Source organism: Enterobacter cloacae complex sp. 302F9 (assembly GCF_050030335.1).
Classification (GTDB): domain Bacteria; phylum Pseudomonadota; class Gammaproteobacteria; order Enterobacterales; family Enterobacteriaceae; genus Enterobacter; species Enterobacter hormaechei_C.
On sequence record NZ_JBLGUC010000001.1, the window covers coordinates 399,302 to 456,612 of the forward strand.

Sequence of the window (57,311 nt, forward strand, 5' to 3'; positions counted from 1 at the left end):
CCACGCCGTTCACCCGGCGCAACGTGCGCAGGTGAACGACGTTGTCGCCCTCCTGAATCCCCAGCGCGTCCGCCACGTGGCGGGAGGCGGGGCGCAGGACTGACAGCAGCTTTTCGCTGGTGGGGTGGCTGCCCTGATCGAGCAGGTTCTGGCTAAAACGCGCCTGGGCATTGAGCGGGTAGTCGAACGGACGCATCAGCACCAGCACGCCGACGCCCTGACGGCGCTGGACCCAGCCGCGCTCCACCAGTTGATCGATGGCGCGACGCAGGGTGTGGCGATTCACTTCGTAGCGGTCGGCAAGCTGCTGCTCGGCGGGCAGGTAGTCTCCGCAGCGGTAGTGCGTGCGCAGCTCCACTTCGAGCTTTGCCGCAATCTCTTGCCAGCGGGTGGGGTAACTGGTCGGATGTCTGGATAAGTGCATACAAATCAAAGCCTCGCTTCTCAGATGAAGTGCTTACGCAAACGTTGAGAGAGGAAATCCAGCAGGCTGACGGTGACGATGATGAGCACCATCAGGGCGCAGGTTTGCTGGAACTGGAAACCACGAATGGCTTCCCACAGGGTGACGCCAATGCCGCCTGCGCCCACCATGCCGACCACGGTGGCGGAGCGAACGTTGGACTCGAAGCGGTACAGGGAGTAGGAGATGAGCAACGGCATCACCTGCGGCAGGACGCCGTACAGGATCTCTTCGATTTTGTTCGCTCCGGTTGCGCGGATGCCTTCCACCGGGCCGGGCTCGATGGCTTCAACCGCTTCGGAGAGCAGCTTGGAGAGCACGCCGGTGGTGTGGATGAACAGCGCCATCACGCCCGCGAACGGACCCAGGCCGACGGCGACCACGAACAGCATCGCAAAGACCATTTCGTTGATGGCGCGACAGGCGTCCATCAGGCGACGCATCGGCTGGTAGATCCACCACGGCACGATGTTTTCGGCGCTCATCAGGCCAAACGGAATGGAGAGGATCACGGCGAGGGCGGTGCCCCAGACGGCAATTTGCAGGGTGATCGCCATTTCACCGAGGTAGTCCTGCCACTGGCTGAAGTCCGGCGGGAAGAAGTCGGCGGCGAAGGTCGCCATGTTGCCGGAATCTTTGAAGAGCAGCAGCGGATCCATCTCCGCGCCCTTCCAGGAGATAACGAGCACCGCCAGCAGAACGGCCCAGCTTATGAGCGAGAACCAGCTGCGCTTTGGCGGCGGGAGGGTGATGGTTTGCATGTTTTACTCCGTGGCTCTTTGTGTGCCGGATGGCGCTACGCTTATCCGGCCTACGATCTGTTCTCCCTCTCCCTGTGGGAGAGGGCCGGGGTGAGGGCATCAGCGTGCGTATTTCCCCCTCACCCTCAAGGGAGAGGGAGAAAAGCGTTACTGCACCGCTTTATTCACGCTGGTCATGGCACCGAGCGCGGCGGTCAGGCGGTCGAGATCGTCCAGCTGCGCCTGAATTTCCGACACTTTGCTGGTCTTCTCTTCTTCCTTCAGACCCTTGTTATCCTTCACGCCCTGCATCTGCTTGAACAGCGCCAGCTGGCGAATCGGCACCAGCTGCAAATCGCTGGACGCGCGGAACGGCGCCCAGCCCAGACGCGCCAGAACCGCTTTCTCTTCCGGCGTTTTGCCGTAGTTCATAAAGAAGTCGTAGACCTTGTCCTTGGTATTCTCAGAGAGGTTTTTGCGCCACACGATCGGGTCGCCCGGGATCAGCGGCGATTTCCAGATAACCTTGATTTCCTTCAGCTTGTCCGGCGCGGAGGTCTTCAGCTTGTCGAGGTTTTCAGTGTTGTTGGTGGCGACGTCAACCTGCTTATTCGCCACGGCCAGGGCGTTGGTTTCGTGGCTGGCGTTGACCGTGCGCTTAAAGTCGCTGGCGGAGACGTTGTTTTTCGCGAAGACGTAATAGCCAGGGACGAGGAAGCCGGAAGTGGAGTTCGGGTCGCCGTTACCAAAGGTCAGCTCTTTGCGTTTGGCGAGCATGTCGTTGAGGTTGTTGATCGGGCTGTCTTTGTTAACGATGAGCACGCTCCAGTAGCCCGGGGAGCCGTCTGCCGCAACGGTCTGGGCGAAGACCTGGCCGTTCGCGCGATCTACCGCTTCCATAGCAGAGAGGTTGCCATACCAGGCGATGTCGACTTTGTTGAAGCGCATTCCCTGAATGATGCCCGCGTAGTCCGGGGCGAAGAAGGCGTTTACTTTGATCCCCAGTTTGGTTTCCATATCTTTCAGGAACGGTTCCCACTGCGGCTTCAGGTTTTGCTGTGATTCCGTTGAAATGATGCCAAAGTTCAGCGCTTTTTCCTGTTCCTCAGCGTAAGCAGGGCTTAGCAGGGTGCTGATGCTGAACATGCTGGTGAAGGCCAGCGCGGCAACGGCTTTGTAGTTCATGTCCATTCCTCGTTATGGGGACGTTAAGCAGCCTGCGCGCGCTCTTCGACGCGGTTTACGCTGCGGTAGAGATGATCGAAACGTTCGTTATCAAACTGGTGGCTTGCGCCATCGAAGAACACATGGCCCTGACGCAGGGCGACGATGCGCTCGCAGTAGCGCAGGGCGTAATCCACCTGATGCAGCGTCACCACCACGGTGATGCCGTCGTTCTGGTTGATGTCGCGCAGGGTTTCCATCACGATGCGGGCCGATTCCGGATCCAGCGAGGCGATAGGTTCATCGGCCAGAATGATTTTGGCTTTCTGCATCAGGGCGCGGGCGATGGCGACGCGCTGCTGCTGTCCGCCGGAGAGCGTGGAGACGCGCTGGTGGGCGAAATGCGCCATGCCGACGCGGGTCAGCGCCTGTAAGGCTTCTTGCTTCTGGGATGGGGAGAACCAGCGCAGGCAGGTGCGCCAGAACGGGGTGCTGCCGAGCGCGCCTATCAGCACGTTCTCGAGCACGGTCAGGCGGTTCACCAGGTTGAACTGCTGAAAGATATAGCCCGTCTGAGCGCGGCTTTTGCGAATATCGCTCGCCAGACGCCCCGCATGTTGCACGGTGTTCCCCAACAGTTCGACGCGGCTTTCCGGCGTTTTGTCACAGGTAATCAGGCCGCTCAAGTGACGAAGAAGGGTGGATTTACCTGAACCAGACGGCCCCAACAGCGCCACCATTTCGCCCTGCTGGACGGTCAGATCAACGGCATGCAGCGCCTTGTTGTGATGGAAGGTTTTGCTCAGTTTCTCGACGCGAATGACAGTTTGCATGTGCCGGGCCTCACGATAAATGTGGCCTCATGCTGGCGCATCAATATGACATTTGGGTTAAGTCTCGGTTGCGGGAATTTGAAGAGTTGAGGGGAGTTTGATGACAGGCGGAGGCAGACTGCCCACCGCCCGAAAATTAGTGCTGCTGCTTAACGACGTTAATCATCCACGGCACGCCGTATTTATCGGTGACTTTCCCGAATCCGTGCGCCCAGAAAGTCTCCTGCCAGGCCATTTCGACATTGCCACCATCAGAGAGGTTGTCGAACCAGCGTTTGCCTTCATCCACGTCCTGCGTGTCGAGCACCAGCGTAAATCCGGCGTACTGCGTGCTGCTACCGGGTGGCAGACCATCGCTCATCATGATATCGCTGCCGGCAATGCGGACATTAGAGTGGGCGATGGCGGTATCCGGGAAGTTCATGCCTGACGGACAGCCTTCTTCGCTGTTTTCGTCTTTGGGCATTTCGCCGAAGGTGATTTTGTAGAGGAGTTCTGCGCCGATGGCCTGCTGATAGAAGGCGGTCGCCTCCGCACAGTTGCCGGCGAAAGAGATGTAGGGACTTAACGGCATAATCTTTACCTCACGTAAGAAAAGCCCGTTAAGTGTAGTTCCCGAACGCCCGGTAAGCGAAGCGTCACCGGGCGGGACAATCAGTTCTTTTTCACGAACTCAGATTTCAGTTTCATCGGACCGAAGCCGTCAATTTTGCAGTCGATATTATGATCGCCTTCAACCAGACGGATATTTTTGACTTTAGTGCCGATCTTCAGCATGGAGGAACTGCCTTTTACCTTCAGATCTTTCACAACGGTAACGCTGTCGCCGTCTGCCAGCAGGTTGCCGTTCGCGTCTTTCACGATCAGCGCATCGCTGTCCTGTGCAGGCTCCGCATCGTTCCATTCATGGGCGCATTCCGGGCAAACGAACATGCCATTGTCTTCATAGGTGTATTCAGAATTGCATTTCGGGCAGTGTGGAAGTTGCATGTTGGTATCCTCAAAAGTGTTAACACGCTGGAAAACGCCAGCTAAATGACGGCAGTGTGCCGAAAAAGGCAGCGAGTATAACGCAAATCCCCACTTTTGTCGGTGATATTGTTTTATAAAAATAGCGCATAAATGCGCAAGCGATGACACGAACTGTCAGTGAATTAAGGGAATCTTAAGCCCTGAACGGCAGAGATCGTAATCATGCTAAATGTATCGAATATTTTATTACAGCAAATTGCTACGCTGTGCCATTTCGGATAAGGTGAAGGAACAAGCCGTTATTTATCTATCCTCTTCTGACGCCATACATCTTTTGGCGCCAGGGAATACCTCTCTTTTTTGGTGGGTAAATAACGATGATATATCCTGATGTTTCCTGAAAATGCGTTTTGTCTATTCACTTTTGGCTTTCTGGCCAGGGGATGTTTTACACGTATTACGAGGGTGGTTTTTAAATTCTCATTATCTTCAGTTAGTTGTATTAAATGAACATGTTTTCCATACGTGATCATATAAGCCTGAAAAGTATAATTAAAACATCGTGGCTTAATAAAAGTAATAAATTTGCGTTAAGGGAAGGCTTTTATCATGCACACACAGACCATATTTGAATTAAGCCAGGAAGCTGAACGATTGTTACAGCTCGCTCTGAACAATCTTGATTCATTAAAATCTATGCCGATTGCAAAGCTGGATAGCACAGCCGCTGCGATGAGCGGCGTTAATAACAACGTTTTGCCGTTACATTTTAGCGCACGGGGTGTCGACGCTCAGCAGGCGATGCTGAATAACGAATTACGCAAAATAACCCGCCTCGAAATGGTGCTGGCGATTGTGGGTACCATGAAAGCGGGAAAATCGACCACCATTAATGCGATTGTGGGCACGGAAGTGCTGCCGAACCGCAATCGTCCGATGACGGCACTTCCCACGCTGATCCGCCATACGCCGGGCCAGAAGGAGCCGGTGCTGCATTTTTTGCACGTTTCGCCCATCGATACCCTGATTACCCAGTTGCAGAAAAAACTGTGCGATAAAGATCGCGGTAAGCTGGCGCGGCGTGTGGAAATCGACAAGGACATGAATACGCTGCTGGAGCGCATAGAAAGAGGTGAGGCGTTTGAAAAACATCACCTGGGCGCGGAGCCCATCTTTCATTGTCTGAAAAGCCTGAACGATCTGGTGCGGCTGTCTCAGGCGCTGGGCGTGGAGTTTCCGTTCTCTGAGTATGCCGCGATAGAACATATTCCGGTGATTGAGGTGGAGTTTGTGCATCTCGCCGGTCTGGATGCGCACCTGGGGCAACTGACGCTGCTCGACACGCCGGGGCCGAACGAGGCCGGTCAGCCGCACCTGCAAAAAATGCTCAGCGAGCAGCTGGCGCGCGCCTCCGCCGTGCTGGCGGTGATGGACTATACACAGCTTAAATCTATTTCTGATGCGGAGGTTCGTCAGGCAATTTCGGCTGCCGGGAAATCCGTGCCGCTTTACGCCCTGGTCAACAAATTCGATCAGAAAGATCGTAACAGCGACGATGAAGAGCAGGTGCGGGCGATGATTTCCGGCACGCTGATGAAAGGAAATATTTCTCCGGGGCAAATTTATCCGGTCTCTTCCATGTGGGCCTATCTGGCAAACCGCGCCCGCTATGAGATGAACGTTCATGGGCGCCTTCCCGATCATCAGGATCAGCGTTGGGTACAGGATTTTGCCGAGGCCGCGCTGGGCCGCCGCTGGCGAACGGCCGACCTGGACGATATTGACCATATTCGCCATGCGGCGGATCTGCTGTGGGAGGATTCGCTGTTCGAACAGCCCATACGCAAACTGATTTACGCGGCTTACGCCAACGCCTCGCTGTTCGCTTTGCGGTCGGCATCGCATAAGCTGCTGAACTATGCGCAAAATGCCAGAGAATACCTGGATTTTCGCCATCAGGGACTGACGGTCGCTTTTGATGAGCTGGAGCTGAATATTGCGCGTCTGGAAGAGGATATGACGTTGCTGCGTCAGCGGCAGAGCGTGGTGAGCGATGAGGTCCAGCATGAAGTTGAAGAGGCGCTCAACACAACGGATGCATTCCTGCTTCGCCAGAAAGGTGAACTTCACCAGGCGCTGGGCGACATTTTTAGCCGCCCGTCTATTCTTGATTTAGCAGGGCGCGAGCCATCCAGTTTGCGTGCAGACGACGCGGATGCGATCCAGCAGCTGGTGCTTGACGATGAAGGGCAGGCGCAGATTGTCCTGAGCAAGATCCGATCGTCATGCGAGCAGATTTTGCTGAATGCGCAGAGCAGAATTGGCCGGGAGCTGGCGTTACGCTTCGATCAGCTGGAGTCTACGCTTGCCCGATCGTTGAATGAGGCGATGCGCCCTATCGAGACGCGAATCAAGGAACAGCTCAGTCATGCCGGATTTCGGGCGCGGATTAGCTTCCCGGCGTTTCAGGCAAACCAGCTTAATTTCAATACGCGCGGCTTATTTAATGATGCCATTGTGCAGGACACCCCTCCCGCCAGTCAGCCAGCCGGGGCAGGCAGCGTACGTAATACCGTCTCGCGCTGGCTCAATAATCCCGGCTGGGGCTGGGAAGAGTATGTCGTGACGCGCACACGCTATGTCATCGACATCGTTCAGCTTCATGGCAAATTTACGCAACATATCGATCAGTTTTGCGATCAAATACGTAAAGCTTTGGCCGCGCAGGTCGATGTCTCTGTTACGGCAGGTATGGCAACGTTCTTTGCAGAGTTTTCGTTGTGCCTGACCGGGTTACAGGAAAGCTTGCGTGATAGCCTTGCCGTGCGGCAGCAGAATGAACATTCAACCCGGGCGCTTAGCCAGTTGTTGAAGCAAAGTATGACTACTGCGGCGTGGATTCAGGAAGATACCCGACTGTTACGCGATGATATTCAAACCTTATTCGCGGCAGAGCAACCATGACAACACAGCTACTGGACGGTCCCGGGCGGACGCTGGAGTGTATTCATCCAAAATTTATGGTCGATTTGGTCCAGGGGGCGGACGCTGCACGTCACTCCCTCCTGGGGCCACAGCAACTGCAATTTCGTGAGCGTTTGACGCAGGAGATCATTACGCAGACCCGGCTGCGGCCGTGGGCAATGGCGGGAATGCTCAACGAAAATGCAGCGCTGCGGCTGGGTCTGGCGGAGAAACTGGCCGGTATGCTCGACCCCGGACACCTTGCGCTGACCCGTATGTCCGACAGGCTGGTAGCCCTGCGCCAGCAGGTGAATCCACGCCTCCCTCAACCGCCCGGATTGTTGCAACAGTACGAAGAGCTCTCCGCACATTTCAACCAGCGTGCCGCCTATAAAGAGAAAGCGCTCGCGCAGCGCGGCCTGACGGTTCAGGCGGGTGAGCACAGCGAGCAAATTTTTACCCGCTGGCGAGCCGGGCAGTATGACGGCTGGTCGCTGGCTGGCCGCTGCTTTATCGTGCTGGAAGAGTTGCGCTGGGGGGCGTTTGGCGATGCCTGTCGTCTGGCGAATAGCGATGTGGCGGCCATGCTGAAAGATAATCTGCGCAGCATGGCCGCAAACTATCTGGCACAGGGAATTAATGCTTCTCCCACCACCCGGCATTTTTACCATCAGTGGCTGACGACGCCCGCTTCTCCCGGTCTGATTGATTATAAAGATATGCTGGGCTGGCTGGGGGACTGGTGTCAGGCGGATAAACATCCGGTGAGCTGGTCAGTGACGCAGAGCTGGCAAACGGTCGCGCTGGGAATGCCGAGACTCTGTTCGGCAAAACGGCTGGTGGATGGCATGGTGGAAGAGATATTTGGTACGTGATTGCCCCCTTTTTTTAAGGAGGGGGCGAAAGGGTTAGTGGTGCATTTCTACCGCTTCAGGTTCTGTCCGGGACTCAGGCACATGCCCAAAGCGTCTGGCATACAGTGCCGTGATGACAGGGACCAGAATTGCCGTCACAATCACGCTGGCGGCAACCAGAGCCGTGGCGGAAGCGGCCACGGGTTCAAAGGCCGGATTAATCTGGGCGATAATCACCGGGTTGGCTACCGCAGCGCCTGCGGCCGAAGAGGCGGCCACGCCCGCGGTTCCGTTGCCGCCCCCGATGACGCGGTCTGCAATAATCAGTGGAATACCCGTGATGACGATGACGGCAACACCCAGCACAATGCCCAGCAGGCCGGTTTCCAGAATCACGTTCAGGTTGATGGTATTGCCCAACGCGAAGCCGAAGAACGGGATCAGTACCGGGGTGGCTTTGCTGAAGAAATCACGCAGATCGTGATCGAGGTTGCCCAGCGCAAAACCAATCAGGAACGGCAGGATCGCCCCGACAAAATGGTGTGGTTCAAAAGAGGCAAGGCCGGCAGAACCCAGAATCAACATCGTCATCAGCGGACCCGACTCCAGGGACATCAGCACGAACGCGCCCGATTCTTCTTTGGTGCCATATTGATTCATCAGGCTGGCATAGAGACCGCCGTTGGTCATATCCATTGCTGAGACTATGGCCAGAACGGATAATCCGGCGAAGAAGCCGGTCTGAATTCCATTCTCCGGAATGAACATTGCACAGATCATGGCAACAACCCAGGCGACCGCAATTTTAGTAATGACCAGCGTCCCTGATTTACGTAATACCGTACCTGTTGCACGCAAGTTAATAGATGCGCCGATGCAAAAGAACCAGACTGCCAGAATCGGTACCGTTCCGGTAATCATACCTTTTGTAAAACCGCCAAAATAAGCACCGGTATTCGGGGCCAGCGTATTTAATATCGCGCCAAGTACCAGCGGGACCAGCATCATCCCGCCCGGGATGCGTTCTATTGTTGCTTTAATCTTCATCATTAACCCTCACATCTCGTCCGCATGGCTGGCGGAAAGCTCAAAAAATAGATCAACAAATTCAAAAGATTGCCTTTTTTAGGGCCAATCGATTCGTTATTTATGCTGTAGAGCGAAATTCAGGTGTTCAGCATTCCTTCATTTGAAAGCCGCTGGGATATCGTGTTCGGATTTATCATGCGATCTTTGGAATTGTGATTCAACGAAAATAAAACGCTGTTTTAGTTATCTTCGTCACATATTGAATGTAAACAGGATTGCCCACTGTTAATAATTGAATTTTGTGTAAATTCGCTGTGAAAAAATGTGCTTGCATTTTGTTTGGGGAGGAATAATAACGGGCGTTAAGATCTGTTTGATAAGGGGGTTTAGAATGACCTTATTTATCGTGAATTGACAAAAGCTGAAGGCAACTTACGAACAGGAAAAATAAGTGTGAAGTTGATCACATATATAAACGCTGGTAGGGTAAAAAGGTCTTTAACTGCCCAGACAGGCGTCAACAGGTTCGGTTGTATTGAGGTAAAACGTCAATGTAAGTAAACCTGCTACGCTTGAATAAGGAGATTCGCATGGAGCGGATCTCTGGTTCACAGCTTGCAAAATGCGCTGTGAAACGGACGGGGCTGAGTCTACGAGGAAAGCTATGCTTAGAAGGAAAAAAGTAAAACCCATCACGCTGCGCGATGTCACCATTATTGATGACGCGAAACTGCGCAAAGCGATTACAGCGGCCTCGCTCGGTAATGCGATGGAGTGGTTCGATTTTGGTGTTTACGGCTTTGTGGCCTATGCACTTGGTAAAGTGTTCTTCCCTGGTGCCGATCCCAGCTTGCAGATGATTGCTGCGCTGGGTACGTTCTCCGTTCCCTTCCTGATTCGTCCTCTCGGTGGCCTTTTCTTCGGCATGCTGGGTGATAAATATGGTCGCCAGAAGATCCTGGCTATTACCATTGTCATCATGTCGATAAGTACATTCTGTATCGGCCTTATTCCGTCGTATGCAACTATTGGTATATGGGCGCCGATTCTGCTGTTGATCTGTAAGATGGCGCAGGGCTTCTCCGTTGGTGGCGAATATACCGGCGCATCGATTTTTGTCGCTGAATATTCTCCGGACCGTAAACGTGGCTTTATGGGCAGCTGGCTGGACTTTGGTTCGATTGCCGGTTTTGTCATGGGCGCGGGGGTTGTGGTTCTGATCTCAACCGTAGTGGGTGAAGAGAACTTCCTTGACTGGGGCTGGCGTATTCCGTTCTTCCTGGCGCTGCCGCTGGGCATCATTGGGCTTTATCTGCGTCACGCCCTGGAAGAGACGCCTGCGTTCCAGCAGCACGTTGAAAAGCTGGAGCAGGGTGACCGTGAAGGGTTACAGGATGGCCCGAAAGTGTCGTTCAAGGAGATTGCGACCAAACACTGGCGCAGCCTGCTGACCTGTATTGGTCTGGTGATTTCCACCAACGTCACCTATTACATGCTGTTGACCTACATGCCGAGCTACCTGTCGCATAACCTGCACTACTCGGAAGACCACGGTGTGCTGATTATTATCGCCATCATGGTGGGTATGCTGTTTGTGCAGCCGATTATGGGTCTGCTGAGCGACCGCTTTGGCCGTAAGCCATTCATTATTCTCGGCAGCGTAGCCCTGTTCGCACTGGCAATCCCGGCCTTTATTCTGATTAACAGCAATGTGCTGGGGCTGATTTTCGCCGGTCTGCTGATGCTGGCGGTGATCCTCAACTGCTTCATCGGGGTGATGGCTTCTACGCTGCCGGCAATGTTCCCGACGCATATTCGCTACAGTGCGCTGGCGGCAGCCTTTAATATCTCCGTTCTGATTGCGGGCCTGACGCCGACGCTTGCTGCTTCACTGGTGGAGAGCACGCAGAACCTGATGATGCCTGCTTACTATCTGATGGTCATTGCGGTGATCGGCCTGATTACCGGTATTACCATGAAGGAGACGGCGAATCGTCCGTTGAAAGGGGCAACGCCTGCGGCGTCTGATATTCAGGAAGCGAAAGAGATCCTGCGTGAGCACTACGATAATGTAGAGCAGAAGATTGAAGATATTGACGCAGAGATTGAGGCGCTCCAGACAAAACGCTCTCGCCTTGTCGATCAGCATCCTCGAATTAACGAGTGATAAAAAAACCCGCCGCTGGCGGGTTTTCTTTTATTAGCATCCTGCGGCAATATAGTCGCCGCCGGCGCTGACGGGGATCACCGTCAGGAACAGGATCGTCGCGAACAGTATCAGAACAATCCCTCCGGCAATTTTGACCATCGGCATTACCCAGTTCAGGGACGTGCCGCCGCCAAACCAGGTTACTGTGCGTTCACGCGCGTAACGTACTGCCAGCGACAGCCCCATAATCGACAGCGCCGTGCCCAGCGACATTGTCATCACAGCAGCAATCCCCCAGCTAATAATACCGAGCGCATTCGAGAACATCAGGATCATAATTGCCCCGCTGCACGGGCGTGCGCCAATGGCCAGCACCACGCCCAGACGGGTTTTCCAGTCGCTTTTAGTCAGATCCACCCCTACGCCGTGATGGCCGCAGCCACAGCGTTCATTATGCTGGTGAAGCGGCTTGATGGCGCTAATCGCCATTTTGCGCGGACGCAGGCTGCTGAGCGCCTGATAAATGATAAACGCACCGAAGACGGCAATCAGCACGGCGCTGATTTTCTCGACGTACCAACGGCTGGTGCTGATATCTCCTGACGCGAGGTTCAATCCAACCGCCAGGATAAAGACAAAGACGATCGCGATGACGCCCTGCATCATGCTACCGATAAACGGTACGACGCGCGCCGCGAGCTGGCTCTCTTTATTGGTGGTGAGATACGTGGTAACGATAAATTTGCCGTGCCCAGGTCCAACGGCATGGAGTACACCATAAAGAAACGCACCGGTTAACAACCATAGCCCACCGCTGTACTGATGATTATTAAGTTGCAGCAGATACATCACCAGATATCGGTGCAGGGTGATTTGGGTGGCGAGGCACCACTGAATAAAAGCATTCCAGTGCGTATGCAGTGCAAAACCTGCCATAAGTAACACCAGCACGGCGAGCCCGGCGGTTGGGGTACGCCAGTCACGTTGAAGTCGTTGTGTCGTCATGAGGTTGGCCCGCGAGAGAAATATTTGCCGCTAGTATAGTGTTCAAATCGCTGGATCACACCGGGATCGTCAATGGATTGTGGATAAGTCTGTGTGTAAAAAGGTATAAGGCGGGGTTTTGCTGGGGAATACAGCAGTCAGTCATTTTTTTGCAACTTTTCTGTTGCGGTCGCTCGGGAACTCCCTATAATGCGCCTCCATCGACACGGCGGATGTGAATCACTTCACAGATAACCCGGTCGGCTGAAGAGAAAAAATCCTGAAATAACGGGTTGACTCTGAAAGAGGAAAGCGTAATATACGCCACCTCGCGACAGCGCGCTGAAGCGCGTCGCAACTGCTCTTTAACAATTTATCAGACAATCTGTGTGGGCACTCAAAGTGACATGGATTCTTAATGTCTTCGGACACTAAATGAATACCAAGTCTCAACGAGTGAACACGTAATTCATTACGAAGTTTAATTCATTGAGCATCAAACTTTTAAATTGAAGAGTTTGATCATGGCTCAGATTGAACGCTGGCGGCAGGCCTAACACATGCAAGTCGAACGGTAACAGGAAGCAGCTTGCTGCTTTGCTGACGAGTGGCGGACGGGTGAGTAATGTCTGGGAAACTGCCTGATGGAGGGGGATAACTACTGGAAACGGTAGCTAATACCGCATAACGTCGCAAGACCAAAGAGGGGGACCTTCGGGCCTCTTGCCATCGGATGTGCCCAGATGGGATTAGCTAGTAGGTGGGGTAACGGCTCACCTAGGCGACGATCCCTAGCTGGTCTGAGAGGATGACCAGCCACACTGGAACTGAGACACGGTCCAGACTCCTACGGGAGGCAGCAGTGGGGAATATTGCACAATGGGCGCAAGCCTGATGCAGCCATGCCGCGTGTATGAAGAAGGCCTTCGGGTTGTAAAGTACTTTCAGCGGGGAGGAAGGTGTTGAGGTTAATAACCTCAGCAATTGACGTTACCCGCAGAAGAAGCACCGGCTAACTCCGTGCCAGCAGCCGCGGTAATACGGAGGGTGCAAGCGTTAATCGGAATTACTGGGCGTAAAGCGCACGCAGGCGGTCTGTCAAGTCGGATGTGAAATCCCCGGGCTCAACCTGGGAACTGCATTCGAAACTGGCAGGCTAGAGTCTTGTAGAGGGGGGTAGAATTCCAGGTGTAGCGGTGAAATGCGTAGAGATCTGGAGGAATACCGGTGGCGAAGGCGGCCCCCTGGACAAAGACTGACGCTCAGGTGCGAAAGCGTGGGGAGCAAACAGGATTAGATACCCTGGTAGTCCACGCCGTAAACGATGTCGACTTGGAGGTTGTGCCCTTGAGGCGTGGCTTCCGGAGCTAACGCGTTAAGTCGACCGCCTGGGGAGTACGGCCGCAAGGTTAAAACTCAAATGAATTGACGGGGGCCCGCACAAGCGGTGGAGCATGTGGTTTAATTCGATGCAACGCGAAGAACCTTACCTACTCTTGACATCCAGAGAACTTAGCAGAGATGCTTTGGTGCCTTCGGGAACTCTGAGACAGGTGCTGCATGGCTGTCGTCAGCTCGTGTTGTGAAATGTTGGGTTAAGTCCCGCAACGAGCGCAACCCTTATCCTTTGTTGCCAGCGGTTAGGCCGGGAACTCAAAGGAGACTGCCAGTGATAAACTGGAGGAAGGTGGGGATGACGTCAAGTCATCATGGCCCTTACGAGTAGGGCTACACACGTGCTACAATGGCGCATACAAAGAGAAGCGACCTCGCGAGAGCAAGCGGACCTCATAAAGTGCGTCGTAGTCCGGATTGGAGTCTGCAACTCGACTCCATGAAGTCGGAATCGCTAGTAATCGTGGATCAGAATGCCACGGTGAATACGTTCCCGGGCCTTGTACACACCGCCCGTCACACCATGGGAGTGGGTTGCAAAAGAAGTAGGTAGCTTAACCTTCGGGAGGGCGCTTACCACTTTGTGATTCATGACTGGGGTGAAGTCGTAACAAGGTAACCGTAGGGGAACCTGCGGTTGGATCACCTCCTTACCTTAAAGAACCTGCCTTTGCAGTGCTCACACAGATTGTCTGATGAAAAGTAAATAGCAAGGCGTCTTGCGATTGAGACTGTACGTCCCCTTCGTCTAGAGGCCCAGGACACCGCCCTTTCACGGCGGTAACAGGGGTTCGAATCCCCTAGGGGACGCCACTTGCTGGTTCGTGAGTGAAAGTCACCTGCCTTAATATCTCAAAACTGACTTGCGAGTCATGTTTGAGATATTTGCTCTTTAAAAATCTGGATCAAGCTGAAAATTGAAACGACACACAGCTCATGTGTGTTCGAGTCTCTCAAATTTTCGCAAGTCGATGGTGAATCGAAAGAAACATCTTCGGGTTGTGAGGTTAAGCGACTAAGCGTACACGGTGGATGCCCTGGCAGTCAGAGGCGATGAAGGACGTGCTAATCTGCGAAAAGCGCCGGCGAGGTGATATGAACCCTTGACCCGGCGATGTCCGAATGGGGAAACCCAGTGCAATCCGTTGCACTATCGTTAACTGAATACATAGGTTAACGAGGCGAACCGGGGGAACTGAAACATCTAAGTACCCCGAGGAAAAGAAATCAACCGAGATTCCCCCAGTAGCGGCGAGCGAACGGGGAGCAGCCCGGAGTCTGAATCAGCTTGTGTGTTAGTGGAACGGTCTGGAAAGTCCGACGGTACAGGGTGATAGTCCCGTACACGAAAGCACACATGCTGTGAACTCGAAGAGTAGGGCGGGACACGTGGTATCCTGTCTGAATATGGGGGGACCATCCTCCAAGGCTAAATACTCCTGACTGACCGATAGTGAACCAGTACCGTGAGGGAAAGGCGAAAAGAACCCCGGCGAGGGGAGTGAAAAAGAACCTGAAACCGTGTACGTACAAGCAGTGGGAGCCTCTTTATGGGGTGACTGCGTACCTTTTGTATAATGGGTCAGCGACTTATATTCTGTAGCAAGGTTAACCGTATAGGGGAGCCGAAGGGAAACCGAGTCTTAACTGGGCGTTAAGTTGCAGGGTATAGACCCGAAACCCGGTGATCTAGCCATGGGCAGGTTGAAGGTTGGGTAACACTAACTGGAGGACCGAACCGACTAATGTTGAAAAATTAGCGGATGACCTGTGGCTGGGGGTGAAAGGCCAATCAAACCGGGAGATAGCTGGTTCTCCCCGAAAGCTATTTAGGTAGCGCCTCGTGAACTCATCTTCGGGGGTAGAGCACTGTTTCGGCTAGGGGGCCATCCCGGCTTACCAACCCGATGCAAACTACGAATACCGAAGAATGTTATCACGGGAGACACACGGCGGGTGCTAACGTCCGTCGTGAAGAGGGAAACAACCCAGACCGCCAGCTAAGGTCCCAAAGTCATGGTTAAGTGGGAAACGATGTGGGAAGGCACAGACAGCCAGGATGTTGGCTTAGAAGCAGCCATCATTTAAAGAAAGCGTAATAGCTCACTGGTCGAGTCGGCCTGCGCGGAAGATGTAACGGGGCTAAACCATGCACCGAAGCTGCGGCAGCGACGCTTATGCGTTGTTGGGTAGGGGAGCGTTCTGTAAGCCGTTGAAGGTGTGCTGTGAGGCATGCTGGAGGTATCAGAAGTGCGAATGCTGACATAAGTAACGATAAAGCGGGTGAAAAGCCCGCTCGCCGGAAGACCAAGGGTTCCTGTCCAACGTTAATCGGGGCAGGGTGAGTCGACCCCTAAGGCGAGGCCGAAAGGCGTAGTCGATGGGAAACAGGTTAATATTCCTGTACTTGGTGTTACTGCGAAGGGGGGACGGAGAAGGCTATGTCAGCCGGGCGACGGTTGTCCCGGTTTAAACATGTAGGCGGAGGTTCCAGGTAAATCCGGTACCTTGTTAACGCTGAGGTGTGATGACGAGGCACTACGGTGCTGAAGTGATAAATGCCCTGCTTCCAGGAAAAGCCTCTAAGCATCAGGTAACACGAAATCGTACCCCAAACCGACACAGGTGGTCAGGTAGAGAATACCAAGGCGCTTGAGAGAACTCGGGTGAAGGAACTAGGCAAAATGGTGCCGTAACTTCGGGAGAAGGCACGCTGATGTGTAGGTGAAGCCCCTGCGGGCGGAGCTGAAATCAGTCGAAGATACCAGCTGGCTGCAACTGTTTATTAAAAACACAGCACTGTGCAAACACGAAAGTGGACGTATACGGTGTGACGCCTGCCCGGTGCCGGAAGGTTAATTGATGGGGTTAGCGGCAACGCGAAGCTCTTGATCGAAGCCCCGGTAAACGGCGGCCGTAACTATAACGGTCCTAAGGTAGCGAAATTCCTTGTCGGGTAAGTTCCGACCTGCACGAATGGCGTAATGATGGCCAGGCTGTCTCCACCCGAGACTCAGTGAAATTGAACTCGCTGTGAAGATGCAGTGTACCCGCGGCAAGACGGAAAGACCCCGTGAACCTTTACTATAGCTTGACACTGAACACTGGTCCTTGATGTGTAGGATAGGTGGGAGGCTTTGAAGCGTGGACGCCAGTCTGCGTGGAGCCAACCTTGAAATACCACCCTTTAATGGCTGGTGTTCTAACGTAGACCCGTAATCCGGGTTGCGGACAGTGTCTGGTGGGTAGTTTGACTGGGGCGGTCTCCTCCCAAAGAGTAACGGAGGAGCACGAAGGTTGGCTAATCCTGGTCGGACATCAGGAGGTTAGTGCAATGGCATAAGCCAGCTTGACTGCGAGCGTGACGGCGCGAGCAGGTGCGAAAGCAGGTCATAGTGATCCGGTGGTTCTGAATGGAAGGGCCATCGCTCAACGGATAAAAGGTACTCCGGGGATAACAGGCTGATACCGCCCAAGAGTTCATATCGACGGCGGTGTTTGGCACCTCGATGTCGGCTCATCACATCCTGGGGCTGAAGTAGGTCCCAAGGGTATGGCTGTTCGCCATTTAAAGTGGTACGCGAGCTGGGTTTAGAACGTCGTGAGACAGTTCGGTCCCTATCTGCCGTGGGCGCTGGAGAATTGAGGGGGGCTGCTCCTAGTACGAGAGGACCGGAGTGGACGCATCACTGGTGTTCGGGTTGTCATGCCAATGGCACTGCCCGGTAGCTAAATGCGGAAGAGATAAGTGCTGAAAGCATCTAAGCACGAAACTTGCCCCGAGATGAGTTCTCCCTGAGACTTTAAGTCTCCTGAAGGAACGTTGAAGACGACGACGTTGATAGGTCGGGTGTGTAAGCGCAGCGATGCGTTGAGCTAACCGATACTAATGAACCGTGAGGCTTAACCTTACAACGCCGAAGGTGTTTTGGCGAAGAGACAGACACGATTTTCAGCTTAGATTCAGAGTCCGAAGGATTTTGCGCTGAGACAAGGCGGCAAACGAAGGAAAGGAAGGAGCATACTGAGGTATGTGACTGACTTTACGAGAGCAGCCAACGCAGTATCAGTGCGAAAGACACAGGACAGAGCACAAGAATTTGCCTGGCGGCTGTAGCGCGGTGGTCCCACCTGACCCCATGCCGAACTCAGAAGTGAAACGCCGTAGCGCCGATGGTAGTGTGGGGTCTCCCCATGTGAGAGTAGGGAACTGCCAGGCATCAAACAAGTGAAGAGGCCATCCGGAAGGATGGCCTTTTTGCGTTTGTTTGTTGAAAAACGGCAGGCCGAGCAAGGCGAAGCCGCCACCCGGCAACTCAGAGCGTACTATCCCTGACAAACATTCAAACGAAGCAATTGCCGCTGATGGAAACGCCCAAGGATCAGCACCGTCGTTAACGCACCAAGCAGCGCGCAAAACATATCAGACTGGGTATCCCATGGATCGCCCTGCGTCCCCAGAAAATCATCCGCACCCTGTCCCATTGCCAAAGCTGCCCACCACTCAATGAGTTCATAGGTGGCGCTAATGGCCAGAGCAACACAGCACACCAGAAATCCCGTCATCTTATGTCCACGAACATACCCACCGCGCAGCAGAATTTCTCGCGCTGCCAGTGCGGGAACCAGCCCCTGGAAGAAGTGACCGAGCTTGTCATACGGATTTCGGCTAAGCCCGAGCATCTCCTGAACCTCAAAACCAACCGGAACCTTTGCATAAGTGTACATACCACCAACCATCAGAATGATGGCGTGGAAGAAAACCAGGGTATAGAGAAGGGGAGTCAGGGGGTATCGCCGGTGCGTGGCAAGCAGAAGTGGGATGATGATAATGACGGGCGTCACCTCCATCAGCCAGGTGATGCGATCGCTCGTGAACAGGCCGGTATAAAACAGGATCAACAGCAGGAGCAGTGACCCGACTTTTAAAGCAGATAAGGTCATATCATTTTCATTGTCAGGGAAAAAAATCACTATTACCTGACAGAAGGGAAAATTCAATGCGTAGCAGATACAGAAAAGCAAAAACCCAGCCATAGGCTGGGTTCTTTAAATAGTGGTGCCCGGACTCGGAATCGAACCAAGGACACGGGGATTTTCAATCCCCTGCTCTACCGACTGAGCTATCCGGGCAACGGAGCGCATTAAACCGCAATCGCGCGCGATCGTCAACATTATTTCGGGAAAAGCTGTTCAACTGCTTAAGTTTGCGGCAATCTGTCCGTTTGTGCCCTGGAATTGCACAAATCTTCCAGACAGTTCAGGCAAGATGTGACAATGCTGACGGTAAGAGGAGGGCAGTATGGCAAACGACTGGCTTGAGCTGCGTCAGCATGCAGAAACAGGTATTGAGACAATTAAGGCGCATTTCGAAGGACATGCCTTTGATCCCCACTGGCATGATAGCTATCTGGTCGGAATAACCCTTTCCGGCACCCAGCAGTTCCACTGTCGCCGTGAACGCCACCGTAGCCAGCCGGGCGATGCTTTTTTACTTGAGCCCGGGGAGATCCATGACGGTGATGCACCGGTAGAGGGGGGCTTTACTTATCTGACCTTTTATCTGGATGAACACTGGCTCACCCGTACGCTTCAAGGGCTGTACGACTCTACTCCCGGGAGCTACACCCTCCACTTTGCCCAAACGCTGACGCGAGAGCCACAGTTGGTGCGCGCTATCGGTGATACATTTGCCTCGTTGCATAACGATGAGATGAAGATCGTCCAACAGAGCACAATGGATAACCTGCTCTCTCAGATCACTGCCCACTGCCACTGGCGTAAGAAACTCCCGTCTCAGCTACAAAGCTCCGCCGTGGCGCATCGTGCCCGCGACTATCTTTATGCGCATATCGGCGAGAACGTGGGGCTGTCAGACCTTGCCCGTGAGACGGGTACGGATCGCTTTACGCTCACCCGCTGTTTTAAGCGCGAATTTCATCTGGCACCGCACGCCTGGCTTATCCAGCTGCGCCTGGCAAAGGCCCGACAGATGCTGGCGTGTGGGGAACTGCCTGTTGATGTTGCGGCGGTAGTGGGTTTTGCCGATCAAAGCCATCTTGGTCGCTGGTTCCAGCGGGCATACCGTATTTCTCCGGCACACTACCGTCGGTTGTGCACAAACCTTCCAGACGTTTCCAGAAAATAACGGCACATTCGTGGCTCTAATAAAAAAGGAGTCACCTGTGAATTTATTACCCTTCCTGCTGTTTGCATTTGTCGCCTCGATTACACCGGGGCCAACCAATATTCTGGTACTGGCTAACAGTCAGCACTTTGGCGTAAAAAATACGGTTCCTGCGATCCTGGGCGGGTGTATTGCCGCCAGCGCTATTGTTCTGGTTTCAGGCGCAGGGGCAGGAGAAGTGTTACGTCAATATCCGCTGATACGTCAGTTAATGAGCTGGGCGGGCGTGCTGTGGCTTTCCTGGATGAGCTGGCAGCTGTTTAGCGCCCCGGCCGCGACTCCATGTCCGCTTTACCGCGCGGGCGGCGGCGTTATTACAGGTTGTAAACCCAAAAACGTGGATGATGGCGCTGGCAGTTGTCAGCCTGTTTGCTCCGGCAAGCGACCATGCATTTCGGGATATTGCGCTGATGGCGCTATGGTTTCTGGCGATCTCCGTGGTCTGTTTGTTGTGCTGGGCGTGGCTGGGGAAGGCGGTGAACCGGATTTTCCGCACCACCGTGGCGATGGTGCGATTTCAGCGCGCGATGGCGCTGTGTTTGTTTATTTCCGCCTGGACGGGAATGCTGGCTTAGGTCAGAGCACCACCCATACGACACTGCGCGAACCGCAAAATATCTTCCGCCAGACGGTGCGCCGTATCCACATCCGCCTGGCTACGGTTCACCAACATGCGGCTCAGGCAACCTTCCAGCACCAGCTCCATCTGCTTCGCGACCATTGCCGGATCATCCACTTCAAGTGTGGTCAGCAGCTCGTGTGTGAACTCGTGCGCGGCACGTTTTTGCTGATCTGCCAGTTGATGGATGGGGTGTCCGGGATCCGGATAGTAGGTGCAGGCGGCGATAAACAGACAGCCTGGGTAACGGTTGTTGGTTACACACTCCGTCAGTGCGGTATAGCGCGCCAGCAGCTTTTGCTCGGTGGTCAGCTCTTCATTCAGCATCAGCTGCCTGCGCCAGATATCCACCTGCTGGCTGAGATAGCGCAGGGCATCGTACAGCAGCGCCTCTTTATCCGGCCAGAAGCGCTTAAGTTCATCCAGAGGGTAATCGATACGGTCGGCGACCATCTCAAGCGTGGTGCTGGCGATCCCTTGAATCTCAAGCAATTGCAGGGCTTGTCCCAGTACGTCTTCGCGTTGCACGGTTATCTCCTCCGCTATTCCCAACGGTTTGTCCCGTCTAAAGTGTTGTTTACGGTTGGCGATTGCGCAAATGCGCGTTGAATGTCGTCGCGTCCATAAACCCGGTTACACGCTGCGTCGGCTGTTCTTCCCCCTGTTCATTGAAGAACAGGATGGTAGGCAGCCCGAGCACATTAAGTTGCTTCAGTAGAGCCTTATCCTGCGCGCTGTTGGCGGTAACGTTCGCCTGGAGCAGAACGGTATCGCTCAGCGCATGTTGTACCAGCGGATCGCTGAAGGTGTATTTTTCAAACTCTTTGCAGGCCACGCACCAGTCGGCGTAGAGATCGAGCATGACCGGTTTGCCTTTCGCCTGCGCCAGGGCGCGGTTAAGGTCATCCACGTTCTTAATCTGTATAAAATTCAGATGAGCCTGCGTTTGACCTGCCGGGGTGCCAAACGCCCAGTCCTGTAGTGGACGGACGCTCACCAGCGCGGCCGCCAGCAGAAGGATCTGTAGCAGGCGCATCCACGGTTTCTTCGCCCCCAGACTCACGATAAACGCCCAACTGAAGAAGGCCACGCCGAGCATCGCCCACAGACGTGTACCCCACACATCACCAATGATGCGCTCCAGCAGGAATACCGGTAGCGCCAGAATGACAAAACCAAACGCGGTTTTCACCGTCTCCATCCACGGTCCGCTCTTCGGCAGCAGACGATTGCCAAACACCGTCACCAGGATCAGCGGCAGGCCCATGCCGAGCGCGTAGAGGTACAGCGTGCCGCCGCCGAGCCACAGGTTGCCGCTCTGAGCAATGTATAACAGGATGGCGCTCAACGGCGCGGTGGTGCAGGGGGAGCAAATCAGCCCGGCGATGGCACCCATGGCGAACACGCCGCCCGCAGAGCCACCCTGCTGACGGTTGCTCATTAGCGTCAGACGGGTTTGCAGGGAAGAGGGCAGTTGCAGGGTGAACAGGCCAAACATCGACAGCGCCAGCAGAATAAACACCGCTGACAGACCGATAAGCACATAAGGGTGCTGAAGGGCGGCCTGGAACTGCAATCCGGCAGCAGCGACCACGAGGCCGAGCGCCGTATAGGTTAACGCCATGCCCTGCACATAGATAAAGGCCAGCAACAGCGCGCGGGTAGTGGAAAGGCGTTGTTTACCGCCCAGCACGATGCCAGAGATAAGCGGGTACATGGGCAGTACGCAGGGCGTAAAGGCGATGCCGATACCAATCAATAACGCCCAAAGCGCTGAGAACGGAAGGTCTGAAGCGGCTTTGCCTTCACCCCTCTCCCCTGAGGGGAGAGGGGAGGCCGCCGCTTTCACTTCGCTAAGCGGAACGACCTTTGTTTCAGGGGGATAGCAGAAGCCCGCATCGGCGCAGCCCTGATACGTCACCGTCAGGGTAGCGCCTTTATCCGCCTGATTCACCGTGACGGGCACGCTTAAGCGCTGACGATAAATTTCACTCTTACCGTAGAACTCGTCCTCGTGCCACTCGCCAGCGGGCATCTGCAATGCGCCGACGTTCGCCTTTGCCGGCGTGATGCTGACCTGCTTGCGATAGAGGTAGTAACCCTCTTTCACCTGCCAGGTGAGACTGAGATCGTGCTGGTTTTGCTGAAAGTCGAAAACGAACGCCTGGTCGGCAGGAATAAAGTTCGAACGGCCGGGTGCGTCAAACAATCCGGCAAAAGCTGACGTGCTGCACAGCAGCAGGATCAGCGTAATGAAGCGTTGAGCCATGAGAGATAATCGTTATCGCCGTGGACCACTGGCAGAACCAGCAGCTCCGGGGTTTGGTATGGATGATGAGACTTGAGGCAGTCGAGGAGCGCCTGCTGGTTTGTCAGGTTGGTTTTGAGCAACATCTGGACTTCGTACTCTTGCTCCAGCTTACCTTCCCAGTAATAAAGGGAGGTGGCGCCGGGAAGAAGTGTGACACAGGCAGCCAGTTTTTCGGCCAACACTTTGGCGGCCAGATCCTGGGCAGAAGCTTCATCAGGGGCGGTGCACAGTACAACAACAGCATCAGGCGTGTTCACAAGTCGACCTCCTCATCACGAAAGTCTTCACTATATCACGCAAGGCGGTTGGTCATTAATGAAACGGGCCGCAGAGCGGCCCGATTTTAACTATTTTTACAACGGCTAATCGTTTACAGCACAATGCCGCCGATGATAAAGCCGAGGATCACGCAGAGCGTAATCGCCACCACGCCCGGGATCAGGAACGCGTGGTTAAACACGTATTTACCAATACGGGTTGAGCCGGTGTCATCCATCTCAACCGCGGCCAGCAGGGTTGGGTAGGTGGGCAGAACGAACAGGGCGGAAACCGCTGCAAAAGAGGCAATCGCCGTCAGCGGCGTCACGCCCAGCATTAGTGCCGCAGGCATCAGCGCTTTGGTGGTCGCAGCCTGGGAGTACAGCAACGTCGCGGCAAAGAACAGCACTACCGCCAGCAGCCACGGATAGTTGTGCAGCAGGTCGCCTGCAACGGTCTGGATATCGCTGATGTGCGCTTTCACAAAGGTATCACCGAGCCACGCCACGCCCAGCACGCACACGCAGGCGCTCATGCCGGATTTGAAGGTGCTGGCGTTCAGCACTTCGCTGGTGTCGATTTTACAGGTGATGCTGATCAGCGTCGCGATGGTCAGCATAAATACCACAATGGCTTCGTTACGCGGCAGAACCGGGTTCTGGATCAGACCTACCGTATCGCTGATGGCGGTCGCGTAGAACATCACGGCGACGATACCAATCAGGAACAGCAGCACGGAGCGTTTTGCATGCGGCTTCAGCTCGAAGACCTGGCTACCGCGCAGGCTCACTTCACCTTTTGCCAGACGCTCCTGGTAAACCGGATCGTCTTTCAGCTCGGCACCGAGGAAGTTACACAGTACGGCAGTGATCATTACCGCGATCAGCGTGACCGGAATACAGATTGCCAGCAGCGTCAGGTAACTTACGCCCATCGGCTCAAGGATACCCGCGAAGAAGACCACCGCCGCGGAAATAGGCGAGGCGGTAATCGCAATCTGGGAGGCGACCACGGCAATAGAAAGAGGGCGAGACGGGCGAATACCCTGCTCTTTCGCCACTTCGGTGATTACCGGCAGCGTGGAGAAAGCGGTATGGCCGGTACCGGCGAGAATGGTCATAAACCAGGTCACCAGTGGGGCAAGGAAGGTGATGTATTTCGGATGGCGACGCAGCATTCGCTCCGCCAGGCTCACCAGGTAGTCCATACCGCCTGCGACCTGCATAGCCGCGATAGCAGCAATAACCGCCATGATGATTTCGATAACGTCAAAAGGGATTGCGCCGGGTTTAATCTGAAAGATCAGGGTAAGTACAAGCACCCCGAGACCGCCGGCAAAACCGATGCCGATACCCCCGAGTCGTGCGCCCAAATAAATCGCCAACAGGACGATGACGAGTTCTGCTCCAAACATAAAGACCTGCCTTGCTCATTAACAAGTTGATATTGAATTGTTGTGTTTTGGTAACGCCCATAAAGAAAAAAGGCACGTCACAAGTGACGTGCCTTTCGGAAGCTTAGCCTGAACGGTTACTGTTCGCTTTCATCGGTATATCGTTTCGCTTTATATGCCGGGTGCATCAGGTTCTGGGCGGAGAAGATATCGTCCAGTTCGGCTTCGGTCAACAATCCTCGCTCGAGAACCACCTCACGCACGCTCTTACCGGTTTCGGCACAAATCTTCCCGACGATATCGCCGTTGTGGTGGCCGATGAACGGGTTGAGGTAGGTGACGATGCCGATGGAGTTATAGACGTAGCCTTCACACACTTCTTTATTCGCGGTGATGCCGTTGATGCATTTTTCCAGCAGGTTGTAGCAGGCGTTGGTCAGAATATGGATAGATTCAAACATCGCCTGGCCAATCACCGGCTCCATCACGTTCAACTGGAGCTGACCGGCTTCGGATGCCATGGTGACGGTCGTATCGTTACCAATAACCTTGAAGCAAACCTGGTTCACCACCTCTGGCACCACCGGGTTCACTTTAGCTGGCATGATGGATGAACCCGCCTGCAACTCTGGCAGGTTGATTTCATTCAGGCCAGCGCGCGGACCGGAGGAGAGCAGGCGCAGGTCGTTACAGATTTTGGACAGTTTCACCGCCAGACGTTTCAGTGCGCTGTGCACCATCACGTAGGCGCCGCAGTCTGAGGTAGCTTCAATCAGGTCTTCCGCAGGCACAACCGGCAAGTTGGACACTTCAGCCAGCTTCTGTACCGCCAGCTGCTGATAGCCATCTGGCGTGTTCAGGCGTGTACCGATGGCGGTTGCGCCCAGGTTCACTTCCAGCAGCAGTTCGGACGTGCGCAGCAGGTTTTTGGTCTCTTCATTCAGCAGCACGTTAAACGCGTGGAATTCCTGTCCGAGGGTCATTGGCACCGCGTCCTGCAACTGGGTACGGCCCATTTTCAGGATGTCCTGGAACTCAACGGCTTTACGCTGGAAGCCATCGCCCAGCTGATTAATCGCGTCGACCAGTTTGACGATAGAGGCATACACCGCGATGCGGAAGCCGGTTGGGTAGGCGTCGTTGGTGGACTGACATTTGTTAACGTGGTCGTTCGGGTTCAGGTACTGGTATTCACCTTTCTGATGACCCATCAGCTCCAGGCCGATGTTTGCCAGCACTTCGTTGGTGTTCATGTTGACGGAGGTGCCCGCGCCGCCCTGATAGACGTCGACCGGGAACTGATCCATGCATTTGCCGTTGTTCAGCACCTCATCGCACGCGGCGATAATCGCATTTGCAGCGCTTTTAGGAATGGTTTGCAGCTCTTTGTTCGCCAGAGCCGCGGCTTTTTTTACCATCACCATGCCACGCACAAATTCAGGGATGTCGCTGATTTTGCTGTTGCTGATGTAGAAGTTTTCAATCGCTCTCAGAGTGTGAACACCATAGTAGGCATCCGCTGGAACTTCCCTGGTACCCAACAAATCTTCTTCGATACGAATGTTGTTTAACATGTGAACCTTCTTTTCAAGCTGCCGATGGATTGTACTAAACACACAGTATATATGTGGTTTTGAATATTTTATGACCGACGATTATTCCCTCAATCGGCCAGATGTTCGAGATCATATGCTGATGATAGCGAATTGCCGTAAGCTGGATCACTTATTATCGACCCGATTTCATGATAATTATTAATCTGTGAAATATGTCACCGCTTTAATATTTCCAGAAAAAATATCCGTGCAAACCGATTGAATTTTGGCTAACCGTCACCATTTCTTATCTACGCGCTTCGCGAACACATTCAGTCAGGGGCCTGAAGGCACCTGCCACACAGGAGATGCCAGTGCGCTGGATACCATTTATTGCTTTCTTTCTTTATGTTTACATTGAGATTTCGATTTTCATCCAGGTTGCCCATGTGCTGGGCGTCCTGCTGACGCTGATTCTGGTGATCTTCACCTCCGTCATCGGCATGTCGCTGGTGCGCAATCAGGGTTTCAAAAATTTCCTGTTAATGCAGCAGAAGATGGCCGCAGGCGAAAGCCCGGCCGCCGAGATGATCAAAAGCGTGTCGCTGATTATTGCTGGTTTGCTGCTGATCCTGCCTGGTTTCTTCACCGACTTCCTCGGCCTGCTGTTGCTGTTGCCGCCGGTGCAGAAGCATCTGACCATGAAGCTGCTGCCGCACCTGCGTTTCAGCCGTATGCCAGGCGGTGGTTTCAGCACCGGCCCGGGGGATACCTTTGAAGGGGAATATCAGCGTAAGGATGAGCAGCGCGACCGGTTAGATCATAAAGACGATCGGTGAGTTTGTGGCCCGGTGGCGCTCGCTCACCGGGCCTGCGGCTTTTGCCGCTTCGGTAAAAACACCCACAGCCCCGCCAGCATGACGATGGCGTACACACTCTTCCATCCCACCATCGCCAGCAGCATCAGGCACAGGACACACCCGACAGCCGCCAGCGCCTTAAAGCGTCCTTTCAGTAGCCGACAGCCCGCCAGCATGCACAGCAGGTAGATCATGATGAAAATACCGTTGGCGTAGACAATCAGCGCGTCAAGGTTGATGTCGAGGAGATAAATGGCCAGGGAACTCACCACGCAGCAGCCCAGTACGCTATTCAGCGCATTCACCGGAAGCTGACGCTTTGACAGGCGTGAGAGGGGGCTATCCGGTTTATAAAGTGCCTGAGACCACACCAGCCGGGCGAAGCTCTGAATATAGATGTTGAGGCTGGCAAAGCAGGCGAGATAGCCAATCACGCAGGCTACCCACAGGGCCTTAACGCCAAACAGCTGCACCACGATGCCCGGCAGCGACGCGGCGGCGGCTTTCTCTTCACCGAACGCATTGAAGTGCAGCACCAGTACGGTACAGGCCCAGTACACGGTACCCGCCAGCAGCAGGCCAATCATCAGGGCGCGGGGGAAATCACGCTCGGGCTGTTTAAACTCGGATGCCAGATGAGCGAACGCCTCCAGACCGACGAAACACCAGAACATAACGGATAGTGCAGCGAAAAGCTGTGCGTGGTCGATGTCGTTAATCGCGGGGAAAGGAATATCCGCCACGGTAATGTCACCCGCAAACCAGATGGCGACGATCAGCGCGACAATTAACACGGCGACCAGCGTTTGCAGATTGGCGCTGGAACTGGCCCCGCGCGAGCCAACCCACCAGACAATGGCCAGCGTACCGAGTTCAGCCAGCAGCAGTTGTTCATCGTGCCAGCCAAACAGCGCCTGTCCGAAGCCGGTTGCGATATGCAGGGCTGCCGGAAGGCCAACGGGTATCACCGACAAAAATAGCCAGCCGGTGACGCGCTCCATCCGCGGCCCAAACGCCATGCCGACAAAATGCGCTACGCCGCCTGCGCTCGGGAAGTGCCGCCCGAGTATGGCAAAGACAATCGCCACCGGAAACACCAGCACGATCAGCACCGGCCATGCCCAAAGACTGTTATTGCCGGCAACCAATGCCGCCAGCGCGGGAACCGCAAATACCCCCGTGCCTAATAAAGACGTTGAGAGTAAGCCAATGCCCTGCGCCAGCCCCAACTCCTGCCTGAGTCCACTCATTTACCTCGTCCCGCCACCATCAAAAGAGAGTGGATGGTAACACTTTCGCAAATTTTTTTTCGATTACCCCTTGAAGGGGTAAAAAGCTATCCCCATCTCTCAGGGCACTAGCCGGAAAACCGCATGCGGACCGGCGTCATCCATAACTGATAATGACTTTCTCAAAGGAGAGCTATCAATGAGTATTCGTCCGTTACATGATCGTGTGATCGTCAAACGTAAAGAAGTTGAAACCAAGTCTGCTGGCGGCATCGTTCTGACCGGTTCAGCAGCAGCAAAATCAACGCGTGGCGAAATCATCGCTGTCGGTAAGGGCCGCATCCTGGAAAACGGAACTGTGCAGCCACTGGACGTTAAAGTTGGTGACATCGTCATTTTCAACGATGGCTACGGCGTGAAATCCGAGAAGATCGACAATGAAGAAGTGTTGATCATGTCCGAGAGCGACATTCTGGCAATTGTTGAAGCGTAATTAACGCACGAAACTGTACGAATTTGAGGAAATAAGAACATGGCAGCTAAAGACGTAAAATTCGGTAACGACGCTCGTGTAAAAATGCTCCGCGGCGTAAACGTACTGGCAGACGCAGTGAAAGTCACTCTGGGCCCGAAAGGCCGTAACGTAGTGCTGGACAAATCCTTCGGCGCGCCAACCATCACCAAAGATGGTGTTTCTGTTGCACGTGAAATCGAGCTGGAAGACAAGTTCGAAAACATGGGCGCACAGATGGTGAAAGAAGTTGCCTCTAAAGCGAACGACGCTGCCGGTGACGGTACCACCACCGCGACCGTACTGGCGCAGGCGATCATCACCGAAGGCCTGAAAGCCGTTGCTGCGGGCATGAACCCAATGGATCTGAAACGTGGTATCGACAAAGCTGTCGCCTCTGCTGTTGAAGAACTGAAAGCGCTGTCCGTACCGTGCTCTGACTCTAAAGCCATTGCTCAGGTTGGTACTATCTCCGCTAACTCCGACGAAACCGTAGGTAAACTGATCGCTGAAGCGATGGATAAAGTCGGTAAAGAAGGCGTGATCACCGTTGAAGACGGTACTGGTCTGGAAGACGAACTGGACGTGGTTGAAGGTATGCAGTTCGATCGCGGTTACCTGTCTCCATACTTCATCAACAAGCCAGAAACTGGCGCTGTTGAGCTGGAAAGCCCGTTCATCCTGCTGGCTGACAAGAAAATCTCCAACATCCGCGAAATGCTGCCAGTGCTGGAAGCCGTTGCGAAAGCAGGCAAGCCGCTGGTAATCATTGCTGAAGACGTTGAAGGCGAAGCGCTGGCGACTCTGGTGGTTAACACCATGCGTGGCATCGTGAAAGTGGCAGCGGTTAAAGCACCTGGCTTCGGCGATCGTCGTAAAGCGATGCTTCAGGATATCGCTACCCTGACTGGCGGTACCGTGATCTCCGAAGAGATCGGTATGGAGCTGGAAAAAGCGACCCTGGAAGACCTGGGCCAGGCGAAACGCGTTGTGATCAACAAAGACACCACCACCATCATCGACGGTGTGGGTGAAGAAGCTGCTATTCAGGGCCGTGTTGGTCAGATCCGTAAGCAGATCGAAGAAGCAACTTCCGATTACGACCGTGAAAAACTCCAGGAGCGCGTAGCGAAACTGGCAGGCGGCGTAGCGGTAATCAAAGTCGGTGCGGCTACCGAAGTTGAAATGAAAGAGAAGAAAGCACGCGTTGACGATGCCCTGCACGCGACCCGTGCTGCGGTAGAAGAAGGCGTGGTTGCTGGTGGTGGTGTCGCGCTGGTGCGTGTAGCCGCTAAACTGGCTGGCCTGACTGCTCAGAACGAAGACCAGAACGTGGGTATCAAAGTTGCGCTGCGCGCGATGGAAGCTCCTCTGCGTCAGATCGTGTCCAACGCCGGTGAAGAGCCGTCTGTGGTTGCGAACAACGTGAAAGCGGGTGAAGGTAACTACGGTTACAACGCGGCAACTGAAGAATACGGCAACATGATCGACTTCGGTATCCTGGATCCAACTAAAGTGACCCGTTCTGCACTGCAATACGCGGCATCTGTAGCTGGTCTGATGATCACGACCGAGTGCATGGTGACCGACCTGCCTAAAGGCGACGCGCCTGACTTAGGTGCTGCTGGTGGTATGGGCGGCATGGGTGGCATGGGCGGCATGATGTAATCATGTTGTTCTGAACCTCTCAGAACGAACCCCGGGCAGCAATGCCCGGGGTTTTTTATTGTCTTCTACTCAAACGTGCCTTTCACGCACACAACGCCTCCACTCACCATCTGGCGGCCTTTCGCCCAGACCTCGCGGATCTTCAGATCATCGGTCAGCACCAGGACGTCGGCATCGCATCCGGACGCGATCCGCCCTTTATGCTCCAGGCCGAGAAATTCCGCCACGTTACGCGTAAACGGCAGAAGCGCCTCCTCCAGCGGCAGGTGATACCGGCCGACCAGCTGCTGTAGCGTCTCAAGCAGGGACTCAAATCCCGCCACGCCAATGCCAACAAGATTACCATTTGCATCAAAATTCGGCTGGCTGCCGTTGCCATCCGAGCTGAGCGTGAGCCGGTTAAACGGCACCTGTGCTTCACGGGCCGTCGCGATAGCGGTGGCGGCATCAACAGGCTCGCTGATGCTGGTGGTGATGTCGATGTACCCCCCTTCGCGAGCATAGTCCAGTGCGGCGTGGAACAGTGCCTGGGCGCGGTTGACGTGAGTTGGCAGCAGCTTCGTGCGGGGCACGTCGGCGTTATTCAGGATGTTAAGCAGCGGCTCCAGCAGTTTCGGGCTGTTGCCGAGGTGAAACACGGATATCCCCGCTTTGGCGCCCAGCAGCCCGCCGACGCGTGACTGGGCGGCCATATTCGCGAGCTGGTCATCTGCCGGCGCGGAAGAGCGATGGTCGGAAATCGCGCATTTCACGCCAATGATTTTATCAATCAGCGCCACATCCTTTTCGATACTGCCGGTAATCGTCGGAGAAGGCAGGCCATACGCGCCTGTCAGCATCCACGTGCTGATCCCTTCATGCTCAAGCGCCCGCGTTTTCGCCAGCAGCGACTCGGGATGGCGGGTCACGCCGTCGGTGCCCAGCAGGCCAACAACGGAGGTGATGCCAGCCGCCACCAGCGCAGACAATCGCACCTCTGGCGTCCGGGTGTGGGGACCGGCTTCACCGCCGCCGCCAATCAGGTGTACATGCTGATCGATAAACCCCGGACAAACCACCGCTCCGGCGAGATCGCTTTCAGGACAGTCTGGCCTCGTTGTGGCGTGGCCCGCTTTTTCGACTGCGACGATTTTTCCTCCGGCAATCAGCAGATCGCAATGCCCAAGATCCTCGGGAGCGTAAAGCTGCGCATTGCGGAAAAGGTGCGGTTCCAGCACTGAAAAATCCATTTTTATCTCCTCAGAAGAGTAGCTGCATCACCCACATTGAGAGCAGGGCGTTAATGACGCAGACAGCGATGATGTGCGGATAATATTTCGGATTGACGCCTGCGGTGCCCAGGCAACGGCCCGTGTTTTGCACCGGATTACCCATCAGATAGATGGCAGGCAGCAGGATGGTGGCATCGTGACCGTTGAGCGTGCCGGCAGCGACCAGACTGGCGCAGACCCCCACACCGCCGCCCATGCTCATTACCGAGGCCAGAAGAACCGTTGCCGCCGCACCCGGAAGCCCCCACAGGGCCATGATGGGCTCGCATACCCTGCCGATAATATCCAGCAGGCCGGTTACCTTGAGCGCCTGAATGATGACAAACGCCATGACCACGTTCGGCAGCAGGCTGGTGGTGGCGATGGTAAAGCCGCGGCGGGCGCCATCGATAAACAGGTCCATGATATTTTTACGCGGCTGGGCGATCATTTTTCCTCCTGAACGCGGCGAACTTCCATGTGGGCGATCCACAGTCGCAGGAAGTTCGCGCCAACAAATTTGAACACCAGAATGACGGCAAGCGGCGTGATCACCGGGACGGTAATAAAGGTAAAGAGTGCGGCACCAGAAGAAAAATAGTTGGTAATAATGGCGCTACCGCTGGTCTGGAAGGTGGCAAAAATGGCGCGTTCATGGTCAGTAATCGCCCCTTCGTCAGTCAACTCTTTGGTCATCCCTGCGGCTGCATCGGTATTTTGCAGGTTGGCGATAAGCGCCAGAGAGCAGATGCCCGGCACGCCGAGCAGCGGACGCAGAATGGGCGTCATGAGCTGTTGTGCGGCGCGCAGCCCGCCCAGCCCCTCGGTAACGGCAATGATCCCGAGCGATAAAATGACCGAGGGCGCCAGTTCAAGGGCAAATAAAAAACCGTCTTTCGCTCCTGTGCCGCCCTCACCGCGAAACGTTAGCGCGCCGTTCACCGGACCAAAGCTGCCGTTTAAGACGGTAAAATCCAGCACACGCCACCATTCGGTACTTTTAGCGAAAAAGCCCGAGAAAAATACGATGGTAAGGACAAACGCCAGATAGCCCACCCATGACACTTTTTCCTCTCCTGAGGATGATGCACTCATGAAACCCCCTTTTTTAGTCGCGTACAAAAGATGTACGTTGCACCACTAAAAACGATCGGGGGCTAAAACACGATATCCCAAAGGGCATTATCAGAATTCATTTAAGATGTCGGAGGAGTACCATGCGGAATCTGGCTCGCAGAAATGCGCGGGGGTTTTTCTTTTAGTCATCTTTTAGGTATAAGATTCACACACGGACAACTACTGTCCAGCTTATTGAAAACGAGGAATAACATGCGCGTAAAAGTCTGTGCAGGGATCGTAGGAGCGGCATTGCTGCTGGCGGGGTGTAGCTCCAGCAATGAACTGTCGGCAGCGGGCCAGGGCGTTCGCTTTGTGGAAGATAAGCCAGGCAGCGAATGCCAGCTGTTAGGCACGGCCACCGGTGAACAAAGCAACTGGATGTCGGGTCAGCACGGTGAGGAAGGCGGCTCTATGCGCGGCGCGGCGAATGCCCTGCGTAACCAGGCTGCTGCAATGGGTGGAAACGTGATTTATGGCGTGAGCAGCCCGACGCAAGGGATGCTTTCCAGCTTCGTGCCAACGGCCAGCCAGATGAGTGGCCAGGTCTACAAGTGCCCGAACTGAGTTAATTTGCTGATGGCGCTGCGCCCGGACCCGTAGGGCAGTTAAGCGTAGCGCCACCTGCCTTTCTACTGCTGCCGCAGCTGTAAATCCAGCGGCGTTTTACTCGGCTCTCCGCCAATCTCGCGTGCCAGCTTCGGCACCATATACCCTGAGACCAGCGTTAACAGCTCGCGCATAATCTGTCGGGCCTCGTCATCCGTCACCATAAAGTGCGCCGCTCCCTGCACGCGATCCAGAACGTGCAGGTAATAGGGCATCACGCCCGCATCAAACAAGGCGTTGCTAAGGTCTGCCAGCACGCGAGCGCTATCGTTCACGCCGCGCAGCAGCACGCTCTGGTTCAGCAGCGTCACGCCCGCCTTACGCAGACGTGCCATCGCCGCGCGAAATTCATCGTCAATTTCGTTTGCGTGGTTGATATGGTTCACCAGCAGCACCTGCAGACGGGACTGCTCAAGGCGTGATACCAGCCCGTCGGTAATACGTGCCGGAATGACAATCGGTAAACGGCTGTGAATGCGCAGACGCTTGATGTGCGGGATGGCTTCCAGCTGCGTCAGCAGCCAGTCCAGCTCATGATCTTTTGCCATCAGCGGGTCGCCGCCGGAAAAAATAATCTCATCCAGCTCTGAATGGTCGGCGATATAGTTCAGCGCGACCTGCCAGTTACGTTTGTTTCCCTGGTTTTCGGCATACGGGAAGTGCCGACGGAAGCAATAACGACAATTTACCGCGCAGCCGCCTTTAACCAGCAGCAGGGCGCGGTTGAGATATTTGTGCAGTAAGCCGGGCACCACGCTGTTCTGCTCTTCCAGCGGATCGGTGCTGTAACCCGGCGCGGTGATAAACTCATCCTGCGACGTAAGCGTTTGTTTTAATAGAGGATCGTCGGGATTGCCTTTTTCCATCCGCGCCACAAACGCGCGGGGAACACGCAGGGCGAAAAGGCGCTTTGCCTCGCGGCCTGCAAGCAACTCTGGGTGCTGATCGAGGTCTAAAAGACGCAGCAATTCATCAGGACTGGTGATTACATCGGCAAGTTGCGATAACCAATCTTCTCTGGACGGGGTGTTTAGGGTTACAATATGCGCCATTTTGTGGCTTAGCTACCAGTTAACAAATTTAGAGGGCCTTATGGCAACGTACTATAGCAACGATTTTCGTGCTGGTCTTAAAATCATGATGGACGGCGAACCGTACGCGGTTGAAGCCAGCGAATTCGTTAAACCAGGTAAAGGCCAGGCATTCGCACGCGTTAAGCTGCGCCGCCTGCTGACCGGTACCCGTGTTGAGAAAACCTTCAAATCTACTGACTCCGCTGAAGGCGCTGATGTTGTCGATATGAACCTGACTTACCTGTACAACGACGGTGAGTTCTGGCACTTCATGAACAACGAAACGTTCGAGCAGCTGTCTGCTGACGCGAAAGCGATTGGCGATAACGCGAAGTGGCTGCTGGATCAGGCTGAGTGCATCGTGACCCTGTGGAACGGTCAGCCTATCGCGGTTACGCCTCCGAACTTCGTTGAGCTGGAAATCGTTGAAACCGATCCAGGTCTGAAAGGTGATACCGCAGGTACTGGCGGCAAGCCTGCCACCCTGTCTACCGGCGCGGTGGTTAAAGTGCCACTGTTCGTACAGATCGGTGAAGTGATCAAAGTGGATACCCGCTCCGGCGAATACGTATCCCGCGTGAAGTAATTTACGTCATGATTAAAGGCGCAGCGCCCGCTGCGCCTGATTTTGCAGGCAGGGAAGATGAAACGTACCGTTAAAATTCTGCTTCTGTTAGCGTTCTCCAGCGCAATTCTCTCCGGTTGCAACACCGCGCGTGGCGTGGGCGAAGATATTCAGGATCTCGGCCATATCATTTCCCATGCGGCCAGCTAATTCCGTCTAATTTTCCTAAAAATTCTTCCTTTTCCGTCAAACGACAAGATCTTGTCTATTCTTAAGTTGCTATACACAAAATAACTTTGGCTATAAAAGGAAGATATTATGGTTAAGAAAACAATTGCAGCGATCTTTTCTGTTCTGGTGCTTTCTTCGGTACTGACTGCATGTAACACCACCCGTGGCGTAGGGGAAGATATCTCCGACGGTGGTAACGCGATTTCTGGCGCAGCAACTAAAGCTCAGAACTAATGAAAGCGACGGTACGGCAGCTAACTTCACCGTACCGTCAATTCTCCACTTCCTGTAGCGATAAAAACGGGGAGTAACGCGTATCCATATGAAGCTTCATGCGGATATTGCGTTTGTACGTATACACCGTTTTTCCGTTAATGCGCAGATTGCTGGCAATTTTCTGGTTGCTCGCACCATCCATCCACAGGGTCAATACTCTCTCTTCCTGACGCGTCAGTAACGGTGCCGCCATTTCCGGAAGCTCCGCGCTTACGCATGTCGTTAGCGCGTCGTTTATCACCGCCGCCAGTTTTTCCAGATCGGTATTTTTGGAAAGTGAAGACCATATCGGGAACTGCGCCAGATAATCTGTCATCTCCTGCTCCTGCCCCGATTGCAGCATAATAAAAGGCAATGTTTCGCTGGCAATAAGCAGGGAAGATAGCTGCTGAAAATGGTGTAAATCCTGCCGGAAGCCCGATAAATCAGCGATGACCAGCGCAGGTTTCCATTGCAGAATATGCTCTCTGGCGAGGAAAAGATTATTTACCCCGGTTACGACGAAATGACCCGAAAACAGGTCTGAATGATTGAGCCAGGCTTCAAATCCCGTGCGGGTGAAGTGACAACGGTCAATCAAAAGAATTTTGAACATATAATTTTCGCAGTCGGCTAGTGGTTTGGCTTCCTGCCATCAGAAAGCCTATCATCATAGAGAAGTCGGATGAGTCATAAATGCCTGAACTCCGTGCCTTACTGAGGCTATTTCTTGCCTTAACGTGTTCAGCAGAAAAAGTTTGAAAAAAAATTCCATGCTAACCAAAATATAAGGCGCAACCTCAGCCTTGCGGGACGACCCGTAAGCGCTTCATTCATCGGGGACGGCCCCAACTTGTCGTTAAGTTAAGGAGCCTGATATGTCCTGGATCGTTCTTGTTATTGCCGGTTTGCTCGAAGTGGTATGGGCAATTGGCCTGAAATATACCCACGGTTTTACCCGCCTGACGCCCAGCGTCATCACTATCGCCGCAATGATTGTCAGTATCGTCATGCTGTCATGGGCGATGCGAACCTTGCCAGTCGGAACGGCTTACGCTGTCTGGACTGGAATTGGCGCGGTAGGAGCTGCCATTACCGGCATTCTGCTGCTGGGGGAGTCTGCGAGTCTGGCGCGTATCGCCAGCCTCGCGTTAATCGTCGCGGGTATCATCGGGTTAAAACTCAGTACGCACTAATGCAGCTGTTTTACCCAGATTAATTTCGTCACGTCAAACCCTTGCCGGGTCGCTATGTCCAGCATCTGCTGTTTCATTTCCGTCGAGATCGTTGGCGTGCGGGAGAGGAGCCATAGATAGTTGCGATCCGGCCCACACACCAGCGCATGGCGGTACTCTCTGTCCAGCGCAATGACGTTATACCCGCCGTAGAATGGGCCGATGAAAGAGACTTTCATGGCCGCGCGGTTAGACGCGCCGGTGAAATAGGCCTGACCAACTGACTGCTGCCACATCTGGCGATCCGGGTTATAACCGCGGTTAATGACCCGGATCCCGCCGTCATCCATCGCGCTGTAGCTGACCGTGACTTTTTCTAAGCCCCGTTCGAACTGATGGTCCATTCGGGCGATTTCATACCAGGTGCCGAGGAAGCGCTGTGCGTCGAAATTACTGACTACCGTGACGCCAGGCGGAGGAGTAGGGGAACTGCAAGCAACCACTAAAAACGCGGCTGTTACTGCGGCAATAACAGGCAGAATGCGCATAGGAGTTTCCTTACTGTTTTTTGTTAAGTGTAGATGACAGCAAGGAAAATGCGGGAGATTGTGCAGGGTGTTTTGCCGGGTGACGGCTTCGCCTTACCCGGCCTACAAAGTTCACGCATTGTGTAGGCCGGGTAAGCGCAGCGCCACCCGGCAATGTTTTACTGTAGCGCCTCGAGGATATGGTATGCCGCCTCAACACGTGCCGGGTTCGGATAGCTTGTATTCGCGAGCATCACAATACCGATCTGCTTTTCAGGAATAAAGGCCACGTAGCTGCCAAACCCGCCAGTAGAGCCCGTTTTATGGACCCAGGACGCTTTGACCGGGGGAGCCGGTGGATTCACTTCTACCACGGGCAACGGCGCCAGCGCTACCTTACTGTCGCTGCCCTCGACCACCGTGTTGGCCTCCACGGGCCAGTTGAGCATCTCCCAGCCCAGACCCTGATACATTGACCCGATACGCCAGTAGCGCGACTGCGCCAGCGCGATGCCCTGCTTAAGTGAGGCATCAGCAACGTTCTCCGGCGCCATGTTTGCCATGACCCAGTTCGCCATATCCTGCACGTTGGTTTTCACGCCATAGGCTTGTGCATCCAGCATACCCGGCGAAACGCGCACCGCTTTACCGTCACGATAGCCCCAGGCGTAATGCGCCTCTTCCGCTTTCGGCACGTTAATCCAGGTATGGTCCAGCTTGAGCGGCTTAAGGACCCGCGTCGTCATGGCCTGCTCATAGGGCATGCCAGAAGGTTTGACCGCCAGCGCACCAAAAAGACCGATGCTGGCGTTGGCGTAAAGACGCGTTGTGCCAGACTTCCACTGCGGCTGCCAGTTTTGATAAAAGCGCAGCAGGGAGGCGTTATCCGTGACCTCATCCGGTACCTGTAGCGGCAGGCCGCCAGCGGTGTAGGTGGCGAGATCCAGCATACGAATACCCTGCCACTGCTTGCCCGTCAGCTGTGGCCAGTATCTGGTCACCGGATCGTCCAGCGAAATTTCACCGCGAGCAATGGCATCCCCACCTAAAACGCCGGTGAAGGTTTTACTTATAGAACCCAGCTCGAACAGGGTCTGAGGCGTAACGGGTTTATTCGCCGCGATATCGGCCTTGCCAAACGTGTAATAGTGCGGTTTTCCCTGATAAATAACGGCCACCGCCATGCCTGGAACAGACTGGGCTTTCATCAGCGGGGTAACCGTATTCGCGACCACCTCCGCCAGCTGTTTTTCTGACACTGGCGTGGCGAGAGCAGAGCAAGAAATGCCGAGCAGCAGGGCGCAGCAAAGGGATTTTTTCATCATCAGTAATCTTCCGTAATAGCGAGTCAAGGGGATGTCCGGGCCCGTCAGACAGGCGTAGTCTGTTGGATTTGACAGTGCCTGACAAACGGTTAAATTTAGCATTAGCTGTTAATTTTTCTAACGGAAGCGACCATGACGCGAAGCTATCTACCCCTCAATTCGCTTCGGGCTTTTGAGGCTGCCGCAAGGCATCTCAGCTTTACGCATGCGGCCATTGAACTGAACGTGACGCATTCGGCTATTAGCCAGCATGTGAAAACGCTGGAGCAGCACCTGAACTGTCAGCTGTTCGTTCGCGTGTCGCGCGGGCTGATGTTGACTACCGAGGGCGAAAATTTACTGCCGGTGCTGAATGATTCGTTCGATCGTATAGCCGGAATGCTGGATCGCTTCGCTAACCATCGTGCGCAGGAGAAGCTGAAAATCGGCGTGGTGGGTACGTTTGCCACCGGGGTCTTATTCTCGCAGCTGGAGGATTTTCGCCGTGGCTATCCACATATCGATCTTCAGCTTTCCACCCATAACAACCGCGTTGATCCGGCTGCCGAAGGGCTTGACTATACGATCCGCTACGGTGGCGGGGCGTGGCACGGTACCGAGGCTGAATTTCTTTGTCATGCGCCGCTCGCGCCGCTATGTACACCTGATATCGCCGCCAGTCTGCACAGTCCGGCCGACATCCTCAGGTTTACGCTGCTGCGCTCCTACCGACGCGACGAGTGGACCGCGTGGATGCAGGCGGCCGGCGAGCATCCCCCTTCGCCAACGCACCGCGTGATGGTATTTGATTCGTCCGTGACCATGCTGGAGGCCGCTCAGGCAGGGGTGGGCATTGCTATTGCGCCTGTCGATATGTTTACCCATCTGTTAGCCAGCGAGCGCATTGTGCAGCCCTTTGCGACGCAGATTGAGCTCGGCAGTTACTGGCTGACCCGATTGCAGTCCCGGGCAGAAACGCCAGCCATGCGCGAATTTTCCCGGTGGCTGGTGGAGAAGATGAAAAAGTAAAAAGCCCGCCGGATGGCGGGCCTGTTCAGTCAGATGGTGACCACGGCAATCAACGTGACGACCGTCAGAATGGTCGCCAGACCGTAGAAGACCCATTTACCGCTTGGCACATGGATTTTCAGATCGTGCATCGCATGGTGGATACGGTGCAGACCACACCACAGCGGCAGGACGATCATCAGGAAGATGAACACGCGGCCAATAAAGCTGCTCGCAAAGGCCAGTACGCGCTCATAGCTCAGCGCATCGCCCGGGAACAGCCCCAGCGGCAGCATGATCCCGACCAGCAGGATAATGACCGGGGCAATAATGGCGCTCCACATGCCGCCTGCGCCAAACAGCCCCCAGAAGACCGGCTCGTCTGAACGTTTTGGACTTGGATTGATCACAGTAGTCTCCTTACCAGAACAGTGCGACAAACAGAATGACCACAGAGACAACTGCCGTCACTGCCCAGAGCCCTTTAATGACCGGCTCTGGCCCCATTTTTTCGCCTTTTACAATGATGTTCGCTGCTTTTGGCGCCAGTTCAAACCAGGTTTTGGTATGAAGCAGCGCGGCGGCGAGCACAATCAGGTTCAGCACAACGATGATTGGGTTTTGCAGGAAGCCCACAAAACTGGCCCAGGCTTCCGGGCCGTGCTTGAGGGCATAAACCCCGTACAGCAGTTCGAGGCTGAACCAGACCGCGGGAACAGCCGTGCCTTCACGCAGCATATAGAAGCGATAAAACGGCAGTTTTTTCCACCAGGTGGACGGCATTGGTCGCACGTAGGCTTTGCGTTTAGTCGTCATCATGCACTCCTTAGCGTGGTTTCAGGGTAGCGATAAGAAAGTCTTTTGAGCTTTCCACCTTTCCCTGCTGAATGGCGGCGGCCGGGTCGACATGCTTCGGACAGACTTCGGAGCAGTAACCGACAAACGTGCAGGTCCAGACCCCGTTCTGGCTGTTCAGCTGGGCCATACGTTCTTTTTTGCCGTGGTCGCGGCTGTCTTCGTTATAGCGGTGCGCCAGGGTAATGGCGGCCGGGCCGATAAACTCAGGATTCAGGCCAAACTGTGGACAGGCGGCATAGCACAGGCCGCAGTTGATGCAGCCGGAGAACTGATGGTATTTCGCCATCTGCGCGGGCGTCTGGGTGTTTGGCCCCTGATCCGGCGTGCGCGGGTTGCCGATGATGTACGGCTTAATCGCTTCGAGGCTTTCGATAAAGTGGGTCATGTCGACCACCAGATCGCGCTCAATCGGGAAGTTGCCCAGCGCTTCAACCTTGATACCTTTGGTGTAATCACGCAGGAAGGTTTTACACGCCAGCTTTGGCACCTTGTTGACCATCATGCCGCAGGAGCCGCAAATTGCCATGCGGCAGGACCAGCGGTAGCTCAGGTCTGGGGCCAGGTTATCTTTGATATAGCCGAGCGCATCCAGCAGGGAGGTTTGCTCGTCGTAAGGGACTTCATAGAAAGCGCTGTGCGGCGCGGCGTCCACTTCCGGATTGTAGCGCACCACTTCAATTTTCAGTTTTTGCATCTCAGCCATTCGCCTTCTCCTTCTTATCGGCGGCTTCTGCTTCTGCACCGTACACGCGTTTCGCCGGTGGCAGCGTGGTGATTTTCACGTCGCTGTAGTCCAGTCGCGTAGTGCCATCCGCATCGCGCCAGGCGAGAGTGTGTTTAAGGAAATTGACGTCGTCACGTTCGGTGCAGCCCTCATCCAGGCGCTGGTGCGCGCCGCGGGACTCTTTACGCGCCAGGGCGGAATGGGCCATACATTCTGCGACGTTCAGGCCGTGGCCCAGTTCAATGGTATAAAGCAGATCGGTATTGAAGACGCTGGAGGTGTCGGTGATGCGCACGCGTTTGAAGCGCTCCTGCAACTCGGCCAGCTTGTCGACGGTTTTCTGCATCAGCTCTGGCGTACGGTAGATCCCGCAGCCTTCTTCCATCGACAGCCCCATTTCGTCGCGGATCTTCGACCAGTTTTCGTTACCTTCCTGGTTCACCAGGTCTTTCAGGCGTTTTTCGACGTCTGCAACCTGCGCATCCAGCGCCGCGCTGTTAGCTTCACCTGCCGTTGCGGCACGCTCCATAGCACGTTCGCCCGCCATGCGACCAAAGACCACCAGCTCAGCCAGCGAGTTCGAGCCCAGACGGTTTGCGCCGTGCAGACCGACGGAGGAACACTCGCCCACCGCAAACAGCCCTTTGATGCGGGTTTCGCACTGCTGGTCGGTTTCGATACCGCCCATGGTGTAGTGCGCGGTTGGACGCACCGGGATCGGCTCTTTCACCGGATCGACGCCCACATAGGCTTTCGCCAGCTCGCAGATAAACGGCAGACGCTCCAGCAGTTTCTTCTCGCCGAGATGACGCAGGTCGAGATGCACCACGTCGCCGCGCGGCGTTGAGATGGTGTTGCCTTTGCGCCACTCGTGCCAGAAAGCCTGAGAAACTTTGTCGCGTGGGCCGAGTTCCATGTATTTGTTTTTCGGCTCGCCAAGCGGGGTTTCCGGACCCATGCCGTAATCCTGCAAATAGCGATAGCCGTTTTTGTTGACCAGAATACCGCCTTCACCGCGGCAGCCTTCCGTCATCAGTATGCCGGAGCCCGGCAGGCCGGTTGGGTGATACTGGACGAACTCCATATCACGCAGCGGGACGCCGTGGCTGAGCGCCATGCCCATACCGTCACCGGTGACGATGCCGCCGTTGGTGTTGTAGCGGTATACGCGACCCGCACCGCCCGTTGCCATCACCACCGCCTTAGCGCGGATCTGGACAAGCGTGCCTTCCATCATGTTCATCGCCACCAGTCCGCGCGCATGACCGTCGTCGACCAGAATGTCGAGAACGAAATGTTCGTCAAAGCGCTGGATTTGTGGGAACTGGAGGGAGGTCTGGAACAGGGTGTGCAGCATGTGGAAGCCGGTCTTATCGGCGGCAAACCAGGTGCGTTCGATCTTCATGCCACCGAAGCGGCGGACGTTGACGCTCCCGTCCGGACGGCGGCTCCACGGGCATCCCCACTGTTCCAGCTGGGTCATTTCCGTTGGGCAATGGTGCACGAAGTAATCAACGACATCCTGTTCGCAAAGCCAGTCGCCCCCTGCAACCGTGTCGTGGAAATGGTATTCGAAGCTGTCATGATCCTGCGCGACGGCGGCGGATCCTCCTTCTGCGGCTACCGTGTGGCTGCGCATCGGATAGACTTTTGAAATCAATGCGATTATAGCGTTCGGATTGGCTTGTGCCGCAGCAATTGCAGCGCGTAATCCAGCCCCGCCAGCGCCTATTACGGCAAGATCGGCTTGAAAAGTTTGCACGACATTCCTCCAGATTTTTGTTTTCCCGCAACGGGATGAACTAAAGGACGTTCACCTGCCCGAACGGGCGATTGCGGAAGCGATTCCACTGCTCCTTTATGGGTAAAACAGTATAACCGCGTAGAAGTGAGGGAAATTTGACGTGTTCGATTTTTTTGCTGTTCTGTGCGGTGATTTATCATCGTGATTAATGAATGGCGTCACAGTATTTCTCTGTGCAATGAAAAAGGACTTTTACTGTGCAAAATTTGTCTCTGCCCCGGCTTACGAGTAGACTTCGTGCCCTTGTCTGAAAACGGAGAAATAACTCATGAGCGAAACGGCCACCTGGCAGCCGAGCGCATCCATTCCAAACCTGCTAAAGCGCGCAGCAATTATGGCGGAGATCCGCCGTTTCTTTGCCGATCGCGGCGTCCTGGAGGTGGAAACGCCGTGCATGAGTCAGGCGACGGTCACGGATATTCATCTGGTCCCGTTTGAAACCCGTTTTGTTGGCCCAGGCCACTCTCAGGGCATGAATCTGTATCTGATGACCAGCCCGGAATACCATATGAAGCGTCTGCTGGCGGCCGGGTGTGGTCCGGTCTATCAGCTGTGCCGTAGCTTCCGTAATGAAGAGATGGGCCGACACCATAATCCGGAATTCACCATGCTGGAGTGGTACCGCCCGCACTACGACATGTATCGTCTGATGAACGAAGTTGACGATCTGCTGCAACAGGTGCTGGATTGCGCGGAAGCTGAAACGCTCTCCTATCAGCAGGCCTTCCAGCGCCATCTGGAAATCGATCCGCTGTCGGCTGATAAAACACAGCTGCGTGAAGTGGCGGCAAAACTGGATCTGAGCAACGTGGCGGATAACGAAGAGGATCGCGACACGCTGCTGCAACTGCTGTTCACCTTTGGTGTTGAACCGCAGATTGGCAAAGATCGTCCGACGTTTGTCTATCACTTCCCGGCCAGCCAGGCCTCACTGGCGCAGATCAGCACCGAAGATCACCGCGTGGCGGAGCGTTTTGAGGTGTATTTCAAAGGCATCGAGCTGGCGAACGGTTTCCACGAGCTGACCGACGCGCGCGAACAGCAGCAGCGTTTCGAGCAGGATAACCGCAAGCGCAACGCGCGCGGTCTGCCGCAGCAGCCGATTGATACTCATCTGCTGGAAGCGCTTAAAGCCGGTCTGCCGGACTGCTCCGGCGTGGCGCTGGGTGTGGATCGCCTGGTCATGCTGGCGCTGGGTGCCGAGCACCTGGGCGATGTGATTGCCTTTACGGTCGATCGCGCCTGAAAAAATGCCGGGTGGCGCTGCGCTTACCCGGCCTGCTCGGTCATTTAACTCTGCCACATTAAAAACTGCTCATTTCTCTCTATACGGGTCTTTTTCTTAATTTGACTCGGATAGCCACATTGTTTGTCTGGTCATCTGCTACCATCCGCGCAGTTTAATTCCGTTTCGGATGGTTATATGTCTCACTCACTCAAAAAAATGACCCTTACCGGGCTCATTCTGATGATTTTTACGTCAGTCTTTGGCTTTGCCAATAGCCCGTCCGCGTTTTATCTGATGGGCTACAGCGCGACGCCGTTTTATATCGTTTCCGCTCTGTTCTTCTTTATCCCGTTTGCGCTGATGATGGCGGAGATGGGCTCGGCGTACCGGAAAGAAGAGGGCGGCATCTATTCGTGGATGAACAACAGCGTCGGTCCGCGTTACGCGTTTATCGGTACGTTCATGTGGTTTTCATCCTACGTCGTCTGGATGGTCAGCACGGCGGCCAAGGTTTGGGTGCCGTTCTCAACGTTTCTCTTCGGTGCGGATAAAACGCAGGTCTGGTCTCTGGCGGGGCTGAGCTCCACGCAGGTGGTCGGTATTCTGGCAGTGTGCTGGATGGTGATGGTCACCCTGGTGGCCTCGAAAGGCATCAACAAAATTGCCCGTATCACTGCCGTTGGCGGCATTTCCGTGATGTGCCTGAACCTGGTGCTGCTGCTGGTCAGCATCGCCATTCTGTGCCTTAACGGCGGGCATTTCGCACAGGAAGTCAACTTCGTTTCATCGCCTAATCCGGGTTACCAGTCCGGGCTGGCCATGCTCTCCTTCGTGGTGTTTGCCATCTTTGCTTACGGTGGAATTGAAGCCGTGGGCGGGCTGGTCGACAAAACCGAAAATCCGGAAAAGAACTTCGCTAAAGGCATTATCTTTGCCGCCATCGTCATTTCCATTGGCTACTCACTGGCGATTTTCCTCTGGGGCGTCAGCACCAACTGGCAGCAGATGTTAAGTAATAACACCACCAACCTCGGCAACATTACCTACGTGCTGATGAAAAGCCTGGGGGTGACGCTGGGCAACGCCATGGATCTCGCGCCGGAAACGTCGGCCACCCTGGGGATCTGGTTTGCGCGGATTACCGGTTTGTCGATGTTCCTCGCCTATACTGGCGCATTCTTCACGCTGATCTACTCGCCGCTGAAAGCGATTATTCAGGGGACGCCAAAGGCGCTGTGGCCCGCACGTATGACGCAGCTGAACGCTGCCGGTATGCCTGCCAACGCGATGTGGATGCAGTGCCTGCTGGTGTGCGTGTTCATTCTGCTGGTGTCCTTCGGCGGTGATACCGCGTCGGCGTTCTATAACAAGCTGACCCTGATGGCGAACGTATCGATGACGCTTCCGTATCTGTTCCTGACCCTGGCGTTCCCGTTCTTTAAGGCGAAGCGGGATCTGGAGCGGCCGTTTGTGATCTTCAAAACCCGCGCGGCGACGCTGCTGGCGACCACTGTTGTGGTGCTGGTCGTCGCGTTCGCCAACATCTTTACCGTCATTCAGCCCGTGGTTGAGGCAAATGACTGGAACAGCACGCTGTGGATGGTTGGCGGACCGATCTTCTTCTCGCTGCTGGCAATGGGGATTTATGAGCATTACCGTCGTCGCTCGACGGCCTGTGTAGCAGAAGTGGCGTAAAGGATTGACCCCCTCCCGACGGGGAGGGGGAAAGGATTACAAACTTCCCGCCGGGCGCGTACGCGCCGCTGACGTCAACGTTCTTCCCGTCTTACGTCCGTCCAGCGTTTCCAGACGCATCTGGAACGGTGGGAACGGCATATCAATTCCGTGCTCGCGGAAGCCAGCCAGAATCAACTGGTGGATCTCATGGCGCAGCGGCATACGGTGTCCCATCTCGGCGGCGTAGATACGCAGCTCGAAAATCTGGATCCCCTGCTGCAAATCAACCAGGAACACTTCCGGCGGCGGGTTGTCGATTACCAGCGAACAGCGTTCAGCAGCCGTATAGAGGATCTGCGTCACCTCTTCGCTGTTGGCATCCGACGGAGCGGGTACGGTCAGCACCACACGCGTGACGGAGTCGGACAGCGACCAGTTGATAAACTGCTCGGTGATAAACGCCTTGTTCGGGACGATGATCTCTTTACGGTCCCAGTCGCTGATGGTGGTGGCGCGGGTGTTGATCCTGGTGACGCTGCCGGTGAGATCGCGGATGGTCACCGTATCGCCAATTCGAATCGGCTTTTCAAACAGAATGATCAGACCAGAGACGAAGTTGGCAAAAATCTCCTGTAAACCAAAACCCAGGCCTACGGTCAGGGCGGCAACCAGCCATTGCAGTTTTGACCATTCGATACCAATCATCGAGAAGCCAACCAGCCCACCAAACAGCATGATTAAATACTTGGTGATGGTGGTGATCGCATAGCCTGTGCCGGGGGTTAAATCCAGATGCTGCAACAGCGCCAGCTCCAGCAGGGCAGGGAAGTTACGGATCAGCTGCGTGGTGATGATCAGCACCAGAATCGCAATCAGCACGGCCCCTAAGGTGATGGGCTCCAGACTTTCGACCCCCTGCACCGTGGACGTCACATCCCATAAAGAGATGTTCTCCAGGAAGCCAAACGCGGAGTGGATTTCTGACCACAGGTAGATCACCGACAGCAGGGCAACCAGCATCAGAATTGAGCGTACCAGCCGCAGGGACTGGGTACTGATCGCATCCAGATCCAGTTCGACGTCATCGGCGTCTGTGGTCCCTTCGGTGCTGTTGACATGGTTCGGCTCTTCCTCACCCCGCGCGCGCTGGGCCAGAATTTCTGCGCGACGATGTTTGGCACGGTCAAACGCCAGACGACGACGCTGGATCAGCATGCCGCGGCGGATAACATGGTAGACCACCAGCAGCAGGAACCAGATAGCCACCGACGTTTCCAGTCGGGCGAGCAGCGCCTGCGCCGTGGCGAGATAACCGACCGCTGCCGCCAGCATCGCCGCCAGCGGCGCGCTGAGCAGCAGGTTCCACAGCAGACGGTTTAACATGTTATCGCCGCTGCCGGTCTTGTCGAGATAGAGCGGGATCCCGGCGCGTTTCAGGCTGAGCGTCACTACCGCTAACGCCCCGCAGATCAGCATAAAGCACAGCCGTCCCAGCGAGCCGGAGAACTCCCGGTCATTGAGATTATCGAACATGATCAACGCCATAATCAGCGGCACAATCAGCCCGATACTCATCAGGTAGTAACGCATCGCCCGCGCAACGCGATTACGCGGCCAGCCAAAGTGAGCGATGAACAGACCATTTGGCCGCGCAAACGTGGCGCAAATCATCACCACCCACAGCAGCGGAACGGTGGCGGTCACGCCATCGCCAATCGCGACGGCAAGCGGGTAGGGCCAGGCTTCACGCAGGCCGTATCCGAGCGTCATCCACAGCACCGGCAGCGGAGACGCGACCAGAATTGACCAGAACACCGTGCGCAACGTCAGCCAGAAGTGATCCTGGGTTACTTTTCCCACTCGGGCGCTGGAGCGCTCAAGGAAACGGGTGAAGTGACGACGGGAATAAATACTGAAGCCCACCAGAATCAGCGCCCCCAGCAGCGGGAAGATGGTCTCCTTGCTGGTTATCATCATTACGCTGGCGAGGCCCAGCTGGCTAAAGGTGTCCAGCGAAATGAGGCGGCGCAGATCCTGCACGATCTCAATCGGCCAGGCGAAGGTCATCGGCCGCACGTCGGACGTCCAGAAAAGGTAACGGTGCGTGGCTTCGTTGACCTCTTTCAGCGCATCCTCCAGCTGGCTATTCGAGACTTTCAGCTTGGTCAGCTCAAGGATCAGCGTATCGCCTCCCTGCAACAGGGAATTGAGCAGTTCGCGTTGGGTGCGCAGCTGCGCTTCCAGAATACGACTTAGCTCGCCGGTGAGCGGCTGTCCGTCAGCCTGACGGATCTGGCGGATTTGCGGCTGCTTGTTGAGGAGATCTTCATAATGAAGACGCTGAACGCGCAGCTGCGCCATCTCCGTATCAAGCTGCTGCGGTTTTGGCATCTCTGGCAGACGAGCCACCTGCGCGCGTAACGCTTCGCCCAACAGGTTAGACGAGCCAAGCCACTGGGACTGTTCGCGCAGCGTGTTGAGCGCCTGACGAACCTGAAGGGTTTGATTGGTAGCCTGACGCTGCTGCGAGGCCACCAAATCCATGCGCTGCGCCTGCTGATTCAGCGCGGCAGAAAGCTCGCGGTTAACCTTAAACTGGGCGACGATGCTGTCGGGCAGGTTAGCACTGTTTTCGGCCAGTAACTCGGTGCTTTCCAGCGCACGTTCAGCTTCACGCTGACGCTGGCTGTTGAGTTGATTTCTCAGCGCCTGGAGATATGCATCCAGCTGCTGGCTCTGCTTCTGCGCCAGCTCGGAACGCATCCGCGACAGCTCCTGGCGGTTGTTAGCGGAAAGCTGCGCCAGCTCCAGTTCATCAACCAGCGCTTTTAGTCTGGCGGATTCCGCCTGTAACCCAAGATTTTGCGCCTGATTCTGCGGTGTGCTGCCTGTCTGCGTCCCGATGCGACGTTCCACCTCATTTAACTGACGGCGGGCATCGGTTTGCTGCTGTGGAAGCTGGCTGAGGGAATCGGCAATTTCACGCGCCCGTTCCTGCTCCTGCTGCGCCAGACGGCTTTTTTCCAGCAGCTGGCTGCTGACTTGCAGGATCTCCTGATTCAGCGCCTCGGACGTCATCCCCGCGGGGACCTGGCGTGGTTCATCGCGCAGGTTGTTTAGCTGCGAGCGCAGGGTCTGAGAGAGTTTGGGGAAGTTGTCGATAACCTGCTGATACTGCTGCGCGCGCTCAAGGGAACCCTTTCGTTCCTCAAGCGCGTTCAGTGCAGACTGGAGTGACTCAACGGTCTCCGGCTGAGCGGGTTTCGCCGCTTTTGCCTGCTCCAGCTCCTGGGTTATCTGTTTGGCGTCGGGGGCCGTCGCTGCGTACGCCCCCATGCTGAGGCACCAGGCCATCAGTAATACGATAATCGGGCGCACGTCAGCGATCCTTCTGTTGTTAGCCTTCGTCTTTTTTGTCGTCAACCAGCGGGCTGGCGTCGTGCTCGGCTTTGATCTCTTCTTCCGGCAACGGGGCAGGCGCAACCTCTGGCGTCACAAAGACCTCCGTCGATACTGCCAGAGGCTGGCCGAGTTTGGTCACGGACAGGCTTTCCAGCTCGTCGACCAGGTTAACTTTGCCCGGTGCGAACAGGTTGATGACCGTTGAGCCCAGCTTGAAGCGGCCCATTTCCTGACCTTTCAGCAGGGCCACAGAACCTTCTTCTTCGCCGGCAGGCCAGGTCCAGCGCTTGATCACGCCTTCGCGTGGCGGCGTAATGGTGCCCGCCCAGACGGTTTCGATGCTGCCTACAATGGTAGCACCCACCAGAATCTGCGCCATTGGGCCAAATTCAGTATCAAACAGGCAGATGACGCGCTCGTTACGGGCAAACAGGTTAGGAACGTTTTGCGCCGTCAGGTGGTTTACGGAGAACAGATCCCCCGGCACGTAGATCATCTCGCGCAGAATACCATTACACGGCATATGCACGCGGTGGTAGTCGCGAGGGGAGAGATAGGTGGTCGCGAAAGTCCCGTTGCGGAACAGATCGGCCATTATGTAGTTACCGGCGAGCAGCGCTTCCAGGCTGTAGTTATGACCTTTCGCCTGCAAAATCTTGTCGTCTTCAATTTTACCCAGCTGGCTGATCACGCCGTCCGCTGGCATCACCAGCACGTTCGGGTCGGTATTCAGCGGGCGCACTTCGTCGCGCAGCGGACGAACAAAAAATTCGTTGAAGGTGCGGTAGCTTGCCGTATCCGGCTTCTGCGCTTCTTTCATGTCGACCTTGTAGTATTTCACGAACAGGTCGATGACCAGTTTGGTCAGCCAGCCCGCTCGTTTGCTCGCGCCCCAGCCCGCCAGGCGAGTGAGCCACAGTTTCGGCAGAATGTATTGAAGCGAAAGTTTAAATGAGTTTAACAAGGTAGCCTCCAGGCCATTGTTTTGTCGTTCCTGATCCGGCATGACGCTGCCGGAACCTGAAAAAAGGGGACGATTTTAGCGACGCTTAGCTTAGTTGTCAGTTATCAGAATCAGAAAAGTTTTTACGCGTTTTTACCTGGTCCATGCTTTCGAGAATACGGTGGTAATTTTCGAAACGGGTTTCCGCAATTTCACCGTTCTCCACCGCTTCGCGGATGGCGCAGCCCGGATCGTTGTCATGTTTACAGTCGCGGTATTTGCAAGCGCCTAAATAGTCATGGAATTCGACAAATCCGTTAAAGATTTGTTCCGGCTCGAGGTGCCAGAGACCAAATTCACGCACGCCCGGGGAGTCAATCACATCGCCGCCGTGCGGGAAGTGATAGAGACGTGAGGCGGTGGTGGTGTGCTGGCCCAGGCCCGAGACGTCAGACACATCGTTGGTCAGGATCTCCTGCTGAAGGCCGAGCAGGTTGTTAAGCAGGCTCGATTTACCTACGCCGGACTGCCCCGCAAAGATGCTGATGCGGTCGGTCAGCGCATCTTCTAACGGCTTCAGGCCATCTTTGGTGCGGCTGGACACCATCAACACGCGATAGCCAATGTTGCGGTAAATATCCATCTGCTCATTGACAAAGGCCATGGCCTCGTCATCCAGCAGATCGATTTTATTCAGCACGATAAGCGGTTCAACCTGTAGCGTTTCGCAAGCCACCAGATAACGGTCAATAATATTGAGTGAAAGCTCAGGCAAAATCGCCGAAACGATCACGATCTGGTTGATGTTGGCGGCAATGGGCTTCACGCCGTCGTAGAAATCTGGACGGGTCAGAACCGACGTGCGTTCATGCACGGCTTCAACGATACCTTTAACCGTTACCCCTTCCGCCGCCTCTTTGCCTGGACGCCAGACCACGCGGTCACCGGTCACCAGGGAACGGATGGTGCGACGGATATTGCAACGGTGGATATCCCCGTCGGCGGATTCGACATCGGCGTGCATGCCGAAGCGGCTAATCACAACGCCTTCTGTCGCTTCGCCAAACAGATTGTCGTCGTAATCGGGCTTCTCCGTAGTGGTTTTAAGACGGCGCTGGTGATTTGCATTCACGCGGCGCTGCTGCCCTTTGGAGAGTTTATTTTTACTCAATCGCGCTGGCTCCTGGTCGCCCGTAGCGGGCAAAACCTCTATGATACACTCTAATTAATACTAGTTAACCTGCTACTGCCGGTTATGCGAGAAGGGTGGAAAATAACATGAGCGCGGACGAAAACAACCTGATTTGGATCGATCTGGAGATGACCGGCCTGGATCCCGAGCGCGATCGCATTATTGAGATCGCCACACTGGTCACCGATGCCAATCTCAATATTCTGGCGGAAGGCCCAACGATTGCCGTGCACCAGTCCGATGACCAGCTTGCGCTGATGGATGAGTGGAACGTGCGTACCCATACCGGCAGCGGGCTGGTGGAACGCGTGAAGGCCAGCACCCTGGGCGACCGCGAAGCGGAGCTGGCGACGCTTGAATTTCTGAAGCAGTGGGTGCCGCCAGGAAAATCGCCTATCTGTGGCAACAGCATTGGTCAGGATCGTCGTTTCCTGTTTAAGTACATGCCGGAGCTGGAGTCCTACTTCCACTACCGCTATCTGGATGTGAGCACCCTGAAAGAGCTGGCCCGCCGCTGGAAACCGGAAATTCTCGACGGCTTCACAAAGCAGGGGACGCACCAGGCGATGGACGACATCCGTGAGTCTGTTGCGGAGCTGGCGTACTATCGCGAAAACTTTATTAAGCTCTGATTTTGCGATCCGGCGCCTTGCGTGGCCGGGTTTTTGTCGCTAAATTGTTCAGCTTGCCGATTAAATAAGCACTTGAACTGAATTTCAAAAAAATCGCTTTGAGGGGGGTTGCAGCTAAACGGATTTCTCGTATAATGCGCCTCCCGTAACGACAGAGAATTACACGTTACGACAGCAACAAAAGCAGTACAGATTTGCGGGAATAGCTCAGTTGGTAGAGCACGACCTTGCCAAGGTCGGGGTCGCGAGTTCGAGTCTCGTTTCCCGCTCCAAAATTTGAAAAGTATCGCAAGATACGCCAGCACCAGAACACCCAAGCGGGAATAGCTCAGTTGGTAGAGCACGACCTTGCCAAGGTCGGGGTCGCGAGTTCGAGTCTCGTTTCCCGCTCCAAAATTTGAAAGTATCGCAAGATACGCATAGCACCAGAACACCCAAGCGGGAATAGCTCAGTTGGTAGAGCACGACCTTGCCAAGGTCGGGGTCGCGAGTTCGAGTCTCGTTTCCCGCTCCAAATTCTTCTTCATCTCCAGATTATCCACAGCGAAATGCTTCGTTGGGGACGTTTTCTATTGTCTCTGAAATACTCTTGTGAACAGAGTTATCCACAGAAACCGTGATAAACCAGGCTGTACGAAATGTTAGCAGGGTGAATAATATCTTCGTAATTTACTGTAATTTATGAAGAAAATTTGATTTCAAAATGTTATTGAGATCACTTGACCTGTTTGCCAGAGCTGATGGCGCCTGAATTCTTATTTTTATTCACAGGCTGTGAATATATCACACATCCCGCGGCAGCCCTTTTTCAATCACCCTGACCAGACGCTGTTTCTTCGGTAACTGCACTTCAACCACGCCGGCATTTCGCTTCTCAATTTGCTGCGCAATCGCCCATTCTATGTGCTCATCAAGAAGTGGGTGCTCACCTCTACGGCTTTCGAGCGCCTGAAGATTTGCTTCATCCCACGGGGCATTCCCCAGCGCAACGGCCACATTACGCAGCCAGCGCAGGTGGCCGATACGACGTATGGCGGAACCTTCCGTCACCTTCAGGAACCAGGCTTCGCTCCAGGCGAACAGTTCGATCAACTGCGGGGCATGTAACGCCTTGCGCGGACTGAAGTCTTCTTCATCCGTCAACTGTGAATAACGGTTCCACGGACAAATCAGCTGGCAGTCATCACAGCCGTAGATGCGGTTGCCGATAAGCGGACGAAACTCCTCTGGAATGGCGCCTTCCAGCTCGATAGTGAGATAAGAGATACAGCGGCGCGCATCAACGGTATACGGTTCGACAATCGCGCCCGTTGGGCAGATGGTCATACAGGCCACACAGCGACCACAGCCTTCTTCCACCGGACCGTCTACCGGCAGGGGTAAATCAATCAGCAGTTCACCCAGGAAAAAGAATGAGCCCGCGTCGCGGCTTAAGATAAGTGAGTGCTTACCTGTCCAGCCAAGCCCGGCTTTTTCGGCGATCGGGCGCTCAAGAATAGGCGCAGAATCGACAAAGGGTCTAAAATTCAGCGAAACACAGTGCTGCTGAATGGTTTCCCCGAGCTTTTTTAGACGGTTGCGCAGAAGTTTATGGTAATCACGCCCCAGCGCGTATCGGCTGACGTAACCCAGCGAAGGATTTTTTAGCGTGCGCGCAAAGTCCGCGTTAGCAGGCAGATAGTTCATGCGTACGCTAATAACGCGCAGCGTACCCGGCAACAGCTCGTGGGGGCGGGCACGCATCATACCGTGACGCGCCATCCACTCCATCTCGCCGTGGTATTGTTTATCCAGCCATGCCTGGAGCTTAGGCTCACTGGCAGAGAGGTCGGTGTCAGTAATACCGACCTTCTGGAAGCCCAGTTCAGCACCCCACTGTTTTATTTTTTGCGCTAATTCATTGAGATCGAGGGGCTGTGACATGACGGACCATACTGTGAAGAAAAACCCCGCAAGTATACCACATTCCATCTGGCATGCGGATGACCTCCGTCGGGCCGAGAAAGAGGCCGCAGATAGCCTGGGCATTACCCTTTACGAACTGATGCAGCGCGCGGGCGAGGCGGCGTTTAACGTGGCGCGTACGGCTTATCCGGATGCCTCGCACTATCTAGTCCTGTGCGGACACGGCAATAACGGTGGCGATGGTTATGTGGTGGCTCGTCTTGCGGTGGCGGCGGGGCTGCGCGTCACCCTGCTGGCGCTGGAGAGCGACAAGCCGTTACCGGAAGAAGCGGGCATGGCGAGAGAGGCCTGGCTGAATGCGGGGGGCATTATTCATGCGCCTGATATCGTCTGGCCCGAGGATGTCGACGTGATTGTTGACGGTCTGCTGGGGACGGGACTGATGCGCGCGCCTCGCGATGACGTCGCCGCGCTGATTACGCGCGCTAATGCGCACCCCGCCCCGGTGGTAGCGCTGGATATTCCCTCCGGCCTGATGGCACAAACCGGCGTGACGCCGGGCGTGTCGATTGAGGCGGCGCGCACCGTGACTTTTATCGCCCTGAAGCCGGGTTTGCTTACCGGTAAAGCGCGGGATGTCGTGGGCACGTTACACCACAACGCCCTGGGGCTGGAAAACTGGCTGGCCGGACAGGATACCCACATCACCCGCTTTGATGCCTCCCTGCTTGCACAGTGGCTGCCGCCGCGCCGTCCCACGTCCCATAAGGGCGACCATGGCCGACTGCTGATTATCGGCGGCGATCGCGGCACGGCAGGTGCGATTCGTATGACCGGAGAGGCCGCGTTGCGCAGCGGCGCCGGATTAATACGCGTGCTGACCCGCAGCGAAAACATCCCGCCCATTATTACCGCGCGGCCGGAGCTGATGGTCCACGAGCTTACCCCGCAGGCGATTGAAGAGGGTCTTGAGTGGGCGGACGTGGTGGTCATTGGTCCGGGCCTGGGTCAGCAGGAGTGGGGTAAACAGGCCCTGCAAAAGGCCGAGAATTTTCGTAAACCGATGCTCTGGGATGCCGACGCGCTTAACCTTCTGGCAATAAACCCGGATAAGCGTCACAATCGCATTCTGACGCCGCACCCCGGCGAAGCCGCACGGCTGCTTAACTGTAGCGTGGCAGAAATTGAAAGCGATCGCTTACTTTCAGCCCAACGTCTGGTAAAACGTTACGGAGGTGTTGCCGTTTTGAAAGGGGCGGGGACCGTTATCGCCAGCGATGGTGCGATGGGCATCGTTGATGCCGGTAATGCAGGCATGGCGAGCGGCGGCATGGGCGATGTGCTCTCTGGCATCATTGGCGCATTGCTCGGACAGAAACTTCCCCTTTATGATGCAGCCTGTGCCGGCTGCGTGGCCCACGGTGCGGCGGCTGACAGGCTGGCTGCTTGTTACGGAACGCGCGGTATGCTGGCCACCGATCTTTTTTGCACGCTGCGGCGTGTTGTTAACCCGGATGTGATTGACGTAGAAAATGACTAATCGAGCGATTCCTTTACCTGATGAACAAGCCACTTTAGATCTCGGCAAGCGCGTGGCGCAGGCCTGTCAGGGGGCGACCGTCATTTATCTGTATGGTAATTTAGGCGCGGGTAAAACAACCTTCAGCCGTGGCTTTTTGCAGGCGTTAGGCCATAACGGGAACGTAAAAAGCCCGACCTATACGCTGGTAGAACCGTACACGCTTGAAAATATCATGGTGTACCACTTTGATTTATATCGTCTTGCGGATCCTGAGGAGCTGGAATTTATGGGGATCCGCGATTACTTTGCCAACGACGCCATCTGCCTGGTGGAGTGGCCGCAACAAGGTGCGGGTGTGCTGCCTGACCCGGATGTCGAAATTCACTTAGATTACCAGGCACAAGGGCGTGAGGCGCGCATCAGTGCGGTTTCCTCATCAGGCTGTTCCTTACTGGCGCGTTTAGCCGGTTGAGCGTAGGGATAACGGGATGATTAATCGCGTTAAAGGTTGGGTGCTGGCTGCCACGGTCCTGCTGTGCGCGCAGGCCGGGGCGGCCAGCCTCTCGGATATTCAGGTGTCGAATGGCGATAGCCAGGCCCGTATTACGTTCAGCTTTATGGGCGATCCTGAATATGCTTTCTCACAAATCGACAGCCGCAGCGTGGCGCTCGATATTAAACAGACCGGGGTGATCCAGGGGCTGCCGCTCCAGTTCAGCGGCAACAATCTGGTGAAAAGCATCCGTTCGGGGACGCCGAAGGATGCGCAGTCTCTGCGTCTGGTGGTCGATCTCACCGAAAAGGGCAAGACGAAGGCGGTTAAGCAGCAAAACGGCGCCAATTATACGGTGGTCTTTACCATTAATGCTGATGTTCCGCCCCCGCCACCGCCTGCACCTGTTGTAGCAAAACGCGTGGAGGCGCCGGTTTATACCCCAAGGCCGTCTGAGCCAGCCCGTAATCCGTTTAAATCACAAAATGACCGACTTACCGCCGTGACCAGCAGCAACACGGTGACGCGTCCGGCGGTCAGCGCGCGGCGTACGCCGGTCAGTGGCGACAAAGTGATTATCGCCATCGACGCCGGACACGGCGGGCAAGATCCTGGCGCGATTGGCCCGGGCGGCACGCGGGAGAAAAACGTCACTATCGCCATTGCCCGTAAGCTGCGTGCGCTTCTGAATGACGATCCGATGTTTAAAGGGGTCATGACCCGCGACGGAGATTACTTTATTTCAGTGATGGGACGCTCGGATGTGGCGCGTAAGCAAAACGCCAACTTCCTGGTGTCGATTCACGCGGATGCTGCGCCGAACCGTAACGCCACCGGCGCGTCGGTATGGGTGCTGTCGAACCGTCGCGCCAACAGTGAAATGGCGAACTGGCTTGAAGAGCACGAGAAGCAGTCTGAACTGTTAGGCGGGGCAGGCGATGTGCTGGCAAACAGCCAGGCCGATCCGTATCTCAGCCAGGCGGTGCTGGATTTACAGTTCGGTCATTCTCAGCGCGTCGGGTATGATGTCGCCACTAACGTACTGAGCCAGCTGCAAAGCATTGGATCGCTGCATAAGCGTCGCCCTGAGCATGCAAGCCTCGGTGTCCTGCGTTCGCCGGATATTCCGTCGATTCTGGTAGAGACGGGCTTTATCAGTAACAACGGCGAAGAGCGCCTGTTGGGCAGCGACAGCTACCAGCAGCAAATTGCCGAAGCGATTTATAACGGTCTGCGTAAATACTTTGACGCGCATCCGCTTCAGTCTGCGCCGCAGGGCGGGGCCGCCCAGACGGCAAGCGCCGCGCTGCCGGGTGAGATGACCGCGACTAATTAAGGAGAGTTCATGCCGATTCAGGTTCTACCGCCGCAGCTCGCGAACCAAATCGCCGCCGGTGAGGTGGTGGAACGCCCTGCGTCGGTGGTGAAGGAACTGGTGGAAAACAGCCTCGATGCAGGGGCGACCCGCATTGATATTGATATCGAACGCGGGGGCGCAAAGCTTATCCGCATTCGTGATAACGGCTGTGGCATCAAAAAGGACGAGCTGGCGCTGGCGCTGGCGCGTCATGCCACCAGTAAAATTGCCTCACTTGACGATCTGGAAGCGATTATCAGCCTGGGTTTTCGCGGCGAAGCGCTGGCCAGTATCAGCTCCGTTTCCCGCTTAACGTTGACCTCCCGCACGGCCGACCAGCAGG

50 protein-coding genes, 5 tRNA genes, 3 rRNA genes and 1 pseudogene (2 of these 59 running past the window's edge) are annotated in these 57,311 nt (G+C 55.2%); 28 read left to right on the plus strand and 31 right to left on the minus strand.

The features are described 5' to 3' along the window. The 6 genes from phnF to ACQG0T_RS01945 form a co-directional block, all read right to left on the minus strand. A protein-coding gene (gene phnF, locus ACQG0T_RS01920; RefSeq protein ID WP_047736615.1) for a phosphonate metabolism transcriptional regulator PhnF crosses the window boundary here: on the minus strand, positions 1-424 show its 5' portion. The gene continues 302 nt to the left of window position 1, outside the view; 424 of the gene's 726 nt are visible here — the first part of the coding sequence; the start codon lies at positions 422-424; the stop codon falls past the left edge of the window. A 20-nt stretch (positions 425-444) separates the two neighbouring features. After that, complete coding sequence (gene phnE / locus ACQG0T_RS01925; RefSeq protein ID WP_017382653.1) at positions 445-1,224, minus strand: phosphonate ABC transporter, permease protein PhnE; 780 nt, start codon at positions 1,222-1,224, stop codon at positions 445-447. A 147-nt stretch (positions 1,225-1,371) separates the two neighbouring features. Continuing rightward, positions 1,372-2,388 (minus strand): phosphonate ABC transporter substrate-binding protein, encoded by a 1,017-nt coding sequence (gene phnD / locus ACQG0T_RS01930; protein ID WP_032104778.1) that lies wholly within the window; start codon positions 2,386-2,388, stop codon positions 1,372-1,374. 23 nt (positions 2,389-2,411) lie between these two features. After that, a complete protein-coding gene (gene phnC / locus ACQG0T_RS01935; protein ID WP_003860210.1) occupies positions 2,412-3,200 on the minus strand; it encodes a phosphonate ABC transporter ATP-binding protein in 789 nt (262 codons plus the stop codon). 136 nt (positions 3,201-3,336) lie between these two features. Then, complete coding sequence (yjdN, locus tag ACQG0T_RS01940) at positions 3,337-3,774, minus strand: VOC family metalloprotein YjdN (RefSeq protein WP_045327679.1); 438 nt, start codon at positions 3,772-3,774, stop codon at positions 3,337-3,339. A gap of 80 nt (positions 3,775-3,854) precedes the next feature. Next, positions 3,855-4,190, minus strand: coding sequence for a zinc ribbon domain-containing protein YjdM (locus ACQG0T_RS01945; protein WP_003860206.1), 336 nt, complete (start codon positions 4,188-4,190; stop codon positions 3,855-3,857). Positions 4,191-4,781: 591 nt separating this feature from the next. Between ACQG0T_RS01945 and crfC the strand changes: the two genes are divergently transcribed. Both crfC and ACQG0T_RS01955 read left to right on the plus strand, forming a co-directional pair. Continuing rightward, a complete protein-coding gene (gene crfC, locus ACQG0T_RS01950; protein WP_271040526.1) occupies positions 4,782-7,136 on the plus strand; it encodes a clamp-binding protein CrfC in 2,355 nt (784 codons plus the stop codon). Next, on the plus strand, positions 7,133-8,011 hold the full coding sequence (locus ACQG0T_RS01955) for a diguanylate cyclase regulator RdcB family protein (RefSeq protein ID WP_023295782.1): 879 nt from the start codon (positions 7,133-7,135) through the stop codon (positions 8,009-8,011). The genes crfC and ACQG0T_RS01955 overlap by 4 nt, the downstream gene beginning before the upstream one ends. 33 nt (positions 8,012-8,044) lie before the next feature. Here ACQG0T_RS01955 and kdgT read toward each other — a convergent pair whose 3' ends face one another. Beyond that, a complete protein-coding gene (gene kdgT, locus ACQG0T_RS01960) occupies positions 8,045-9,037 on the minus strand; it encodes a 2-keto-3-deoxygluconate transporter (protein ID WP_017382657.1) in 993 nt (330 codons plus the stop codon). 646 nt (positions 9,038-9,683) lie between these two features. Here kdgT and proP point away from each other — a divergent pair. Next, a complete protein-coding gene (gene proP, locus ACQG0T_RS01965; protein WP_015570231.1) occupies positions 9,684-11,186 on the plus strand; it encodes a glycine betaine/L-proline transporter ProP in 1,503 nt (500 codons plus the stop codon). 33 nt (positions 11,187-11,219) lie between these two features. Here the strand turns inward: proP and ACQG0T_RS01970 are convergent, their stop codons facing one another. Beyond that, positions 11,220-12,173, minus strand: a complete 954-nt coding sequence (locus tag ACQG0T_RS01970) for a nickel/cobalt transporter (RefSeq protein WP_045340455.1) — start codon at positions 12,171-12,173, stop codon at positions 11,220-11,222. Between the two features lie 485 nt (positions 12,174-12,658). Between ACQG0T_RS01970 and ACQG0T_RS01975 the strand changes: the two genes are divergently transcribed. From ACQG0T_RS01975 to rrf, 4 genes are all read left to right on the plus strand, one after another. Continuing rightward, positions 12,659-14,200 (plus strand): 16S ribosomal RNA (locus tag ACQG0T_RS01975). A gap of 84 nt (positions 14,201-14,284) precedes the next feature. Further along, positions 14,285-14,360 (plus strand) — tRNA-Glu (locus ACQG0T_RS01980). Between the two features lie 192 nt (positions 14,361-14,552). Beyond that, positions 14,553-17,458 (plus strand): 23S ribosomal RNA (locus ACQG0T_RS01985). A gap of 192 nt (positions 17,459-17,650) precedes the next feature. Further along, positions 17,651-17,766: ribosomal RNA gene (gene rrf, locus ACQG0T_RS01990) — 5S ribosomal RNA — on the plus strand. Together the 16S, 23S and 5S rRNA genes with 1 tRNA gene alongside form the textbook arrangement of a ribosomal RNA operon. A gap of 107 nt (positions 17,767-17,873) precedes the next feature. Here rrf and ACQG0T_RS01995 read toward each other — a convergent pair. Together ACQG0T_RS01995 and ACQG0T_RS02000 are read right to left on the minus strand one after the other, a co-directional pair. Continuing rightward, positions 17,874-18,491: a DUF2238 domain-containing protein gene (locus ACQG0T_RS01995; protein WP_026094410.1), complete on the minus strand. Its 618-nt coding sequence runs from the start codon at positions 18,489-18,491 to the stop codon at positions 17,874-17,876. 113 nt (positions 18,492-18,604) lie between these two features. Continuing rightward, a tRNA-Phe gene (locus tag ACQG0T_RS02000) sits at positions 18,605-18,680 on the minus strand. Between the two features lie 169 nt (positions 18,681-18,849). Between ACQG0T_RS02000 and ACQG0T_RS02005 the strand changes: the two genes are divergently transcribed. Together ACQG0T_RS02005 and ACQG0T_RS02010 are read left to right on the plus strand one after the other, a co-directional pair. Further along, on the plus strand, positions 18,850-19,695 hold the full coding sequence (locus ACQG0T_RS02005) for an AraC family transcriptional regulator (RefSeq protein ID WP_040117102.1): 846 nt from the start codon (positions 18,850-18,852) through the stop codon (positions 19,693-19,695). A gap of 37 nt (positions 19,696-19,732) precedes the next feature. Continuing rightward, a pseudogene (locus ACQG0T_RS02010) lies at positions 19,733-20,309 on the plus strand (LysE family translocator). On the opposite strand, the gene ACQG0T_RS02015 reads toward ACQG0T_RS02010, so the two are convergent. The 5 genes from ACQG0T_RS02015 to aspA all read right to left on the minus strand — a co-directional run bounded on the left by ACQG0T_RS02015 (position 20,306) and on the right by aspA (position 25,889). Continuing rightward, the gene (locus ACQG0T_RS02015; protein ID WP_017383972.1) at positions 20,306-20,881 is read right to left on the minus strand and encodes a transcriptional regulator; all 576 of its coding nucleotides are present in this window, start codon (positions 20,879-20,881) and stop codon (positions 20,306-20,308) included. The pseudogene ACQG0T_RS02010 and the gene ACQG0T_RS02015 overlap by 4 nt on opposite strands. 49 nt (positions 20,882-20,930) lie before the next feature. Beyond that, a complete protein-coding gene (locus ACQG0T_RS02020) occupies positions 20,931-22,622 on the minus strand; it encodes a protein-disulfide reductase DsbD (protein ID WP_017694687.1) in 1,692 nt (563 codons plus the stop codon). Beyond that, positions 22,598-22,921, minus strand: a complete 324-nt coding sequence (cutA, locus tag ACQG0T_RS02025; RefSeq protein WP_003855908.1) for a divalent cation tolerance protein CutA — start codon at positions 22,919-22,921, stop codon at positions 22,598-22,600. The genes ACQG0T_RS02020 and cutA overlap by 25 nt, the downstream gene beginning before the upstream one ends. Positions 22,922-23,034: 113 nt before the next feature. Then, positions 23,035-24,336 (minus strand): anaerobic C4-dicarboxylate transporter, encoded by a 1,302-nt coding sequence (locus ACQG0T_RS02030; RefSeq protein WP_003855921.1) that lies wholly within the window; start codon positions 24,334-24,336, stop codon positions 23,035-23,037. A gap of 116 nt (positions 24,337-24,452) precedes the next feature. Further along, on the minus strand, positions 24,453-25,889 hold the full coding sequence (gene aspA, locus ACQG0T_RS02035; RefSeq protein WP_015572444.1) for an aspartate ammonia-lyase: 1,437 nt from the start codon (positions 25,887-25,889) through the stop codon (positions 24,453-24,455). A 335-nt stretch (positions 25,890-26,224) separates the two neighbouring features. Between aspA and ACQG0T_RS02040 the strand changes: the two genes are divergently transcribed. Then, positions 26,225-26,689, plus strand: a complete 465-nt coding sequence (locus tag ACQG0T_RS02040; RefSeq protein ID WP_003855925.1) for an FxsA family protein — start codon at positions 26,225-26,227, stop codon at positions 26,687-26,689. A 23-nt stretch (positions 26,690-26,712) separates the two neighbouring features. Here ACQG0T_RS02040 and yjeH read toward each other — a convergent pair whose 3' ends face one another. Beyond that, entirely contained in the window at positions 26,713-27,960 is a 1,248-nt protein-coding gene (gene yjeH, locus ACQG0T_RS02045) for an L-methionine/branched-chain amino acid transporter (protein ID WP_032104117.1), read from the minus strand. Positions 27,961-28,138: 178 nt separating this feature from the next. On the opposite strand from yjeH, the gene ACQG0T_RS02050 reads away from it, so the two are divergent. Together ACQG0T_RS02050 and groL are read left to right on the plus strand one after the other, a co-directional pair. Beyond that, positions 28,139-28,432, plus strand: coding sequence for a co-chaperone GroES (locus ACQG0T_RS02050; protein WP_003855929.1), 294 nt, complete (start codon positions 28,139-28,141; stop codon positions 28,430-28,432). A 39-nt stretch (positions 28,433-28,471) separates the two neighbouring features. Next, a complete protein-coding gene (gene groL / locus ACQG0T_RS02055; RefSeq protein ID WP_015572446.1) occupies positions 28,472-30,118 on the plus strand; it encodes a chaperonin GroEL in 1,647 nt (548 codons plus the stop codon). Between the two features lie 65 nt (positions 30,119-30,183). Here the strand turns inward: groL and iadA are convergent, their stop codons facing one another. The 3 genes from iadA to ACQG0T_RS02070 are packed head-to-tail and all read right to left on the minus strand — an operon-like array spanning position 30,184 to position 32,463. Further along, positions 30,184-31,347: a beta-aspartyl-peptidase gene (gene iadA, locus ACQG0T_RS02060; protein WP_047735158.1), complete on the minus strand. Its 1,164-nt coding sequence runs from the start codon at positions 31,345-31,347 to the stop codon at positions 30,184-30,186. Positions 31,348-31,357: 10 nt separating this feature from the next. Continuing rightward, positions 31,358-31,819, minus strand: coding sequence for a YjiG family protein (locus ACQG0T_RS02065; protein ID WP_032104119.1), 462 nt, complete (start codon positions 31,817-31,819; stop codon positions 31,358-31,360). Next, complete coding sequence (locus ACQG0T_RS02070; RefSeq protein ID WP_032104120.1) at positions 31,816-32,463, minus strand: nucleoside recognition domain-containing protein; 648 nt, start codon at positions 32,461-32,463, stop codon at positions 31,816-31,818. The genes ACQG0T_RS02065 and ACQG0T_RS02070 overlap by 4 nt, the downstream gene beginning before the upstream one ends. A 234-nt stretch (positions 32,464-32,697) precedes the next feature. Between ACQG0T_RS02070 and ACQG0T_RS02075 the strand changes: the two genes are divergently transcribed. Then, positions 32,698-33,051, plus strand: coding sequence for a DUF4156 domain-containing protein (locus tag ACQG0T_RS02075; protein ID WP_014882205.1), 354 nt, complete (start codon positions 32,698-32,700; stop codon positions 33,049-33,051). Positions 33,052-33,116: 65 nt separating this feature from the next. On the opposite strand, the gene epmB is transcribed toward ACQG0T_RS02075, so the two are convergent. After that, positions 33,117-34,145 carry an EF-P beta-lysylation protein EpmB gene (epmB, locus tag ACQG0T_RS02080; RefSeq protein WP_032104121.1) on the minus strand — a complete coding sequence of 343 codons (1,029 nt, stop codon included), beginning with the start codon at positions 34,143-34,145 and terminating at the stop codon, positions 33,117-33,119. Between the two features lie 40 nt (positions 34,146-34,185). Between epmB and efp the strand changes: the two genes are divergently transcribed. From efp to ecnB, 3 genes are all read left to right on the plus strand, one after another. After that, positions 34,186-34,752 (plus strand): elongation factor P, encoded by a 567-nt coding sequence (gene efp / locus ACQG0T_RS02085; protein WP_003855940.1) that lies wholly within the window; start codon positions 34,186-34,188, stop codon positions 34,750-34,752. 57 nt (positions 34,753-34,809) lie between these two features. After that, entirely contained in the window at positions 34,810-34,941 is a 132-nt protein-coding gene (locus ACQG0T_RS02090) for an entericidin A/B family lipoprotein (RefSeq protein WP_015572451.1), read from the plus strand. Positions 34,942-35,049: 108 nt separating this feature from the next. Then, positions 35,050-35,196, plus strand: coding sequence for a lipoprotein toxin entericidin B (gene ecnB, locus ACQG0T_RS02095; protein WP_003855942.1), 147 nt, complete (start codon positions 35,050-35,052; stop codon positions 35,194-35,196). A gap of 37 nt (positions 35,197-35,233) precedes the next feature. Here the strand turns inward: ecnB and ACQG0T_RS02100 are convergent, their stop codons facing one another. Beyond that, entirely contained in the window at positions 35,234-35,833 is a 600-nt protein-coding gene (locus ACQG0T_RS02100; protein WP_032104122.1) for a helix-turn-helix transcriptional regulator, read from the minus strand. A gap of 262 nt (positions 35,834-36,095) precedes the next feature. Between ACQG0T_RS02100 and sugE the strand changes: the two genes are divergently transcribed. Next, on the plus strand, positions 36,096-36,413 hold the full coding sequence (sugE, locus tag ACQG0T_RS02105; RefSeq protein WP_015572453.1) for a quaternary ammonium compound efflux SMR transporter SugE: 318 nt from the start codon (positions 36,096-36,098) through the stop codon (positions 36,411-36,413). Here sugE and ACQG0T_RS02110 read toward each other — a convergent pair. Next, positions 36,410-36,940 (minus strand): lipocalin family protein, encoded by a 531-nt coding sequence (locus ACQG0T_RS02110; RefSeq protein WP_023295791.1) that lies wholly within the window; start codon positions 36,938-36,940, stop codon positions 36,410-36,412. The two genes, sugE and ACQG0T_RS02110, sit on opposite strands and share 4 nt — an antisense overlap. Before the next feature lie 158 nt (positions 36,941-37,098). Continuing rightward, positions 37,099-38,244: a cephalosporin-hydrolyzing class C beta-lactamase ACT-15 gene (locus ACQG0T_RS02115; RefSeq protein WP_023295792.1), complete on the minus strand. Its 1,146-nt coding sequence runs from the start codon at positions 38,242-38,244 to the stop codon at positions 37,099-37,101. Positions 38,245-38,376: 132 nt separating this feature from the next. On the opposite strand from ACQG0T_RS02115, the gene ampR reads away from it, so the two are divergent. Next, positions 38,377-39,252: a LysR family transcriptional regulator AmpR gene (gene ampR / locus ACQG0T_RS02120; protein WP_003855952.1), complete on the plus strand. Its 876-nt coding sequence runs from the start codon at positions 38,377-38,379 to the stop codon at positions 39,250-39,252. A 29-nt stretch (positions 39,253-39,281) separates the two neighbouring features. Here ampR and frdD read toward each other — a convergent pair whose 3' ends face one another. Genes frdD through frdA form a run of 4 tightly spaced genes read right to left on the minus strand, consistent with a single transcriptional unit; the run spans position 39,282 to position 42,575 of the window. Next, complete coding sequence (gene frdD / locus ACQG0T_RS02125; protein WP_023295793.1) at positions 39,282-39,641, minus strand: fumarate reductase subunit FrdD; 360 nt, start codon at positions 39,639-39,641, stop codon at positions 39,282-39,284. A gap of 10 nt (positions 39,642-39,651) precedes the next feature. Further along, the gene (frdC, locus tag ACQG0T_RS02130; protein WP_017383964.1) at positions 39,652-40,047 is read right to left on the minus strand and encodes a fumarate reductase subunit FrdC; all 396 of its coding nucleotides are present in this window, start codon (positions 40,045-40,047) and stop codon (positions 39,652-39,654) included. A gap of 10 nt (positions 40,048-40,057) precedes the next feature. Continuing rightward, the gene (frdB, locus tag ACQG0T_RS02135; protein ID WP_006810403.1) at positions 40,058-40,792 is read right to left on the minus strand and encodes a fumarate reductase iron-sulfur protein; all 735 of its coding nucleotides are present in this window, start codon (positions 40,790-40,792) and stop codon (positions 40,058-40,060) included. Further along, entirely contained in the window at positions 40,785-42,575 is a 1,791-nt protein-coding gene (gene frdA / locus ACQG0T_RS02140; protein WP_271040528.1) for a fumarate reductase (quinol) flavoprotein subunit, read from the minus strand. Before frdA ends, frdB begins: the two co-directional genes overlap by 8 nt. A gap of 310 nt (positions 42,576-42,885) precedes the next feature. Here frdA and epmA point away from each other — a divergent pair, with 310 nt between their 5' ends. Both epmA and yjeM read left to right on the plus strand, forming a co-directional pair. Further along, positions 42,886-43,863: an elongation factor P--(R)-beta-lysine ligase gene (gene epmA, locus ACQG0T_RS02145; RefSeq protein WP_015572459.1), complete on the plus strand. Its 978-nt coding sequence runs from the start codon at positions 42,886-42,888 to the stop codon at positions 43,861-43,863. Between the two features lie 177 nt (positions 43,864-44,040). Further along, complete coding sequence (yjeM, locus tag ACQG0T_RS02150; protein ID WP_032104123.1) at positions 44,041-45,540, plus strand: glutamate/gamma-aminobutyrate family transporter YjeM; 1,500 nt, start codon at positions 44,041-44,043, stop codon at positions 45,538-45,540. Between the two features lie 36 nt (positions 45,541-45,576). Here yjeM and mscM read toward each other — a convergent pair whose 3' ends face one another. From mscM to rsgA, 3 genes are all read right to left on the minus strand, one after another. Next, a complete protein-coding gene (gene mscM, locus ACQG0T_RS02155) occupies positions 45,577-48,900 on the minus strand; it encodes a miniconductance mechanosensitive channel MscM (RefSeq protein WP_271040529.1) in 3,324 nt (1,107 codons plus the stop codon). A 19-nt stretch (positions 48,901-48,919) separates the two neighbouring features. Next, positions 48,920-49,888, minus strand: a complete 969-nt coding sequence (asd, locus tag ACQG0T_RS02160; RefSeq protein ID WP_026080660.1) for an archaetidylserine decarboxylase — start codon at positions 49,886-49,888, stop codon at positions 48,920-48,922. A gap of 97 nt (positions 49,889-49,985) precedes the next feature. After that, entirely contained in the window at positions 49,986-51,038 is a 1,053-nt protein-coding gene (rsgA, locus tag ACQG0T_RS02165) for a small ribosomal subunit biogenesis GTPase RsgA (RefSeq protein WP_003855964.1), read from the minus strand. A gap of 107 nt (positions 51,039-51,145) precedes the next feature. On the opposite strand from rsgA, the gene orn reads away from it, so the two are divergent. From orn to ACQG0T_RS02185, 4 genes are all read left to right on the plus strand, one after another. Next, positions 51,146-51,691: an oligoribonuclease gene (orn, locus tag ACQG0T_RS02170; protein WP_023295796.1), complete on the plus strand. Its 546-nt coding sequence runs from the start codon at positions 51,146-51,148 to the stop codon at positions 51,689-51,691. Positions 51,692-51,887: 196 nt separating this feature from the next. Beyond that, positions 51,888-51,963: transfer RNA gene (locus ACQG0T_RS02175), tRNA-Gly, on the plus strand. Positions 51,964-52,008: 45 nt separating this feature from the next. Beyond that, a tRNA-Gly gene (locus ACQG0T_RS02180) sits at positions 52,009-52,084 on the plus strand. 45 nt (positions 52,085-52,129) lie between these two features. After that, positions 52,130-52,205 (plus strand) — tRNA-Gly (locus ACQG0T_RS02185). Positions 52,206-52,474: 269 nt separating this feature from the next. Here the strand turns inward: ACQG0T_RS02185 and queG are convergent. Further along, positions 52,475-53,614 carry a tRNA epoxyqueuosine(34) reductase QueG gene (gene queG / locus ACQG0T_RS02190; RefSeq protein WP_023295797.1) on the minus strand — a complete coding sequence of 380 codons (1,140 nt, stop codon included), beginning with the start codon at positions 53,612-53,614 and terminating at the stop codon, positions 52,475-52,477. On the opposite strand from queG, the gene nnr reads away from it, so the two are divergent. The 4 genes in view from nnr to mutL are tightly spaced (at most 16 nt apart) and all read left to right on the plus strand, a layout consistent with a single transcriptional unit that may run on beyond the window. Next, positions 53,613-55,136, plus strand: coding sequence for a bifunctional ADP-dependent NAD(P)H-hydrate dehydratase/NAD(P)H-hydrate epimerase (nnr, locus tag ACQG0T_RS02195; RefSeq protein WP_032682227.1), 1,524 nt, complete (start codon positions 53,613-53,615; stop codon positions 55,134-55,136). The two genes, queG and nnr, sit on opposite strands and share 2 nt — an antisense overlap. Then, the gene (tsaE, locus tag ACQG0T_RS02200) at positions 55,129-55,590 is read left to right on the plus strand and encodes a tRNA (adenosine(37)-N6)-threonylcarbamoyltransferase complex ATPase subunit type 1 TsaE (RefSeq protein ID WP_023295799.1); all 462 of its coding nucleotides are present in this window, start codon (positions 55,129-55,131) and stop codon (positions 55,588-55,590) included. Before nnr ends, tsaE begins: the two co-directional genes overlap by 8 nt. A 16-nt stretch (positions 55,591-55,606) precedes the next feature. Further along, complete coding sequence (gene amiB / locus ACQG0T_RS02205; RefSeq protein ID WP_023295800.1) at positions 55,607-56,947, plus strand: N-acetylmuramoyl-L-alanine amidase AmiB; 1,341 nt, start codon at positions 55,607-55,609, stop codon at positions 56,945-56,947. A 9-nt stretch (positions 56,948-56,956) separates the two neighbouring features. Further along, a protein-coding gene (gene mutL / locus ACQG0T_RS02210) for a DNA mismatch repair endonuclease MutL (RefSeq protein WP_047735155.1) crosses the window boundary here: on the plus strand, positions 56,957-57,311 show its 5' end (the start). The gene runs 1,490 nt beyond the window's last position; only the first 355 of its 1,845 coding nucleotides appear in the window; the start codon lies at positions 56,957-56,959; the stop codon falls past the right edge of the window.

Excerpts from the sequence above, each read along its gene's own strand:
- yjdN (WP_045327679.1), bottom strand. The coding sequence starts at position 3,774 with ATGCCGTTAAGTCCCTACATCTCTTTCGCCGGCAACTGTGCGGAGGCG.
- ACQG0T_RS02090 (WP_015572451.1), top strand. The coding sequence starts at position 34,810 with ATGAAACGTACCGTTAAAATTCTGCTTCTGTTAGCGTTCTCCAGCGCA.
- yjeH (WP_032104117.1), bottom strand. The coding sequence starts at position 27,960 with ATGAGTGGACTCAGGCAGGAGTTGGGGCTGGCGCAGGGCATTGGCTTA.
- ACQG0T_RS02070 (WP_032104120.1), bottom strand. The coding sequence starts at position 32,463 with ATGAGTGCATCATCCTCAGGAGAGGAAAAAGTGTCATGGGTGGGCTAT.
- epmB (WP_032104121.1), bottom strand. The coding sequence starts at position 34,145 with ATGGCGCATATTGTAACCCTAAACACCCCGTCCAGAGAAGATTGGTTA.
- ACQG0T_RS02110 (WP_023295791.1), bottom strand. The coding sequence starts at position 36,940 with ATGCGCATTCTGCCTGTTATTGCCGCAGTAACAGCCGCGTTTTTAGTG.
- ACQG0T_RS01945 (WP_003860206.1), bottom strand. The coding sequence starts at position 4,190 with ATGCAACTTCCACACTGCCCGAAATGCAATTCTGAATACACCTATGAA.
- frdC (WP_017383964.1), bottom strand. The coding sequence starts at position 40,047 with ATGACGACTAAACGCAAAGCCTACGTGCGACCAATGCCGTCCACCTGG.
- ACQG0T_RS02115 (WP_023295792.1), bottom strand. The coding sequence starts at position 38,244 with ATGATGAAAAAATCCCTTTGCTGCGCCCTGCTGCTCGGCATTTCTTGC.
- ACQG0T_RS02065 (WP_032104119.1), bottom strand. The coding sequence starts at position 31,819 with ATGATCGCCCAGCCGCGTAAAAATATCATGGACCTGTTTATCGATGGC.
- efp (WP_003855940.1), top strand. The coding sequence starts at position 34,186 with ATGGCAACGTACTATAGCAACGATTTTCGTGCTGGTCTTAAAATCATG.
- ACQG0T_RS01955 (WP_023295782.1), top strand. The coding sequence starts at position 7,133 with ATGACAACACAGCTACTGGACGGTCCCGGGCGGACGCTGGAGTGTATT.
- ACQG0T_RS02020 (WP_017694687.1), bottom strand. The coding sequence starts at position 22,622 with ATGGCTCAACGCTTCATTACGCTGATCCTGCTGCTGTGCAGCACGTCA.
- epmA (WP_015572459.1), top strand. The coding sequence starts at position 42,886 with ATGAGCGAAACGGCCACCTGGCAGCCGAGCGCATCCATTCCAAACCTG.
- crfC (WP_271040526.1), top strand. The coding sequence starts at position 4,782 with ATGCACACACAGACCATATTTGAATTAAGCCAGGAAGCTGAACGATTG.
- ACQG0T_RS02100 (WP_032104122.1), bottom strand. The coding sequence starts at position 35,833 with ATGTTCAAAATTCTTTTGATTGACCGTTGTCACTTCACCCGCACGGGA.
- orn (WP_023295796.1), top strand. The coding sequence starts at position 51,146 with ATGAGCGCGGACGAAAACAACCTGATTTGGATCGATCTGGAGATGACC.
- phnD (WP_032104778.1), bottom strand. The coding sequence starts at position 2,388 with ATGAACTACAAAGCCGTTGCCGCGCTGGCCTTCACCAGCATGTTCAGC.
- amiB (WP_023295800.1), top strand. The coding sequence starts at position 55,607 with ATGATTAATCGCGTTAAAGGTTGGGTGCTGGCTGCCACGGTCCTGCTG.
- iadA (WP_047735158.1), bottom strand. The coding sequence starts at position 31,347 with ATGGATTTTTCAGTGCTGGAACCGCACCTTTTCCGCAATGCGCAGCTT.
- ACQG0T_RS01995 (WP_026094410.1), bottom strand. The coding sequence starts at position 18,491 with ATGACCTTATCTGCTTTAAAAGTCGGGTCACTGCTCCTGCTGTTGATC.
- ACQG0T_RS02050 (WP_003855929.1), top strand. The coding sequence starts at position 28,139 with ATGAGTATTCGTCCGTTACATGATCGTGTGATCGTCAAACGTAAAGAA.
- ACQG0T_RS02005 (WP_040117102.1), top strand. The coding sequence starts at position 18,850 with ATGGCAAACGACTGGCTTGAGCTGCGTCAGCATGCAGAAACAGGTATT.
- sugE (WP_015572453.1), top strand. The coding sequence starts at position 36,096 with ATGTCCTGGATCGTTCTTGTTATTGCCGGTTTGCTCGAAGTGGTATGG.
- kdgT (WP_017382657.1), bottom strand. The coding sequence starts at position 9,037 with ATGAAGATTAAAGCAACAATAGAACGCATCCCGGGCGGGATGATGCTG.
- phnC (WP_003860210.1), bottom strand. The coding sequence starts at position 3,200 with ATGCAAACTGTCATTCGCGTCGAGAAACTGAGCAAAACCTTCCATCAC.
- frdB (WP_006810403.1), bottom strand. The coding sequence starts at position 40,792 with ATGGCTGAGATGCAAAAACTGAAAATTGAAGTGGTGCGCTACAATCCG.
- groL (WP_015572446.1), top strand. The coding sequence starts at position 28,472 with ATGGCAGCTAAAGACGTAAAATTCGGTAACGACGCTCGTGTAAAAATG.
- ACQG0T_RS02030 (WP_003855921.1), bottom strand. The coding sequence starts at position 24,336 with ATGTTTGGAGCAGAACTCGTCATCGTCCTGTTGGCGATTTATTTGGGC.
- ACQG0T_RS01970 (WP_045340455.1), bottom strand. The coding sequence starts at position 12,173 with ATGACGACACAACGACTTCAACGTGACTGGCGTACCCCAACCGCCGGG.
- ACQG0T_RS02075 (WP_014882205.1), top strand. The coding sequence starts at position 32,698 with ATGCGCGTAAAAGTCTGTGCAGGGATCGTAGGAGCGGCATTGCTGCTG.
- queG (WP_023295797.1), bottom strand. The coding sequence starts at position 53,614 with ATGTCACAGCCCCTCGATCTCAATGAATTAGCGCAAAAAATAAAACAG.
- phnE (WP_017382653.1), bottom strand. The coding sequence starts at position 1,224 with ATGCAAACCATCACCCTCCCGCCGCCAAAGCGCAGCTGGTTCTCGCTC.
- ampR (WP_003855952.1), top strand. The coding sequence starts at position 38,377 with ATGACGCGAAGCTATCTACCCCTCAATTCGCTTCGGGCTTTTGAGGCT.
- nnr (WP_032682227.1), top strand. The coding sequence starts at position 53,613 with ATGACGGACCATACTGTGAAGAAAAACCCCGCAAGTATACCACATTCC.
- proP (WP_015570231.1), top strand. The coding sequence starts at position 9,684 with ATGCTTAGAAGGAAAAAAGTAAAACCCATCACGCTGCGCGATGTCACC.
- ecnB (WP_003855942.1), top strand. The coding sequence starts at position 35,050 with ATGGTTAAGAAAACAATTGCAGCGATCTTTTCTGTTCTGGTGCTTTCT.
- tsaE (WP_023295799.1), top strand. The coding sequence starts at position 55,129 with ATGACTAATCGAGCGATTCCTTTACCTGATGAACAAGCCACTTTAGAT.
- aspA (WP_015572444.1), bottom strand. The coding sequence starts at position 25,889 with ATGTTAAACAACATTCGTATCGAAGAAGATTTGTTGGGTACCAGGGAA.
- yjeM (WP_032104123.1), top strand. The coding sequence starts at position 44,041 with ATGTCTCACTCACTCAAAAAAATGACCCTTACCGGGCTCATTCTGATG.